Genomic DNA, 57671 nt, shown 5'->3' with positions numbered 1-57671 from the left:
CCGAATAATTTATTAAAATCTACTATCCATAGATTTCCTGTATATTCATAATCTTTCCATATATATCATTTTACAAAGAATTACATATTTGGTCAAAGGGATTTATGTAGTCCTTAAAAGAAAATTTTAATCACAAAGAAAAGAAGCTAACAATAAATTGTTAACTTCTCAATCGAAAGTAAAATACTATCTTTCCTTATCTTCTAATATCTAGGTTGTGATTGGATATTTGTAAGATGAACATCATACATATCAATGATTTCAAGAAATCTATCAGCTTCACGGAAAACATGGTCTGCTAATAACGGATGAATGATACTCTTTATTTTACATTGCTCAATTAAATCACGTGCTGTTTTCTTAAAATCCCGAAGAGATGCAACCGACACACGATTTTGATCTAAAAATTGATCTAAAAGAGGGGCTGTTTGGGATTGTGGTTTCATAGATTCTAAGTCAATTGCTTGATACATCAATTCATCAAAATCATTGCTAAAATTCCGCGCTGTATCTACAAGCTTTCTTTCCGATGGATCAAGAAGATGGCCAATAAATTTAGCATGGTCTGCCATAATCCGTAAAAAGAAAACATTTTCTTTAATAATAGCATCAGGAAGCGCATCTAATTTACCTTCATTTAATTGTATTAAACGTTTTCTAAAATAATCAGCTTCCCTACTTGTATGGTCAACTAAAAGTGGAAAGTTATTTTGTCCTGGCAATTTACATGTGAGAATTAATCCTAAAATTTTTCGTTTAAATCCCCAAATATTAGTTGCGGCTTGTTGTACTTCTGCATTAAATCTTTTTATTTGCTCAGGATCTGTTTCATTTGTATAGGAATGCGCTATTTGTTCAATATGTTCAAACAATCGATAAAATTGATTCGCCTCTTCGATTAGTTGAGTATCCTCGCACCTAAATCCTAAACGAAGAAAAAAAGAATGCTCCTTCATGATTCTAGACCAAAAACGAATTTCATTTAATGAACGCTCAACAAACATTACAGATGTAACACCTGTATCCGGATGTAATGAAGTTTCATCCCTATGCATTGTTAATCCCCCCCCAGTAAAATCCCCACTAGTTCCATTCTTATGAGTAAAAAAATATATAAATACCATCAATAAAAGTTTATGATGACTCTCTTATACATGTAAAATTAAACTAATATAACCTTAGCTTGATGAACATATACTGCTCCCGCAGAAGAAAAAAAGCTACCACCGAGATGTAAAATCCTACTAGGTGGTAACCTTTCAAAATTTCTATTAAAGCCATACCGAATCTTTATCACTTTCCTGATTACGTTTCTCACGCTCTTCTTCTAAACGCTTCATATATACTTCGCCTTCTTTTTCAATAAACTCATTATCCATATCTTGCTCTTTTTTCGAAGTATATAAAACCATGTAGCCACTTAGTACAATCCCGACAATCACAAGATACACCCACCATGGTAAAGTTTCCAAATCACTTCATTCCTTTCCTTAGACAAGCCTTATTAGTTTCACTTTATGAGGAAAGAAGTGGATTTATGCTTAAAATTTTTATTGTGGATGCTTCGCGAAAAATGCTTGTACATATTCCATAAACTCAATTGGTTCTTGACGAAACGGTGCGTGGTATCCTTTTTCAATAATATGAAACGTACTATTTGCAAATAGCCCATGATACAGTTCACCATTTTTCCAAGAAACCCTCTTATCGTGTCGTCCCCATATAATTAAAGTCGGCACCTTAATCTTATCGGCTTCCATCGCGATGCGGCGCTCTCTCATTTTCGTAAGCTGATCATAATGCTCTTTATCATCACGACTATTTTTTACTTCATTTTTATTATACTTCGTAATCTCGGTTACAGTTTGTAAGTCCGTCGATAGCGGTGGTACTTCATAACTTTCTTTTTGCTGGAAAGACTCTATCCCTGTAGCATCCGCCAAGATGAGATGCGTCACTGCATCCGGATATAAATACGCTAAATTGAGAGTCATCTCTCCGCCCATCGAATGACCAAGTACTGCGAATTGATCATACCCGAGCTTCTTCATTAACTTATAATATAAATTCACTTGCGCAGGAAACGAATACTGAAAATCAACCGGCTTAGAAGAACGCCCAAATCCTAAAATATCAACCGCAATAATCGTATGATCTCGCACTAGTTCCGGATAAATATCACTAAACCCATCAGAAGAACCACCAAACCCATGCAACATGAGTAACGGAGGTTTCCCCTCACCAATTTGCTTAAAATAAATCGTCTGCCCATCAATTTGCGCCATACTCTCTTTCGTATTCAGCTTCATCATAACAGTATCTTTCACTTCTTCAACCTTCGCAATCGGCTTATCAACGAAGTTACATACGATAAGCAAAACAAGCACAATACCGCTAATCAAATAAAACTTAAACCGTTTCAAAGTTCCCGTCTCCTTTCTCAATTTGCTATTTAAAGTTTTTACATTTTTTGGTTGTTTTATGTTTTCTTTTTAATTGTAACTAAAACAGTTACAATTATACTAAAAAAATATAACTCATTTCTATTACTAATGGTTATTCTGTAACTATTATAGTTACAGATTTAAAGTAAGTCAATTCTTTTCTCTACATGACCTGAAAATAGAAAAAGGGACTTCATGTTGAAGTCCCTTTCTTTGTTATTATAGTTGGCTTACTCCGCCGCCGTCGCCTTTATTATCTGCTGGTGCTCCTCCTGTGTCGCCAATGTTAACGTAGTCTGGTCTTGCTGGTGCTCCGCCACCATCACCTCTATTTAAAGCATGTTGTTCAGACTCTGTAAAAGCAGTAAGCCCTAATGAAAGTAGTATTACTAAACCTGCTATCAATACATTAATTTTTTTCATTTATTTTAGCGCTCCTTCTTTTAAAAGTTTTTTTCGAGCTTGGCTACTAATATAAAAGTATTTACTAGCCTTTTCATGTTTTTCTTCTTGATAAAATTTATAAGCTAATATTTCTGCGTATTCCTTAACACAATCTAAAAGGGAGTGTTCTTCAAAATACGAAATACTTTCCACAGTTACTTTCTCTAACTCATTAGCACTCGAATTAATATTTAATTCCTTCAATATCATAAAGCGATGTTGAAATTCTTTATTTTGCAACTCATTACAAATTTTCAGCCCTAGTTCTATTAAGTTATTAGCAATTTCTATTTTGCCCAGTTTATAATTTTCCTCTGCTTCAGTAAAAATCGCTTTAAAATGCTTAGGCATTTTCTTAGTCACTTCACTTAAATGTCTAATTGCCAAATCTGATAAATTCTGACTACTATATAACCACCCTAAGTTACTTCTAACCATTAAAATATGTTTTTCTTCTTTATCATGTTGTTGAAGTAAATGGATTGCGGTATTAAAACTTTCCTCCGCTAACTCAAACTGTTTAAAATCAATACAACATAATCCTATGAAGTTATGGCACAACGCCACGTTTCCTTCGTAACCTTTATGTTCACAAAATATTTCTTTCGCCTTTTTGATATAATCTAAAGCTAACATTTGCTGATATACTTGATAGTAAAAATATCCCATCCGATAATTAAACTCCGCATGTTCTATCGGATCTGCAATATATTTCAATAACTTCTCAGCTTGCTCATACTGTTCTTTCGCTTCGTTATAATTTGAAATTAATGTGCAATGAAACCCTTTAAAAAAGTGATAATAATAAGCTAAAAAGCCCTCTGTTGGAATTTCGAAAGATTCCACTTTATCAAAACTATCTTCTCTAACTGAAATCCAATCAACTAATGCATCATATCTAAAATTCAACAACGCATGATAAAGTAATACATCCTGATCCACATCCAACCCACTAATCTTACTTTCAATCTCCTCTTTCATTTCTGTGGCCTTCTCTATATTTTGCTGCAACATTACACGATACCAATCATCTAAAGAATGTTTCATTTGCTCCCGCGTTACTACATCTGCTCCCATACACTCGCATCCCCTTTTCTCCAAAATTACAAAATTAGGATTTTTATACAATTATTAAAATTGTATATTACCACTCCTTTTCTATGTATTGAAAAATAATTATTAGAAAATTCAATATTTTAATTAATTATACCAAACTTTTCCTTTTTAATAACTTGAGAAATAATTGTCAGAAAACTTACTAGGATAAATAAAAAAGCAAGTAGTTCCAGCACTCCGCTAAAACTACTTGCTCTCCTACTTACTATCTCTATTTTTACTCTTTAATAAATTCCTTCGTACTTCTCACTGTATCAATTGGACGAACTAATTTTTCAATTTCTTCACGTTTTGGCTCTAGGAATAGAGGTAAAGATAATTTTTCGCCAAGTGTTTCGTATGGCTCATCTCCCATAAATCCTGGGCCGTCTGTTGCAAATTCAAATAAGATTTGTGGTGCAACTCTTGCGTATAATGATTCAAAGAAATGACGGTCTACATAACCAGATGAAGGAAGTCCAACGCTACTGATTCTCTCAATCCATTCTTCTAATACAGCGCGATCTTCTACGCGGAATGCAGCATGGTGAACCGTACCAAAACCTTGTCGTGCTTCTGGAAGAACCGTATTATGTTCTACAATGACAGAAGCACCGTTTCCACCTTTATTCACTTCAAATAAATAGAATTCTCCTTCTTGCGCAACCTCTTTAAATAATAGAACTTTCTCTAACACTTCTTTGAAGAAACTAAAGTTTGCAATACGGATGAATACAGGCCCTAAACCAGTAATTGCATATTCTAATGGAACTGGTCCGTTTTGCCATGGTGTACCTGATTCTATACCGTTATCAAGCTCATCTGAAATTAATTGATATTGTTGGTCATCAAAGTCAACGAAAGAAAGAGTTTTCTTACCAAATTGCTCTTTAATTCCTGTATGTTCTACTTCAAGACGGTCAAAGCGTTTCACCCAATATGCTAATGCTGCATCAGTCGGAACACGGAATGAAGTTTTTGAAATTTCATTTGTACCGTGTACACCTTTCGGAACACCTGGGAAGTCAAAGAATGTCATATCTGTTCCTGCACTACCTTTATCATCTGCAAAGAATAAATGATACGTTTGAATGTCATCTTGGTTTACTGTTTTCTTAACTAAACGCATTCCTAAAACGTGAGTGAAAAACTCATAGTTTTTTTCTGCACTACTTGTAATCGCTGTAACGTGGTGAATTCCTTTTAATTGGTTCATTTTATATTCCTCCAATGGGTTTCATTTATATGTTAAAGTTGTATATTTTCTTCTATTACTTCTCTTCAATAGGTGCTAAATTCGCTTCAATCTCTGCACGCTGATTTTCTAAGAACGGTGGTAAATCAAGTTTTTCTCCTAAATGTTCTACATCTCCATCAACTGTAAACCCTGGTCCATCTGTCGCAATTTCAAATAGGATTCCGTTTGATTCACGGAAATATAAGCTTTTAAAGTAGAAACGGTCAATGATTCCTGAAGAATGGAAGCCTCTTTGTTTCACTTGTTCTTCCCAATAGGCAAGCTCTGCATCGTTTTTCACGCGAATTGCTAAATGGTGGATGCTACCGCGGCCTGGTTTTTCAGTAGGACCATCTAAATATTTCACAACGATTTCTCCAAAAGCCTCTCCTTTAATGGACTGAAAAATTGCTTCCTCTTCGCTTCGGCTAACCTCTGTATAACCAAACATCTCTGTAAGTGTACTCGCCATTTTATCAAGTCTACGAACTGTCATTTCCACAGAACCCATTCCTTGAATTTGATGCTTTGCAGGAACTTCTGATTTCTCCCAAGTTTCCCAGTGCTCTACTTTTTCTCCGTTTGAAACGAGTAGTACTAAGCGAAGACCTTCAGCATCCTCAAATTGTAAAGCAGGACGATTTGCATATGTTGTCATCTCACTATGTTTCACATCAAATTTCTCAAATCGTTCTTTCCAGTAATGTAAGCTTTCCTCTGAAGGAACGAGTAATCCAATTCGAGTAATCGCATTTGTACCGCGATATGTTCTTCCTACTAAAGGAATTTCAAAAAATGATAACTCTGTACCCGGACTTCCTGTTTTATCTCCGTAAAATAAATGATACATTGACGGATCATCTTGGTTTACTGTCATTTTCACACGACGTAATCCAAGTACATTTTTATAAAAGTGATTATTTTCATTTGTATTTTTCGTAACCATTGAAATGTGATGATGCCCTTTAATTTTATACATTTGTAATTCCTCCACTTCATTTTACTAGTCAAGTGATGATAAAAAAATAATATGTTTTTTTAGCTGTTCAATTTATTCTCATTATGTTTTTGTAAATTCATCTTAGTTTTTACTGCATAAGTTACTTTCGTTTTTAACTCGAAAACAACTGAGTGTATGTTTTTCATATGACTCAATCGCTTTCGTTACTATCACTTTACAACTCAAGTGATTAAAAAGCAAGTAATTTATCTCAAATTCGAGATATTTTTTTATTGGATAACATTTTGAACTGGAGAATGATAAAGTGAAGGCTAATAATCAGTGGGGGTTTTACTGTCCATTATCGCGGGATAAAGTATTCATACGAAGAGTAGACAACTTCTCCCCTTTAAAAAGGTTTATTACATGGTGAAAAGGAATATTATCCATAAAAGAAAGGGGTTAATTTATGAATAAAAATATATCATTACTGACCTTATCATTATTCCTATATCTATCCGCTTGTTCGACTGAGACAAACACTGGTAGTACATCTACTACTGAACAACCAAAAGGAAAAACTGCCTCAATACAACAAGAGGAAAATCATAAACCTATTTTCTTTCAAGGAAAGGAAATAAAGAAAATTGAGCTTATATCCGCTAAGGTAAAAAATAAAAAAGCAGTTATAAATCTAGAGTTTGATCAAATTATTAAATCCATGGAACATACAGGAATAGATAAGGATCGAGAAAGAGTTATTCCTCTTTTGCTAGATGATGAGGCCAAAGCAAATATTGATTATCAAATGAATGTAAATTACCAAGATGGTTCCAATGAAACATATTTAATTTGGCTAGAGGATAAAAAAGTTGTAATTGCTCGTCAAGATCATGAAGAACAAAAAAATCTAGAACATTACATAATAAGGGATACAGATGCTCAACAAATATTACGTTTATTTAAGAACAATGTAGAATAACAATAAGCTGCCCATATGGACAGCTTATTGTATTTTTTGCTTAACATATTTTTTCTGAAATGCTGGCGGTACTCAATTTAAAAGTTGATATGCCCCCATTCTAGTGGCAAGATATGTTTTATTAGTTCTTCGTTACACCCATGCGAACTTCTTAACTATTTTATTTCATTTTTAATAAAGTGAAACTTTAATCAGTGGGGGTTTTCTTCCCCCCCACTGATTATCAGCCCTCACCAATCGGACTTTTATGGGCAGCCCGACCCCCACCTAAATTCTTTGCTTTCGCTGAATTTTGAGTTAGGGGTCTTACTGCCCATTAAAGCGGGATAAATTGAAATTTAATGACTTAACATTATGCTTATCTTAGGAGCGAGGTATTTTATCGGTGAGTGTATACAAACCATGTAATGCTTGCTGTTAATAATGCTGACGAAATCAAAGCTGTAAGAACACTATATGTTTGCCACATAAGTATTGTTGACCAATCGAAAGCGCAGCACAGTATACCCAGAGCAATCGTAGCGATCAGGAAAATAACTGTTACGGTTATTCTCTTTTTTGTCATTGGCTGTCGCTCATTCGTTCTCCTTCTGCGTAATCCTAAGAGAAATAGCAAAACGGCCAATAGGCAAAAAATAATTGTGATAGACGACAAAATGATATCCAAAAGCTGTGTGCCGCTTATTTCATATGACTGAGTTAGATTGCCTTCTAATATATCTTTAACTTTTAGTACCATGTTTGTATTGGTATTTGTGCCGTTGCTCAGCAAGGAGACGGCTGTTCGTTCATTTGGCAGTATGACTACTTCGGTTCTGAAATTTGGATTGCCCCCAGTGTGTTCTATAATCGTTTGATCGGCATTTACGGACCAACCTGCCGCATAATACATACCGTTGACAGCCGAAACAGACATATCACCCCTATGTGATTTTTCGATAACCGTGTGAAATATTTCGGGTATGTCCTGCACGATACCCATCTGTATGCCCATCCAACGAGCCATATCTTTTGTATTAGAAATGATGTAGCCTGCGGGTTTATTCCCAGCATAATCCGGAGCTTTAAATGGAGTTGTCATAAAAAAGGAAGAACGGTAGCCCTGTGCCAACTGTCCAGTAGCTTGAGCAGCTTCTTTATAAACATACGTCTGGTGAAGACCTAACGGTTGAAATACCTGTTCCTTCATAAAGTCTTCATAGCTTTGTCGCGACACAATCTCAATAACCAAACCCAATACGTCATAATTAACGGTTCCATAGTTATACTGTTCACCGGGAGGGAACGCCAATTCAGCATCCACGAGCATTTCCACAGTCTTTTGCAACATATCCGGTGTATTGCCTTGTGGAATATTTTGAAGATGCCTAATATTTGTTAGACCACTGGTATGGTGAAGAAAGTTATTTAGTGTAAGACTTTGCATATCAACAGGTTTCCCTTGATACTTTAATGTAAACCAAGGTAAATATTTTTGGACAGGGTCAGTCATTGAAAGCAGCCCTTGCTCTTCCAATAGCATAATACCCATACCGGTAAAAGCTTTACTGACCGAGGCTAACTCATAGAGTGTATTTTCACTTGCAGACAACCCCTTTTCACGGTCTGCATACCCTGAAGAAAAGTAGAACACTTCATCATCAGCAAGTATTGAGATTGACATTCCCGGCACACCTGATATACGACAGGCATCATCTAGCAACGCTTGTATTGCCGCAGATTGCGAATCTGACAACGCATAACTTTGTGTTGCAAATCCTGAGAATAATATAAATATCGTTAATACAAAAACAATAATCTTTTTCATAAACTCTCCTTTTTGGAAAAATTATAAGAGAATAATATAAATAACCTCCTTTTACAACTACGAAACTAAATTTTAATGTATCTTTCTATTCACCTGTATAATATCAAATAATTGCGAATAGTTACACTTGAACGAACAGATGGATGTAATTTGAAACAACTTTAAAGAGCCTTGCTACGTAGAATGTAGTAAGGCTCTTAGCTTTTTAATAATCAAAATTCAATAACTTTATTATCATTATACAACAGCCTCACTAAGCGTATTAACACTTAATGAGGCCACTTTATTCACACTATTAATTATGGAACGTCGGCTTATAGAATGAACGATTATCAAGAGCAAAGACACGCTCTGTGTACTCGCCTGGTTTTGTGCGTCCTAATGCACGGTCCATCATGTTCATTTTTGCATCTAAGTTATCGATGTAATGCAGAATTTCTGCTTCTTTTACTAATGGTGGTTTTGGGCTACCCCATTCTGCTTTTCCGTGGTGAGAAAGAACGATGTGTTGAAGAATCAATACTTCTTCTGCATCGATTTGCAATTCGTCTGCTGCTTTACCAATTTCGTTCACCATAATAGAAATGTGGCCTAGTAAATTTCCTTCTAACGTATACGTTGTAGAAATTGGGCCAGATAGTTCGATTACTTTACCAAGGTCATGTAAAATAACGCCTGCATATAGTAAGTCTTTATCTAACGATGGATATAGATTTGAGATAGCTTTCGCTAAATCAAGCATTGATACGACGTGATAAGCTAGTCCAGATACGAACTCGTGATGGTTCTTTGTCGCTGCTGGATAGTCTAAAAATTCGTTTTGATGCTTATTTAATAAATGTCTTGTTAGACGCTGAATGTTCGGGTTTCTCATTTCAAATATGTATTGCGTAATTTTCTCAACCATATCTTCTTTTTTCACTGGTGCTTTTTCTACGAAGTCTGAGATATCTGTTACTTCATTTTCATTCGCAACACGAATTTGTTTCACACGTAATTGAATACGTCCTTTGTAGTTTAAAATATCACCAGCTACTTTCACGATTGTTTCCGCTACATATTGTTTCTCAACTTCTGGTGATACGTCCCATAGCTTCGCTTCAATGTCTCCACTTGGATCTTGTAAGATTACTGTTAAAAATGGCTTTCCATTGCTTGCGATACCTTTTGTCGCTGTTTTAATTAACAAGAAAATATCGACTTGTTCACCAACTTCATATTCTGCAATTTTCTTTTTCATTCGAATTCCTCCACCAAATCAGTTACTTTTAGTATAGCACACTACAACTCATTTTCTTTACGCATATGTGTTAATTTTATAATCTGTTTTTCTGTAAAATACGCGAGTAAATGCGCATGACATGTAAAGAATATGACTTGTCTATCCTTTGCAATTTCCTTTATAAGTTCAATCGTTCGATTCGTCCTTACCGCATCAAAATGCACGAAACTATCATCAATAATAAATGGATAATCATGTTCGAATGTTTTCGCGAGTGCAAATCTCAGCGATAAATATAACTGCTCCGCTGTCGCTTGGCTTAGTTCATGACTGTAAAAACGCATACCGTCGTTACGTTCAACGATAAACGGTTCTGCCTCTGACGGTGAAAAGATTTTACTATAGCGTCCGCCTGTTAAATAGACGAAATACTCTTCTGATTTTTGTAAAATACGAGGAAGATGAACTTCATGATAATAGTGCTTCGTTTTCGTTAACACTGTCTTTGCGGCCGCATAAGCAGCCCACTTCTTCACTTGTTCACGCACTTGCGCTTTTTTCATTTCCCATTCATGCATTAAATCGCCGTACGTACTACCTTCTTCTAAATTCGCAATTTCCATACGATGTTTCGCAATACGCTCTGTCAATTCTTTCTCTTGCGCCAGACAATTTTGCACGACTGTCATTTCTCTCTTTAATTTCTCTTCATAACCGTCAGCTTCATAATGTTCAGCTAATGATAAACTCGTTAAACGCTGTTCTAACAGATCAATTTGCGGTAATAAACGCCCGACTTGCTGCGCAGCATCTTCACGTTTTTCTGCCAGTTTACCTGCTTTTAAAAACATCTCTTCATCTGTAGAATGTGCGATATGCCATAAACTATCTCGTTCTACTAACAGTTGTTTTAATTGCTCTTGCATGAACTCATATTCTTCTTGCCATTCCACAAGCTTCTCTTTTAACTGCTTACAAGTTTGGCGCTTTTCTTTCTCATTTTGCATACGGATTTGCGCCTCGTGCAGCTTACTATACTCCGCACTACCGATAACAGTTTCTAGTTTATGTTCAAATTGCGAAATCATTTCATATAATGAAGATTTCCGCTCACTTTGTTTCTCTAACTCGCGATATAATTGCTGCATTTTTCCCATACGCTCAAACGCCGGCAATATGTGTGCATACGTATAAAATTCAGGGAACATATAGCGCACTTTATACACATCGACTTGTTCTCCCGCCTGGAACTTTTCTCTCTCCCATTCCTCATACGATGAAACGACTTTATCATACGCTCGTTCCAACTGCTGTAACTTATACGACTCGCGCTCAAATAACTTCCGAACCTCTTCATCTTTTTCTAACTGATAACGAACAGACATCGCTTCTTCACTTTGTCTCCCGCCAGCACTTTGCTGAAGTGTAAGGAACTCTTCTTGTAATCCACTTGATGGATCTTTATATAAAACAAGGGCGAGAACAATCCCTACAAAAACAATGACACTAATAAATAAGAGCGCTCGGTTATCTATAAATAAGCTTGTGAATAAAACAAGCGTGTTAATAAGAAGTAACAGAAGACAAACTCTTTGCCACTGCTTTTTCTTTTGCTTAGCTGCTCCTGCTTTTTCCTCATACTTACGCTTCATTCTCTCTGCGCCCATACCGATAAACGCCGCATCTTGGAATGATTTCTCTTTCTCAACTAACACATTTCTCTCTTCATCCACTAACATTTGTTTCTTAATCTGTCTTATATTTTCTTCTTGTTCTTCTAATTGCTCTTGCGCTACTTTAAAACGATCATCAAGCTGTGCTTTTTGCGTTTCTAATTCACGCGCCTTTTGCACTGTTTGCGTAATTAACTCTTTCGTTGCCAAACTCATATCAAACGACAGAACTGTTTCCTTTTCAAAAGTAGCACCAATTTGTTGTTCTAGTTCTGCGATTTCTTCTTTTATATTCGTAATACTTCCTGTCATATCACGCATTTCTTGGCGTGCATTTTCGTAAGACATATGCTGCATACGAAGTTCTTCTACATAACTTTCTTTTTGTAAAAAATCCTCATCTATTTGAATTGATTCTATTTCCGATTGCACATTCTCAATTTTTTTATAGAGCGAATCAACTTGTAATTGGAGCGGCTCCATCTTCGCTTTAATTCCTTCATAACGCGCCATTCCGTTTACAGGAAACTGCCCGCTCTCGTTCTCTAACACTTTCTCATGCGCACGTTTTTCAATAACGAGTGGCTCAAGCGCTGCTAATATTTCATAATCTTGCTTTCGTTTTTCTGCACTCTCTTTTTCCCCGCGAACAGAAGCAAGCTTCTCTTCACTTTCTTTTAACTGCTCCACTTGTTTTTCATACGTGCCGATTTTCCCTTGCCACTCTTTCATCTTCTCTTCAAGTTTCTTCATCTCTTGCAATGACACGTTAATTTCTGGTTTACGACCACTCGGCTTGAAGCGCTGGTCCATTTCTTTTTCTAGCTTTTTATCTAACTGCAATAGCGCATCACTTCCGACTGCACTTGCCGAAAATAAATAATTGCCAATATCCGCTTCGCCGAGCTGATGAATGTTTTGAAGCCCATGCATATCAAATGAAAAGACAGATTCAAATAAACTTTCATTCATCCCGCTTAATATATCGTTTAAAATTTCTTCTCCGCCCGTTTTCCCGTCTTCAAAATAAACGATCACCTCGCCAGCTGCCGTCTTTGGCAATCGCTCAATTTTCAAACGACCGTACTGCTCCGTTTGCACAATGATCGCACCGCCATATTTTCCGCCTTCTTTCGGCTCATAACGGCGCTGTCCTCTCGTCGGAAAACCGAATAAAATACTTTTCATAAATGAGCGAATTGTCGATTTCCCCGCTTCATTTTCACCGTATAACACTGTCAGCAAGGAAAGATCCATTTCCACATTTTCTAATTTTCCGTACCCATAAATATGGAGTTTTTCAATTCTCATTTTTTATCCCTCTCTTGCTGGAATAATTGTTCTAAAATAATATTTTCTGCTTCCTTCTGAATCTCTTTCTTCTCTTCTTCTGTAAAAGATTCAATACTATTACGCGCTACAGGAGATGTCCAAATAGTTCGCAATACTCCGTCCATATTAGTGAAAGCTTCTAACTCCTTTAGCACACTACCGACGAAATGATTTTCCGCTTTCAAACGTTCGATTTCCGCAAAAGAAACCGTCTCATTTTTCCACTTCATCGCATATACGAAGTCTTTTCGCTCTTCTCCAGATGCTAAAATGTGAAAAATCTCTTCCACACGCTTTTCGTCGCGCAAATAAGGGGAAAGTGGGCCTTGTCCTGTAAATACGACAGTTAATAACGTACCTTCCTCTTCTCTTCGGCATTCATTCATCGCAGTAGATATGCTTGTCATAAGTTCATCAACAGTTTCAAGTCCATCAATACAAACTTCGATTTCATCCCATACAACATCTGCCGTATGGAAAAATGAACACTGCGTTCCTTGTTTCGTAAGTTCAATAAGGTACGCACCCTTCTCGCCTGTTTCCTTACGATGACGACCTTGTATGTTCCCTGGATAAATAATGTATGGTTCTTCTGATAAAATTTCACGTTTATGTATATGGCCAAGAGCCCAATAATCAAACTGTTTTTCTTTCAACTCACGAATTTGAAACGGTGCATAGCGGTTATGCTCTGCATCTCCTTCCACACTTCCGTGAAGCATACCAATATGAAAAGTCGCATCACTCATTTTCGTATACTGCGCTGTCATATTATCCGTTACCGCTTGCTGCAAATAACTAAAACCATAAATAGAAGCTAATAGCTCACCATTTTTATAAAATGATTTCTCTTCTACATAAGGCTCAGTAAATACATGAACATTTTCCGGAAACTCAATTGCTGCCCAGCTTCCCCCTAAATGATCATGGTTACCGTGAATAATAAAAACAGGGATATTGTATTGCGAAAGTCTCTTCATTTGCTCACGCACAAACACTTGCGCCCTCAAACTTCTCGTCTCCGCATCATACAAATCCCCAGCTAGTAATACGAAATCAACGCGCTCTTGAATCGCTTTATCAACAATACGCTCAAATGATTCAAACGTACTTTGCTTCATTCTCTCCCAAACAGACTGCGCAACATTCATCTCCATCCCTTTAAACGGACTATCCAAATGCAAATCAGCCGCATGTATAAACTTTACTTGTTTCACAAATAACGATCCTTTCTATCTTTCAAAAGTTTCATTTTATCAAAATTAAAATCGCTGAAAACTAATAATTATCGAGAATAAAAATATTCTCGATGATTAAAGTTTCATTCTATTTTACCACGCAATGTCATATATTTCTTTGCATATTGTAGCATTTTATGCCAAAATAATTATAAGATTCTGATTTTAATTATTGGAGGGAATTTTCATGGGAGTATACGTTCTAACAGTCTTTGAAAAAGATGGTTCAAAAGCATTAGACGAATCATTCGAGGCGGCAACTGAAAAAGAAGCAAAAGCAAAAGGTGAATCTATTTTACAAGAAAAAGGATTGTATGAAAAAACACATCGCTGTACATCTACTGCAGGTAAGCTCGTTTTATTCCAGCGCTAAAAAAAGAAGCGTCATCCGCTTCTTTTTCACTCTACTATATCTTCGTCACACCACGTAAACACCACATCTAGAATGCGATTACCGATACGTACGCGTTTATTCCATTTACCTGTTTGGATCTGATGTTGCAATTCTGCTTTCATCTTTTCCGTCCAGTCGTGAATCGTTTCACTACCGTCGTACGGATATACGCCTGGAAACTCTTCCTGCAGTAGATGCAAGCTCTCTGCATCAAAATGAAAATGGAAGAAGTAGTTTGCTGTAAGCGATGGTTCTTGCAATTGTAAAAAATGATCATCAATTTGCTTTCTATTTCGATAGAAAGTAAAGATATTCACTTTACTGCTAGTAATTTGGTCAATTTGAATTTCGTGCTTCTCTATAATCACGTCTTGTCCACCTCGTTGTATACTATCTTTAGTATATATGTCTTTTGCAACAAAGTTAACCATTTTCGTGCGAAATTCATTTCCTTCATTATAATTCCTGTACCTCCATATGTAATCAGGATAAATAAAAACAAAGTTGAAGGGGAGCGATCACATGTATTTCGGAAGCAAAGGTTGGTATGTAAAAGAACTTAAAAAATTAGGTATCCGTACTTATGAAGGTAAAAAACTAGAATCTTATCGTACGCATGTGTTGTCTAGTTTACTTGAGAGAATGAAGAAGGCTTCGGCTTAATAGAATAGCAAGAAGTAAACCTGAATATTGGTAAATGATAAAAAACACCTCCTAAATTCGCATACTAAGTATGCAAATTAAATGGAGGTGTTTTTATTAGTTTCACTTTTTCAGGGGCTCTTCAGTTTTCATAAAATATTTTTTGTTTCCGCTGAAACGGATAAGTTTTAATCTCAGCTGTATCTAAATTTTCATGGAATAAATGAATAGCTATAATTTGTCTACAATCGTAGGTATGGTAATAATATGTTCCAGATTCCATACACATTGCACTCGTATAGATGGTATTATCTAATGTTCCGTCTTCTGTTATTACTGCCCCTTTAGGGACCTCACAATTTGATAAGATATGAAAAATAGCCGATATCCCCTCTTCTTCGTTCTCTATACCTTGAATGTTTTGTTTGCCATATGCTGCCCGCACAAATCTTGATGGCGGGGTAAAATCTCCAGGAAGTCCCATCGTTCCTGAACCTTGGCCAAAAGCACTTAATGGTACATCTCCCCACTCCGTTGGCGCAAATGGCTGCGATTTAAGTCCAATATATTGTCTTAAATTTTGTAAATGCCAATTAAACTCCGGACTATTAGTCATCACTCCTAATGGATTGTCATACATTTTTAGTCCATCAGTTGTCGGCTCAAGTACAATACAATCTCCCCATTTATCTGCTAAAATCCAATGTAGCGGTGGGGTAATTCCTAAAACTGGTAATGGTATATCTATAAGGGAAATGTTATCAACAGATTTTTTTAACTCTTCAACAGAATTAAATTGCGTGAGGCTCCAAGCCACAAAATCAAATGGCGCTAAATTCGTTTTATGGTTATCTATACTGTTACTATAAGTAGCGAATCCCGGGAAATAGAGAGTGGCACACGTCATACCAGCTTCATTTACTCCGTCCGCCATAATGACCCTTCCTTCATGATTAATTCCCATTCCGACAACAGCCTTTTTCGCTCGGATAGTTTCACCAGTTATATTGTTCCACTGATAACGCCGAGGAATGATTATTACTTCCTGATTCATATCTAATGTGAAATCCATTGTTCTCGCAAAAAGATGTTGGAAATTTTTAGTTTGTAACGTCAAACTAGTGCACATGAAGAAATCCCCCCATTTTATAGTTATATACACATTTTATAAAATTCTGATAAATACGTAAATTAAAAACCCTATTTATCACTAACAAAGTAACCACCCAAACTAAAAATGCTATAATAAATCCAATCAAACTAAGGGGGCAAATTACTTTGCTTGGAACATGCATTCAATTTCATAAGTTTGGCAATCCAAAAGACGTATTACAAGTTGAATATAAAAATATAGAACCACTGAAAGATAATGAAGTTTTCGTCCGTATGCTAGTTAGACCGATTAATCCATCTGACTTAATTCCCATCACAGGAGCGTACGCTCATAGAATTCCTTTACCTAACATACCTGGCTATGAAGGTGTTGGTATTGTAGAAAATGTTGGCGCTTTTGTTTCTCGAGAGCTTATCGGTAAACGAGTGTTACCTTTACGCGGGGAAGGTACTTGGCAAGAATATGTGAAGACATCAGCTGATTTTGTAGTCCCTATTCCTGATTCCATTGATGATTTCACAGCGGCACAAATGTATATTAATCCCCTTACGGCGTGGGTTACTTGTACAGAAACGTTAAACTTACAGCGTAATGACGTTTTATTAGTGAATGCTTGTGGGTCCGCTATTGGACATCTATTTGCGCAGTTATCCCAAATTTTAAATTTCCGATTAATTGCCGTTACAAGAAATAATAAGCATACAGAAGAATTACTGCGCCTTGGTGCTGCATATGTAATTGATACTTCCACTGCCCCGCTTTATGAAACTGTTATGGAATTAACAAACGGGATTGGTGCGGATGCTGCGATTGATTCTATCGGAGGACCGGATGGAAATGAATTAGCTTTTTCCTTACGTCCAAACGGGCATTTTTTAACGATCGGTCTTCTATCAGGAATACAAGTGAACTGGGCCGAGATTGTCACAAAAGCAAAAGTACACGCAAACATATTTCATTTACGACATTGGAATAAAAATGTGTCAGCATATAAATGGCAGGAGACGTTTCGTCACTTAATTCGTCTAGTAGAAAATGAGCAATTACGTTTTATGAAAGTCCATTCTACATATGACTTAGCGGATGTGAAAACGGCGGTTGATGTTGTGCAATCTGCGGAGAAAACGAAAGGGAAAGTTTTTTTGACGGGTTACTGACTACAATTGAAGGAGTCTTTTTGATTGGCCATTTAAATAGACTAGATAGTACGTTTAGGAACACCTAATTGTAAGTATCTGGTATAATCCTATTAAAAGGTGAAAGGAGATTTTCACATGTGGCTAATCACGGCAATCGCGCCTGTTGTAATAGTTGGTGGAATTGTAGTATTTGTAATTAAAAGATTGGAACATAAATATAAGAACGGAAAATTAGGTAAGAAAAAATCTCAAAAAGCTCAACTGTTATTAGATAGTTTCATACCTATGGGAATGCTTGTCGGCTGTATGATTGGTTTGATTTCCGGTATGTTTTCCCCAGATTTCTCACTGTTTTCCATTAGTTTAGGGTCTGGAATAGGCTATTTATTTGGTTATTTCGCCTATGAAATTTATAGCAAGACAGGCAACAATTTTTCATAATCCAAAAAGAATAAGCGGAACAGTACATAATCGTCATATAAAATATGTACTGTCCTTTATTGTTGCATCAACATTATCACCTTACCTTCCACATCCTATACACCTTTTTTATTGACTTTCCTCTCCTCCCTCTTTTGTATATCCACTTTTTTATTTTCATTGGATCTATACCCATAGTAAAGTAGAGCACATGTAATAACTGAACCTACAATATATCCTAAAAAACACCCTAACCAAAACATAATGTAACCGCCTCTATTCATTATAAATTTTATGTAATACAACCCTTTACATGCTCAATCGTTTATTTCTATAAACTATACACTCTCGTTATTCATACCATTATTTCTCCCCTTACCTCAAATAACAATTTTTTTATTTATCATAAAGTTAACACTCTCGTTAAACAAATATAAAGATTGCTGTATTTCTTACTTTTCTCCTTGAAAACGATATATACTATATTCGAAATAAGCGGGTGCGTCTGCTTAGTATCTAAATTCCCGTGCAATACCCCCAATCCTAGCATCTTTTACAATAACGTTTTGCTTATTTTTTGTACTTATAATACGCCATCAACTCTTCTTCATTTTAACTTTAATCATGAAACAAAAAAATCCCCTCAAAGCATAAACTTCAAGGGGTGAGCCTGTTTTTTATTTACTTATATACGTACAGCTGTACCACTTACAGCAACCATTAACATTCCATCACGAACAACTTCGTAATCTACGTCAACACCAACGACAGCGTTCGCACCTTTTTGTTTTGCAAGTTCTTTCATTTCGTCCATCGCAATATCACGAGCTTCTTTTAGCTTACTTTCATAAGAACCAGCACGACCACCGACAACATCACGAACAGAAGCGAATAAATCGCGGACAATATTTGCACCCATAATAGCTTCACCATTTACAATATCGATATACTCAATAATTTCTTTACCTTGAATTCCAGACGTCGTTGTTACAATCATGACTGACACTCTCCTATAAATTATAATTTTTGATTAGCTTTCTTATGTCTTTATTATGACATGGAAAAAGTAACTAATCTATTGAATTACCTTACAGGAGTGTGACAATTTTGTAAGAATGAAACGGCTATTATTTAATAAAGCGCTTTTACGTTAGGATACATAAACGATTTTCTATTTTCTTTCCAATCCTTTTCCACTTCTTTAAAGGTTGGTCGCCCTAATTCTTCATTGTTTTCCTGTTTACTAAACCATTTCTTTACATACTTCTCTCCATTTTTATTTTGAACCGTACAAAGGAAACTATTACTACTATCCTTTAATATTTTTACAATCACGAATAGACACCTCTTCCCTTCTCAATATCATAATAGGACTTGATCTTTTACTATAAGCCCTTCCTCTCTCATAGTCATACGACTCCTCGGCCGTGCCAAAGTTGTAAGATCAAAAACGATATTCATTATGTTTAAATATGTGACGTATATATTATTTAAAGAAATCAGAGTTATAAGCATTATGCTTATCAAATATTTTATAGATTTCTAACTTATCATCTAATTTTGCATCTACTAAAATTAATATATTTCCATCGTAAATGTATTCTTCATACTTCTTAGCATGTTCTTCAGGGATTCCTAATCCGATAAATGCTCCTATTAAACTTCCAGCTCCTCCGCCAATACCGGCTCCCCCCAATAGCTGCCGCGATAGGTCCTGCTGCTACAATTGGGCCCAGTCCAGATACGGCAAGTACACCAAGACCTGTTAATAAACCACCGAGTCCGCCTGCTACTCCTCCTGCTACAAGCCCTGTTGCTGAAAAGATATCTGCTTTATGTGCAGTTTCATTCTTAACTTTTTCACCGGATTTTTCTTCAAGGTGTTCAATTTCCTTTTGATCCTTTGCAATAGCTGAAATGTTATCTGCTGAGTATCCTTTTTCATTTAATTCATTAATAACGAGTGCCGCATCATCAATTGTTCTAAAGACACCTACTATTTTTCTATCTACATTCATAACTATTAACCTCCTAAAGTTTTATATAATGTATCTTTATTTTTCTTCATTTCTGTATACACTAATCTTCTTATTAACATAACCATTTACGAAAAAAGCGAATAGTAAAAGCACTACAAGTGAACTACTTAACAAGTAAATTAAATCAAATGTAATATCAATCATCATTTCATTCATGTATACCAGGCTCCTTTTTATTTAAAGTAAAAGTATATTTTGATAGACTAATCTACTAAACATAGACATCTTACAATTCATCTTCAGTTAATCTCTTTGTAGTATATGTATACCCTTCCTAACCTTTTCTAAACGTAAAAAACTATAATTATATTTTTTCTTATTTATATGTTTAACACTTTTTAAAACGGGTATGTTTATATTGTTATGCTTACTATATGGAAAGGAATATTACGATGAACGCCATTCACTCTACTACTATTTCTTATAATGAAACACCTACAATAACTCAGATTCATCATTTTTATGCTTTAATGACAACATTTCAAACGAATGTATTTATAAGTAAACACGGAACACTTACTTCTATTAAAAACTTAAGCACATTAGTATCCTTTTTCCTTACCGTAAAAAAGAGAGAGCTTGTATTATTTATCTTTGAAGGAATAGATGCAAAAAAAGCTTTAAGAACACTCTTTCCTTCTTAAAAGTTTTGTTATCCCCTATTCCCTCGATTGTTACTTTTCATATATAGTTTTATATTTCAAAATGATTTCCTCTATGAAAAACGAGCCCCCTAATACAATAGGGGGATTTCTAGTTTGGTCTTACGAAAACTGATATAATATATATTACGTTTTCATTCTTTACGATTGAAAACTTTTAATAATCTTGAAGGTAGGAATTTCTAATGAAATCGAAAGCAAAATTTAGTATTCGTTACAAAATTATGGCTGGTTATTTAGTTATCATTTTGTTCTTACTTATTTCTTTCATTATGTTAAACAATGGGATTTCCAGTTTACAAAAATCTCGTAATTTTATTATTGATCACGATTTTAAAGTTCTTAATTTAACGAATCAAGTGGAGAAAGATTTACTAACAATTGAAAATAAAGCGAAAGGATTTATCACTTCTAATGATGCAAATTACGTTCAATCCCTTAACGCTGCGGAAAAGGATTACGAAAAACATTATCAAAATCTTTTAGCTCTATTAGAGGATAACCCTTCTCAGCAAGAAAAATTAAAACAGATTAATGAAAACATTAATAATTGGGTTAATAAAGAGATTCACCCATTCATTACGAATCACAATAGTAATAACGTACAAGCAATCGACACGACTCAAATTCAATCATTACAATCGCAACTAACTAACTTCCGTAGTGTAGAGGAGCAACTAACGAAAAAAAGAGCTGCACAATTAGATACTGAAAATAATAAATTAGAGATTTGGTTATACAGCTTATTGTTCTTACTTTCTTGTATTTCCATTATCATTTCACTCTATATTTCGAATTCCATTACAAAAACGATTAAAAATGTAATTCAAGTTATTAAATCCATTTCTTCTAAAGAAAAAATTACGGAAAGAATTCATGTGAACAGCCATGATGAAATAAAAGATTTGGCTCATACAACGAACCATTTACTAGACGAAATATCGAAAAGAGAGTGGTTGCAAACTGAGCTTGCAGAATTAATTTTAATGTATCAAGGTGTATCTTCTATTGAGATGTTAGGTAACAAAATTCTTAGTGGAATGATACAAAAAACGCAAACTTCTTGCGGTGCATTTTATGTACGTGAAGAAATTGAAGAAACTGTCTACTATGTGAAAAAAGCTTCTTTCGCCGGTCAAGGTCCTGATGTTGGAAAACAGTCCATTAAAATGGGTGAAGGCTTAATTGGGCAATGTGCTTTAGAAAAACAAAGCTTTATTCTTCGAGAAATACCAGAAGAATTTCGTTATGTTACTAGCGGATTATTAGAAATACGCCCTAAAAACCTACTAGTCATCCCTATCTTATTTGAAGATGAAGTGATCGCAGTGATGGAGTTAGTAAGTGTAACTGAGATTTCAGACTTACATCAAGAATTAATTCAACAAACCGTTGATAATCTAGGTTTAACAATCCATAGCATTATGGGACGTATGCGAATTCAAACCCTTTTACATGAATCACAAGCAATGACAGAAGAGCTGCAAGTTCAATCAGAAGAATTACAAACGCAAGCTGAAGAACTACAAATGCAAGCCGAAGAATTACGAACAACGAATGAACAACTAGAGTCTAGAACGGAAGAGGCGGAGCAAAAGACAGCTGACTTACAAATTACTAAATCAGAATTAGAAGAAAAAGCAAGTGAGTTATTACGTAGCTCAAAATACAAATCAGAATTTCTAGCAAATATGTCACATGAATTACGAACACCGTTAAATAGTATTTTACTATTATCTGAAATGTTAAAAGAAAATCATGATAATCATTTATCCGACGATGAAATTGAATTAGCAACTGTCATTCATTCATCAGGAAAAGATTTACTTACTTTAATTAATGACATACTTGATTTATCGAAAGTAGAAGCTGGGAAACTAGATGTGATTTTCGAAGCAACGAATATAAGTGATATGGCAGCAAGTATGCATCAAAACTTCTTACATATCGCTGCACAAAAAAATGTCGAATTTACGATTAAAGACAGTGACACCATTCCGGATTTGTTTTATACAGATGCAAAACGGATTGAGCAAATTATTAAAAACTTATTATCCAATGCATTTAAATTCACCGAAAAAGGATCCGTTTCTTTACATTTCGATTCAATAGAAATAAGTAATTTGAGTCATGATATGCAGTCTATAAGTAATGATTGGATGAAAATTTCGGTAAAAGATACTGGTATTGGTATCTCTAAAGAACAGCATCAACTTATTTTCGAAGCCTTTCAACAGGCAGATGGTGCAACGATTCGAAAATATGGTGGTACAGGCTTAGGATTATCTATTTGTAAAGAGTTTGCTAGACTGTTAGGTGGTTGGATTACGTTAGAGAGTCATGTAGGAGAAGGCAGTACTTTCACTGTATATATTCCTAACCTTCCAAATGGATTAACTGATATACAAGTATCCAATTTAGAAGTTGCAGCAACGATAGAAGATGTTATTCCTGCTGAAGTTGTGGAGGAAACTATCGTTACTACCGAAACAAATAACGTCTTCCAAGAGAAAACTATTTTAATTGTCGATGATGATCACCGAAATATATTTGCATTACAAAATGCATTAAAAAAACAGCATGCCAACATTATTACTGCCCAAAACGGCATAGAGTGTTTAGACATACTAAAAAACAATACAAATATTGACCTTATTTTAATGGATATTATGATGCCGAATATGGACGGTTATGAAACGATGGAACATATCCGAATGAACTTAGGGTTAAGTGAAATACCTATTATCGCATTAACTGCGAAAGCAATGCCAAATGATAAAGAGAAATGTTTATCTGCTGGCGCTTCAGATTATATAAGTAAACCATTAAATTTACATCAACTCTATTCGGTAATGAGTGTATGGTTAATAAAATAAGTGAGGTTTAGTTGGAGTGGAAAATAAGTATTATAATTTTGATCCATCTGTAGATATGGATAAGCGCATGAACTTAGAAATTGAATTACTATTGGAAGCGGTATTTAAACTATCTGGCTTCGATTTTCGCCAATATGCTCGCACATCTATTTATAGAAGAATTTGTAATAGAATGCAGATCTCTAATATTCCAACCATTTCAAAGTTAATTGAAAAAGTAATTCATGAGGAAGGGTTTTTAGAACAGTTATTAAATGATTTCTCCATTAACGTAACTGAAATGTTTCGTAACCCTAATTTTTTTAAAGCGCTAAGAGAGCATGTCATTCCTGAATTAAAAAAGTATCCTGAAATTAGAATTTGGCACGCCGGATGCGCAACTGGTGAAGAAGTATTATCCATGTCCATCTTACTTCACGAAGAAGGATTAAGTGAAAAAGCTGTTATTTACGCAACAGATATGAATACAAATGTGTTAGAAAAAGCAAAACAAGGTATCCTTCCGTTAAATAAAATGCAAACTTATACGAAAAACTATTTACAAGCTGGCGGTACACAAGCATTTTCTAACTATTATTCAACAGATAATCGTTTTGCTTATTTTAATCCATCACTGTTACAAAACATTATTTTTGCACAGCATAATTTAGTAACTGATCAATCTTTTAACGAATTTCATATTATACTTTGCCGTAACGTTTTAATTTACTTTACGAGTAAACTTCAAAACCAAGTACAGCAACTATTTTATGAAAGTTTAGGTCACAACGGATTCCTATGTTTAGGAAATAAAGAAACTCTTCGTTTTTCCGATATAATGCCGCATTATATCCAATTTAATCCGAACGAACAAATCTATCAAAAAATACAATAAAAGCGTATGAAATCCTTATTTGGATTTCATACGCTTTTTATTTCGCATTCGTTTGTATCATAATGAGGCACATATCATCTGATTGTTCTTTCTTCTGTTCTTCCTTATAAAACCCTTCTATCTCTTCTTCTAAATCTCCCCATTTCCTTTTTGTAAAAGCACGTAATTTCTCTTCAGACTCAAATTCATCATTTGCAATCGCTTCAAGAACACCATCTGTAAACAATATGATTTGAGCGTTCTTCTCAAAAGGTATAACTGTCTTTTTAACTTTTATTTCATCAAAAAATCCTACCGCGCAACTCCCGCGATTCAGTTCAACCATATTTGTTTCATCAACTAAAACGTATCCAGCAGGATGTCCTGCATTTACATATTCAATTGTTCTCTTTTCTGTATCCACTACTAAGTATATCGTTGTAAAATAATATGGAATATTGTCATTCTCATTATGTAAAAGAGTCATATATTTATTTAAGTCTTTAATGACGAGTTCTGGATCGATTAAAGATTTAATCGTTTCACGTAATACAGACGAAATAAACATACAAACTAATGAAGCAGATATACCATGCCCCATCACGTCTAATAATATAATACCGTAGCGGTTTTCATCGATTTTATACCAATAATACATATCTCCAGCTAGTTTGAATGAAGGTAAATAGCTTGCTTCAATTTTTATATGATTTTCTCTTAATGGGCTACTTAATAAATTTCTTTGTACTTGCGTAGCTAAATCTAGTTCATTCCGAAGATTTTCTTCTTGTTCTTTATGCCAATTTAATTCCGATTTCAAGCGTAACGCTACACGCATACGTGCTAATAGTTCAACTTTATTTATAGGTTTCGTAATATAATCCATTGCCCCCATATCAAGAGCTTCGGCCAATTTATTGGCATCCTCTAAAGCTGTAACAAAAATAATAGGGATATCTTTAAACTTCTCCTCTTTTTGTAATCGCCTACAAACTTCAAGTCCATCAATTTCAGGCATCATAATATCTAATAGTATTAAATCAATTTCATTATGCCTGGAAGAATCTTTTCCAAAATGTATGTATTCGAAGAGCTCTTGTGCAGAATTGAGTGATACAAGATCATGATATCCGGCTTGTTTTAAAATCTTCTCAATTACAAATATGTTAACCGGATTATCATCAACAATTAAAATGGACACAAGTTATTTCCCCTTTTCTTATTTAAAATGTAAATCTATTATCATTTTCTATTTTTCTAGTATTACATAATCAGTTACAAAATGAAAATTTCTTACTCAAACATATTTATACAACAAAAGAACAAACCCCTAGAAATAGGAATTTGTTCTTTCACTCTATAAATTTCTACTTTTAATTTAACACCATTGCTTTATCATTTAAAAGACGATCTAATTCTTCCATATGATTAGTTTCATCTGCAATCCTATCTTCTAGTTTTACAACTAACTCTGTCATATTTAATTTCGCTGCCTGTTCTTTTCTCATTTCATAACGCTTAATTGTTTCATATTCTGATTGTCTAGCGGATTCTAACATTTCTCGAACATCTTCTACTTGTTTCACTGGTAAAGGGATTGTAGTAGGTGTACCACCTAACGTCTTAATTTTCTCCGCTAAATATAGGGCATGTCCTTGTTCATCACTAATTTCAGATTCAAAGAAAGGTTTTAACACTTGTCTATATATACCAGAAACTGTAGCTGCATTATGGTTATACATAATAATTGCTGAGTATTCTCCTGCTAAATCTTCATTCAATCCTTCGATTAGTTCTTTCACATCGTGTGACATTTTTATATCTCCTCCTATACTTAATAACTACCCCTTTTCTCATGTTTTAAACATAGCTCTTTAAAATTTTTATGTATCTAAAAACGCTGCTTGCTTCAATTTACTTATCGCTTGTCTTTTAATACGAGAAACGTGCATTTGTGAAATACCTAACCGTTCCCCTGTATCTTTTTGATTTAAATTTTCTCCAAATATATAATGAATAACACTCTTTTCTGTCTCATTTAATACGTTAAAAATATCCTTTAAAACGAGACGCCTTTCTGTCTCTTCATATCCTTGCTCTACTTCACCTACAGATTCAATCCTCGCTACCGAACTGCCATCAGATGAATTTTCAACTACATCATCTAAGGAAGATACGCGATAATTATTTTTCGCATCCATAATTTCTAGCACTTCCTCTTCGGATAGTCCTAAATGATCTGCAATCTCTATAATCTTCGGTGAACGCTGCAAACGATCTGTTAGCTCCTCTATCGCAAGTCTAATCTTCCCGCCTAAATCTTTAATTCGCCTTGGAACGTGAATACCCCAAGTTTTATCACGTAAATATTTCTTTATTTCGCCTACTATTGTAGGTATTGCAAACGGCTCAAAAGCATTCCCTATCGAATAATCATACCTTCTTATTGCACCTAAGAGCCCTATCATTCCTACTTGTATAATATCTTCATGCATCGGCCCACCTTTTGAATAGCGATATGCAATGGAGTATACAAGATTTTTATAGTGATTAACCAATCTTTCCTGTGCTTCATCACATTGGTTTTGTTGGAAGTCTGCAATTAGTTTAATAACGTCTTCTTTAGTAAGATTTGTAGGTTGAGATTGGATTTCCATCATTCTCCACCTGCTCTCTTTGTATATATTTTGTCATTAAAACTGTCATGCCCTCATCATGCATAATTTGTATATCATCCATTAACGTATTGATTAAATATAAACCTAAACCATTTTCTGGCAAATGCTCTACTGATTTATTAATATCATACGGACCAACTTTACTTTTTAAGCTATTAAAATCAAAGCTAACTCCATTATCCGCAGCCATAATTTCTAATCGATCTTCATATAAGCCAAAGACAATTGTAATTTCTCCAACGTCTTCTTTATATGCATGTTGTACAATGTTTGTACATGCTTCACTAATAGCAATTTTCATATCTTCTATATCGTCATAAGCAAAGCCCATTCGATTCGCAACACCAGCCATTGTTAAACGAATAATAGCCACATATTCTGCTTTTGCAGGAATTTTCATTTCTATCTTTTCAAATCTCTCCATCATCCCTAGTCACCTTCTTTCTACTTTTTCAAAATCGGAATTCAAATTTAATATTTCTGTTAGTCCTGTGATATCGAATAATCTTTTTAGTCTTTTAGATACACCAATAAACTCTAGCTTTCCATCATTTTTCTTAATTGCTTTTAATAGAGCTATAAACACGCCTAAACCTGTACTATCCATATACTCTACCTCAGTAAAATCTACTACAATATGAACCTCTTTTTCGCTTGCAATAGGCATAATCTTATTTTTCAAATCTGATGCCGTATATGCATCAATTTCACCATTAAGTTGTACTGTATAACCTACATCATTTTGCAAAATATTTATTGCCAAATTCATCATTTCCGCCCCCTTATCTCAAACTCTTACTATTTAATTACCCATAAAAATTAATTTTAAACATATTTTTTTATTTTCATTATAAATAAATTTTCTACACCTTTCTCGGCTTAACACTTAAATCGTACTAATAAATGTTTAAAACTTATAATTTTGTGTATGTATAATGTATAAACATTATTTTTAGGGGGATCTATCTATGGAAGAGCACAACTTTAAAAAGGGAGATTTTGTTCAATTTTCTTATCGACACGATCATGCTACAAAATTAATTGGTTCCATTATTAACATACTAACGAATACAATTGTAGTAGATATCGGTAATAGCGAAGACTTATCTCATATAGAACCGAGGCAGGTCGTAAGGATAAATAATTGTGAAAAAGTAACGATGGTTTAATACATAATGAACACTCCCCCACTTAGCAAAGCTTGAAGTGGGGGTTTCTAACGTTTCGACCTAACGGACGATTAACGTCAGGGGAGTTAACACATTAGCGAGCTGTTTCACGCCTAACCCCTCTATCCCATTTGTCCATGCATTTGGGATTACTTTTCGTAAAATGTTAGCCGCAGCATTTACATCTGCATTAATTAAAGTTTTATTTGCTGAACGATATATGCCGCGCTTTATTCGTTTTCCTGAAAAAGTTGTATTTTGGTCATTTTCTCCATACGTTGGAATGAAGTCGTTATCCAGAAAACTTGCTTTCGATGTATATGATTCTTCAGTTACAACAACTTGAATGCCTACAGCATTTGCTTTGTATGTAATCATTTGAATCAGTAAACTATGTGGGATATGACAAAACGATTGGTTATTTCTTTTTCCCATATTCATTTTTTGTTTCCAGCTTTTGTTTTGACCAATAACGATTTTACAAACTTCTTCTTCTTGAGCTAGTTTTACAATACGGTGACTAACTTTATGGAAGACGTCTTTTATTTTCAAGTAACGTTTTTGATGAAGTTTTTCTATCCTTTTAGAAGTAAAAGGTCCTTCATTCGTTTGTTTTCCATTTCTAAGAATGCTTGTAAAATGACTCTTCATTTTATTGTAATATTGATTTATGCTTTTGATATGTTTGCCCTTAACAAGGACAGGTTTTATACCTGTGTTTGTTACGATGGTTGCAAGGTTATCAATACCTAAATCAATACTCATATAACGAGCATTCTCTTCAATCATTTGTTGTTCAGAAGGAACATCAATTACCAATTCCACTACATATTCATTGTATTTTGGAATCACACGAACTTGTTTCAGTTTACCTTCAGTGAAACCTAATTTCCCAATATTTAATTGCAATTTCGTCTTTGAAAACTTTAAAAATCTATCGTTTTTAATGATGCAATCTTGGTTTGTATACAGAATCTCTTTTTCAGAAGAACGAATATACTTTGGAATCCTAGGCATTCCAGCATATTTGTTTGGATTCTTTTTATAGTCTTTTAAACTAGCAAAAAAAGATTTCCAATTTTGGAACAAACCTTTCATGATTGACTGGCTACATTGCGTAGGCAAAGCTCGATAATCATTTTGAATCATAGCCTTAAATAGTGCATCTAGAAAGTTGTAATCTACATAAGGTTTTCAAAATTAGGTTCTGAAAACAAATTACATGTAATCTCTTTCTGTTCTTCTTTAGGCTTTAATTTCTCTTTTTCCAATTTCTTCTGATAGGCAAGACGTTGTGTGTCATTCATCTTACCAATATTTTTATGAATATTATCCAGAACTTCTTTTTGCAAAGGCTGCAACTCTTTTTCTTGTGTTAATCCAGTGTACACCTGGCGTATATAAAAGTTTGTGGTGTTGTACATGTTCTTAGCGTTATGACAACATTCTTGAAAATAAGAATACATACGATGCCCTTTTTTAATCCAAATTTGAAGAGTTTTATAGTTTGACGGATTTTCCTTTGTCATTTTATTCACCTCCTTGTTAAGGATATTATAGCAAAAACAGAACGTATGTTTCTTTTGTTTTCTTGAAAATAAAATATTTCTTTCGATTCACCTCACCACCTTCACTTACGTTTAGAAGTGGGAGTCCTCTCGAAAGGCATATGATAGAAAGTGTAATTTTAATAAGCGGGGGCCTTCATCCCCCGCTCATTTCTATGCAGATTACATAAAAAAACATCCAATTATTTTAATCGGATGCTTTTTTATGTATATTTATCAGTTCATTAACTTTATAGCTATATATAATAAACTTAAGATTACTATTCATTATCATACTTACGCTTTCCGCAGCATTCTAGAGAAGAATGTAACGATTAAAATAAAGACGATTGCACCTAATAAAGCTGGAAGAATAAAGATGCCTCCCCATTCAGGACCCCAATGACCAAATAACGCACTACCTACCCAAGATCCGATTAATCCGGCAATCACGTTACCAACTATACCTAACGGAAAGTCTTTTCCTGTAATCATTCCAGCTAACGCACCAATAAGTCCACCTACAATACACGTAATAATAAGTCCCACAATTAAACCTCCTATATTCGTTTTATATTGGATTCATCAAGCTTTAGTATGTAACCAAAGCTTGATGAACATATATTATTCTTTATTATCCAATTCATCACTTATCTTTTGTTTCACTTTTCCGACTTTTTCTTTTATCGTTCCCTTCGTTTTTTCCCACTTCCCTTCATTTTTCAACTCTCTATCTTCTGTAACTTCACCAATTCCTTCTTTTACTTGTCCTTTTTTCTTTTCAACTTTACCTTTAACTTGTTCTTTTAGTCCGTTCTCACTCATATTTACAATCTCCTTTTCGTAATAGATTTATAGATTTACAGGATACAAATTTAAATAGAATACATGCATCTTCTTTCTTGTAACCATTCACCGACTCTTTCTAAATCCTTAACGAATAACAAGATTTTTCCTTCATCCAGCTTTTCTTCGTAGAAGTTCGCCTCTTCCTCATTAAGCCCTAACTCTTGCATCTTATTTCTTAACTGATCTCCTGTGTTTTGAAAGACGTTAATAATGCTTGTCCCAAGTCCCTCCTCTTTTATCCCAATTGTATTCACGTCTGCATTGTCTGCGATTCTATCTGTCCTCTCTTTCTCATGTGTTAATACGTAAATATCTTTTTGGTCTATCCCTTTCTTCACTAGATCATTCGCCGCATTCATGACCTCTTTCTCCGTAATAAATTCATATACAAAAGGTTTACTATACTTCGTTTCCATCTTTAACTTCCTCCTTTAAAATGAATTATTTGTTATATTATATGTAGTACACCCATTTTCGAAATGTTAAACATAAAATATGAAAAAAGTTATGTGAATTTTGATTTTAATAGAGAATGAACATCATCATTTACCTCTTTAAAACATCTTCTCCTTACAATAACTACCTAAATCAACAGAAAATTTTTATAATTAAACTTGAGGAGGGATACTATGAAAAAAATCATATCTATATGCGCTCTAACCGCTTTATCTTTCACCTTAATAGGTTGTACAAGTACCTCGGCTACAGATAAAGCTTCACAAGTTAAGCAAGAACATACACAAAATACCTTTCAATTAAATTCCGCTAATATTACAGACATTGAAATACTGAAAACAACAAATCATACTACTTCCAAATCTCAAACAGATAATGAAAAAATGATACAATCTATCGTTTCAGCAGTTCAAAATGGAACACCTAAAACAATCACTTTAGATCAAAAAAAGAGAGAATCTGCACATTCTACTATTACTGTTACATATAAAGATGACTCAAAAGAAGAATTTCTTGTGTGGGCTGATAATAAGGAGCAAATTACGATTGCTAAAGATGAGAAGAAAGATAAGGTAGAAGGTGTGATAGTGAATATTAAAGATGCTAAAATAATGAAGGATTTCTTTTAAAATTCTAGTTAACGTTAAAAAAAGTAGGATTACATCCTACTCTTTTTTTAATCATGCTCAATAAATAGACCTTTATAAAATCTATTTAAGGTCTAATTTTGCTAAATCATGTTGTAAAACATTGTTTCCTTCTTGTGGGTTAAATATGATTGCACTAAGACCAAAAACATTCGTAACAACATCTCTATCTTTCGGACGAATGATTCTTACTTCATAAGCAAAAAGTGCTGGAGGAAGAGCTGCTGAACGAAAAGTAACATATCGATTAGGTGGCAATGTTTGTGTTGAAGGGTCTATTAATGGTAACAATACCGGAGAACCTGATGACCAATCAAACATTTCAACTGTTACTCTACGAGTATCATCTGGATCAACATTCATAGCTTCAACAGTAAGAAATAACGTAGCGGAATGTCTACGTAATACACCCGTTGACAAAGTTTCATTGTGATGTTTATGACATCTTCCAGGAGGATGACCATAGCCATAGCTCATATCAATTCCCCCCTTTCATTTACAATTAAGGACAAGTATTCCTTATAATATATAATGCTAGTATTATTTTAATGAAAGGTATAAAAGCGGATTTCTATCTATATTATTAGATATTTTATTTTTCATTTATTCGCTCTTAAAGAATAAAACGAAACTTTAATCAGCCCTCACCAATCCGGGTCTTACTACCCGACAAATAGCGGTATAAATCTATTTTAAAAAGGACCTGCTCCATTCATTCATAAAAGCATAAAGTAAATGGAATCCGTTAAAACACATGAGTGACCCCTTGGTTTTCCCCTCTTATTAAAAGGAGGAACTGTTATGGGCTTTGGTGGTAGTTGTGGCGGCTGTGGCTTCGCTGGAGGATTTGCTTTATTAGTTGTATTATTTATTTTATTAATCATCGTTGGAGCTGCTTGCTTCTGCTAAAAACTATCGAAAGGACACTCACGTGAGTGTCCTTTCTTCATGAAAAAAGCTCTACGCAATGTGCAGAGGTTCAAGTGTAACGAATACTTTAAAAATGTAGTATTACATTCCCCCCTCCAAAATGAACTTCGATGCTATAAATTTCGTTTAAGTGCAATCTTAATATTTTAGTTTAATAGCAATATGGTGAAACTTTATTCCAAACAATATTGCTATTGCACCAAAGTAAAACAAACTGGACAACCTAGATTTCAAAAGGAAGACACCTTAAAGGTTGTCTTTTCTTCATAAGTAAAAAAAGCCCGCCTATTTCCGTAGGCGGGCTTTATCTTTATTACACAATATGAAAGTATACTCTCTTTTTCTTTGAAATTTTATGTAATTATACATATTCATGAAAATAGAAGAAGTGAAATTGTACGTTTAGATACAGTTTGGCAACAAACTAACTGTTTTCTTGTGCATTAATAGACAACTACTGCAAGAGTTATAGTTTTTATGTTTTCATTTCCTTTTTGCATTTCTCTTTTAATTAGACGAATGCTTTTTGTAGTACATAATAAAAAATATCCAGAAAAACTGTCACAAAATCTGTTTTTCTGGTTTCTCTATAATACAGGTATCAAATTGAAAGTGAGGTTTAAACAAACATGTTAACCATAGAAAATGAAGAAAGTCATACTTCTGATATGACCTTTGAAGATTTATTTAAGCAGTACTATGCTTACGCTGTGAAACAAATCATCTGGATTGTTAAAGATCAATCTATCGCTGAAGAGTTAGCACAAGAAGTATTTTTACAATTATATCGTAGTGATTGGAAAGGAATTGAAAACATACCTGGATGGTTGATTAAATCTTCTACTTATGTAGCCTATAACCATTTTCGATCTAAAAAAAGGCAGCAAGCGAAGATTGATAAAGAAATACAATACCATGAAGTACAAAATGTTTCATCATTAGACGATGATTGGATAAGAAAAGAAGAAATTACAAAGGTCCAAACGATACTAAATAAAATGAATGATCGAGAACGAACCCTTTTACTAATGAAATTCTCTGGTTTTCAATATAAAGAAATTGCAGAAGTACTTCAAATTGAAATATCTTCTATTGGAACATTATTGGTCCGAGCCAAAATGAAATTTCGCAAGATTTATAAACAAATGGAGGAGGCATAACAAATGAAATGTAATGATATCGGATTTATTCAAACATATATTGATGGAGAACTTTCTCATGATATAAGAAAGGAATTTACAAAGCACCTAGATACATGTGAAGCATGCCAAGATTTATTAGTAGAAATCACTAGATTAAATCAATGGGAAAACGTAATGCTAGATGAAGAGTCTGCAAATTCACCACAAGAAATCAAAATTGATATAGAACAAGCATGGAAAACATTTGAAAGTCGTTCCAAGTCAGACAATGTTTCTAATATAAATTACAAAAAACAACAGAAGAAGGGACTCTTTACAAACATGAGTAAAAAATCAAAACGTTTCATTTATACAGCAGTAGCTGCAACAGCACTTTTTACAGCAGCAATGATTCCACAAGTACAAGTGGCGGCTACAAATGTTGCCTCATATTTTTCTGATGCAATTACAAATGATAAAGTTGTAAATGAAGGAATAAAAGATGAAAATGGTATCACACAAGATATGATGAAGAATGGTAAATATATTCCTATTGATGAAAAAATTACAGATCAAGGTATTACTGTACATCTCAAAGAAGTATTTATCGCAGATTCACGTATATCAGTTCATTATAGAATGGAAAAAGCGGACGGAAGACTATCATTTATCCATGATTCAGATGATTATCTTCCTTTTGAACTTATGGCAGCAGGTAAAAAGTTAGATAAAATAGGCATTCGTGATAATGATAGACCTGAAGGTGTTGCTACATTTGTTATAACTACTGAAGAAAAAGACGTTTTTAAACAGCCTCTTACTTTAGATGTAAATATAACTAGAATTGGAAAAGTAATTGGTTCTTGGAAAGCTCAAATTCCAATTGATACTTCACATTTGAAAAATAATACGAATTAACATGAAAAAAAGAATAGAACAATATGTATCTAATTCTCAGTTTATATGTTTCCTTGTTTTCGTTACATTTATTTCTTATATAGTTTTTATTTTATCTTTTATTTATGATTTAAGTTTATAACCTTAAATCAATCATTTAAAACCATTACAAGAAAAAGATCTCTAAAAAAGTAGGGAAATAAATAACCGGTTTCTTAACGTATAAGGAATCGGTTATTTTGTATTTAAAATGCGTCTAGACGTACAATTTTCTTTTTATAAAAAAGAATAGACACCCTAAGGTGCCTTCCTCCGATTTGAACCATCTTAATTTTAATAATATGTATTGGATTTCCGTGCAGCGGTTAACAAGAAAATAATAGCATTGATGACACCTAAAAGTCCCTGCTTAATCCACATAGATAATGCAGCATTTGTGCCAATGGCTAGAAAAATAAGCCTTACTGTGTATCTATTGAATCTCAGTATAGACAACCTCCGGATGGGACTATATTTAAGGGAATTTCATTATTTTTTTGTTCCGTAAAACATTGTACTTCCTAGTGAAGAGAAATTCAGTTTTACTTCTATAACTCGCCCTGTTTCCACTCTTTATTATGGATATCTAATCCTTCTTGACCAAAGAAATGGAGAATAAATTCTTTTTCATCACTATCAATTTTTTTAGCTAGTTTAGATCCCTCCATACTTTGCTTTTTTCCTGAACGTAAATAATGAATTTCTTCAAAGTCTTTAACTACAGATTCGAACTCTCCATCATACCATTTGTTCAGAATAGATTCATATTTTGGTTTTTCATCATTATTAATAACATTTAAGTTGTTTTTTAAGTATTGAATGTTTTCTTTCGTCATTTGAAATCGCCCTACATCACGGGTACCGGAAACATGAAGATTATTCCTATTGAATGTGAGTTTTTGTAAAGACATATGTATCATCATATCATTTATAGTTTGCTCGTTTTGGATTTCACCAATCGACTGTGCTGCTTTAGAGAGTTCATCTTCACTTACTACATAACTATCTTTTTGCTGCTTTTGAATGGTTTGAACTTTCGGTTTTTCCTGAACCTTTTCTTCTTGTTTAGGTTTTGGTTCAGTTGTAGTCTTCTCATTTGAGCTACAAGCAGCCATTCCCATAAGCAATGTACCGCATGTTAATACCGTTAGTAACTTTCGGTTCATTTTTTTCCGCCTATCTGTATTAGTTATTTTAAACAGTTTTTTTAATGTAAGATTTCTCATCTCATAGTAGCAAAGAATTTATCTGTATATTGTCATGTTTTGTCGAAGAATAATAAAAAACAACCTAGATCCTATAGGATCTAGGTTGTTTTTAATACGTAAACGTAATCGTCACTAAAGAATACCCTTCTTTCGCATTGTACGGCTCCGCTTTATAAGAAACTCGGTTTGCCCCTTGCGGATAATCGATTTCGCCAATTACCTTTTTCACATCTTGTAGTGCACCATTCATTGATTGCTTGTATAACACTTCAATTTTCTCTGGTTTTGCACTATAGCGTTGCTGCATTTTATTTTTTAATTCAGTATAATTATTTGCAATATATTCATTTCCTAGATAGTTTAACTTTGTATCTTTTAATATTTGCTGATATGCAGGCGTTTTCTTACTACCTGCCGCAATTTTATTTGTCAGTGTACTATAATAATTTGTTGTCGCTTGCGGATAGTCTCCGCGGTTCCACTCATGATTTTTTGCGATTTGTTCATCTGATAAATTGAAATACGAATACGTTACGCGGCCCTGCTCATCTGGAACCGGATCATCGAATGTTGTATCAAGGTGATACCATTTGTTTTCGATTTTCACTAAATTCCAAGCATGAGGTTGTCCGTCCCCAGTTCCTGTCACGAAATGATTTTCAATTCCTGCTTCTTTTAATAATTGATAAGTTAATAGTGCGTAACCTTGGCAAACCGCAGAACGATTTACAAGTGCTTCATATGCTGTATAAGCTTTATAAGACGTATCATAAGAAACATGCTTTACTACGTAATCATGAATCGCCTTCACTTTTTCGTGATCATCCATTCCAACTTGAGTAATAGAAGAAACGATTGCTTTCGCTTGTTTCATGACATATTCCGTCTGTTCTTTCGTTTCACGATATGTAATCTTAAGCGTAAACGTATAATTTCCAGGTGATCCAGAAAGCCCATATGAAACATTCGATCTATTATTATTTGTATACTCATTTTTACTTGCCACTTCTTTATATGCGTTAAAAAGTGTATTCATCACTTCGTTTGTATTATTATTTTTCGTTTTATATGGCAGTGTAATATTTGTCTCGTATGTATTAATACGCTTTTGTACTTCCTCTTTAAACGCTTTTAATAATGCCGCATCCCCTGTATCTTTCACATCAGCATTTTTATACTTCAAAGTTTTATATAAAAACTGCGCATACTGTTCACGTGTTACTGTGCCATACGGTTCAAAATTCCCGTTCCCTGTGCCATCTGCGATTCCATTTGACTGCACTGCACTAATTGCATTTTCTGCCCAAAATGGATTTGGAACATCCTTAAAGGTATGTTTTTGTTTTGCCGCAAGATGGAAAGCATTCGTAAGAATTTGTGCCATTTCCGCACGATTCACAGAAGCTTTCGGTCTAAATTGGCCATTTTCATCACCTTTAAAAACTCCTAAATTCGTTAAAGTTAATACCTCTTCTGGAAACATTGTAGAACTTTGATTAATATCACCGTAAGGATTTTTAAACGTAGACCCATCCTTTAATACGTAACGAGTTCCATCATTACTAAACGAACCGCCTTGTTTATTCGGTACTAACACTCGATAAATTAAAGCCGCAACTTGCTCCCTTGTCGCAACATCTCCAAAACCAAATATCCCATTTCCATAACCGGAAATAATATTCTTACTCGCTAAATCTTTAATCGCAGGATATGACCAATGTGATGTCGGCACATCAGAAAAAACACCCACTTCAGCAGCTTTTACATCGCTGCCATTTGTATATAACAACGCACCACCAATCAGTGATAATGATGTAATTGATTTTAATAGTTTTGTATACATAATGTCTTCTCCCAATACGTTCTCTATTTTTGTTGGTTTATGTCGAAAAATCTAAAAATATGACAAAATATATTATACAATTAAAAGTTTTTGAGGGATATATTGAATTTTAAAATATGCAAAAATTCATATTGTTATAAGGATTCATAGTAATATTATGTTATTTTACTTGCGAATATATAAATAAAAAAAACGCTCATTTGAGCGTTTCATCTATATACCTAATAATTACTTTTTTCTACACTTCGAACTCTTCTTCTGTAATAATCCTTTGATCTAACAACTCTTTATACTCCAATATTTCTTTAGCCCCACGGCTCTCCATGCGTATATTGTATAACACTTTTTGTATTGACCTTTGCTTGGTCCGTTGAAAGGTTTACTCCATTTAGAAATAGTTCTATTGAATTTTTCACCACTAGCCACAAAAATATCTTATAATCTTTATATAATAAATTACAGTATTAGGGGTAGATAAAATGCCAGTTACACTCGAACTTATTCTTTTCATTCTTATAGCAATTAGTGCTGTTGGCTATTTAATAAAAGAATTTCAAAAAACTAGGAAACGAACACTTGGAATTTCACTAGAATTTTTAGTTCTTTTCTGGTCAATATGGAGAATATCAACTCTCATAATCTAATTTATAAAACATGAATTCCTTCGAATGAAGTGAAACTTTAATCAGTGAGAGTTTTATTCATCCCCCACTGATTATTAGTTAAACCAATCGGGATTTTACGGGATAAATTTACCAGTATTTTTACCACAACATTCATGTTAAAATCCCTTGTGAGTACGACATAACTCGACCTTATGAAGCTCCGCAGCTTTTATCGCGGAGCTTTTTTTATTTAAATTAACGCTTTTGTTCACTTTTTTGATACATTAACGAAATATTCATATGTTACGTTATATAAGTCCTTTTTTAAATCATATTCATTCTAGCAAAAAGTCCTAGTCCCCCTAGGACTTTTTGCATTCAAATAATGAATTGTCTTTTTTCTCAATAACCGAAGCTATTTAACGTGTTAAAATAATAATTGGACTGGCATCCAATACCATATTACAATGGAGCAAATCGCAAGAAGGCACCTTAGAGTGTCTTTTTTGTACATAAAAAAATCTTACCATCTTATAGAAACGATAAGCCCTTTAAAACAATAATTGCAACTATATTAACTTTACATTACATTAAGGTTAGAGAATGTTCTTATATTAATAAAGTGCTAAATAGTAGGTGAAAAAATGGAATTTAACGATTTGGGTATTACCATTAAAGAACTTAGAATTAAAAAAAATATATCACAATCCGACTTATGTCACGGAATATGTTCACAAAGTCAAATTAGTAAGATCGAAAAAGGTGTGATTTATCCATCTAGCATATTGTTATATCAATTATCAGAAAGACTCGGTGTTGATCCAAATAGTATATTTGCACTAACTCAAAACAAGAAATTAAAATATACAGAAAATGTAAAATACGTAATGAGGGATTGCATAAGGCAACATCAATATAAAGAGCTTTATGAAATAGTAACAAGAGAAAAATACACAAATAATTTTCAAACAAAAGAAGATAAACAATTTCTAATATGGCATGAAGCAATTGCTATATATTGTGTGAATAACTCAACAAAAGTGGCTTTAACTCTTTTAAATAATGCACTAAAACTAACTGTAACCAATATTGATTTTTTATCAGAGAGAGAAATAGATATTCTACATACAATGGCTATACTTCATGCAGAAAACAAAGAATACAAAAAAAGTATTACTATCCTTAAAAGATGTTTAAATAATTTTAACAAATTAGATTTTCCTAGAGATAAAGAAATTAAATTGAAAATCATTTATAATTTAGCAAAAAATTTAAGTTACACATATCAATACGAAGAAGCAATAAAATACATTGATAAGGGTATCCAATTAGCTATTAATCTAAATACTTTTTACTTATTGGGTGAACTATACTATGGAAAAGGTTCAAATTTATTAAAGCTTAAACAATATAATGAAGAAGATGTTGCTAATAACATGAGAAAATCATTATTTATATTTGAATTAACAAAAAACGAAAAAAAATTACAAATAATTAAAGAAGAATATTTCGAAAACAAAAATAACCACTCATAATTTCATAAAAACTACTTACAAATCCTACAGAAAAAATCCTTATAGCTTTTAAACTTAGATCGATAATATTAAAATAATTTAAGCCGGCGGAAGGCACCTTTAGGTGTCTTTTCTTTATTTTTACAAGGACCTGCTCAATTAATTTTTAAAAACATAATAAGGAATATTGTTTTATTTATCTCATTTTCATTCATGCTATATATAAAATTCGTTAATAAACCCACCTCAAATACTAGTTCCTTTTATAAGCCGTTTTTTTGATGTAGATGATATTATTCTCAATACAATAGAATGAATTATTGGAACATACTTAGCAATATATATCAAAAAATAATATTAAGAAAACCCCTCCACCTTAAGGTAGAAGGGATCTTCTAATTTCTATTTCAAGCTACCCAAAATTTCTGTAAAGGTACCCTAAGCGCATGTGTATCTGGATATCCTAAACTTCTTTCACCAACTACCACTCCTCTGCCGAACGATCTTTCACCGATAGATTGTATGCCGTGAAGTGCTACTTGTAACATTTCAATTTAGATATACGACAGTAAAGAATACATTATCACAGTGTCAGCAAGCAAAAGTGTATTCTGCATTTCTGAAAACAGTAGATGGCAGATTGTGACCTACTGAATCTGCTAAGAAAGAATATACAAGAACATCCTTAACATCCTCTTTATTTCCACTAATGATGACATCAAGGAAATCTTCTATTTGAAATTCTGGAGTAAACAACACAATCTTAGTTGTTCTGTTTGGTTCTAAAGAAACAAAAGTACGAGAGATTTCAACTAATTCATTTTGAGTTGGGAAAAAGGTGTTTCGACTTCTCTTAACAGTTACCGTTACATTACTAGTATGGCAGCGTGAATCATTGTTTAACATAATGTTGAGAGCAGTTGGAATAATCCCATTTTCAGAAACTGGAACTCGAAACACTCCAGTAGATTTATGAGCCATATAATCAGATCCTTCCAAAATAAAATATATTTACAATATATTAAATGCAAAAAACGTTCATTTTGATATGGACAAATTATGTAATTAATATATTTATAATAACCCTTGGTATTACTAAGCCAATGTTTTAAAAGATTAACAAATATCGCGAGAACCAATCGAATGTATATTAAAAGTAAAAAGAATAAGATGTCTAAAAGATCCCCTATTTTGAGCCAATAATGAGACATTATGTTAATCTTATATGTATAGCTGCACAAAATTGAGAAACTTAAGGAGACAGATAAATTTTATGAGAAAATTATCTATATTACTTACTTTCATTCTAGTATTAGTCAGTATTACGGCTGCTTGCACACAAGATAAAACAGATAGTGCCGTTGAAAATGGTCCAATAGAAGAACCAACCGCAAAAAATGAAAATGAAGAATTAATAAATTTTGAAGAAAAAGAAGAGATAAGCCGCTTGGAACAAGGTATTTTATTAGTTGGTGAGAGTGTTAAGGGAGGCTATTACTTGACCGCTGTTCAAAGTGCATATTTAAATGCTAGCAACGATTCCGTCATTGTTAATGTCTCTGTAAAAAATGTACGAGGTCAAACGATTGGATTATCAGAATTAAAATATAACTTAAAAGATGAAAAAGACGGAAAGATCTATAAAGGAAAGGTGCTTGATCAAAACCCTTCTGATATACAAGTTAAACCAAATGAAACGGTAGAATTGAAAATAGCTTTTGAAGTACCACGTACCGCAGATGAATATATGTTTTATATTGAAAGCTCTTTAGACCCTCTACAAACATACTGGAAAATTGATAAGCTGCAATCACAAACAAACTAAATCTGAAATAAGCAAAAAGCAATGAAAAATTTGATATAGATACAAATGAATACTATATAAACGTAAGACCATCGATTTAATGAATCGTTGGTCTTTTTCAAAAAATGCCCCATTAAAAACTAAGAGATAAAAAAGAACTAATCTCTAGAAGAGATTAGCTCAATATATCCAAAGCTATTATGGTACATAGTTTTATGAGCAAACGTTATATAGTGTTGTATGGGATACATAACCTGTCATCCCTTTATATGTAACTTTTAACCACTGTTTAGAATTACTGTAATGACCTTGAACATATTCACCAGTTACCCATGTTCCAGTAATTTTCGTACCATCATTAAATGTATGTAAGACAGGTGAATCGACAGTATAACCACTGCGCATCTTTGCACCATATACACCTACCGTACCTCCCTTTGCACAAGCTGCTACTACTGTTTCATTTTCAGTAGTATTCGTAGCCGCGAAAGCAGAGCCGTTAAATGTAAATAAAGTAAATATAAAAGCTGTTAGTACTGTACAAATAGATAAACGACGTAACAAAATAAATTCCCCCTTTTTTTATAATTTACTTCTTCACAAATGATTATCTTAAATATTCTAACTATTTTCAATATATTAATGTTGAGAAATATTAGTTGTATTTTTGAAATAAGATTTTATCAAAAATAGTAACAAACTCATATTTTACAGGGAGAGCACCGAAAGAAGTCTTCTACATATCAACTATATAAAAATCCCTCCACCTTAAGGCAGAGGGACTTTCCAATTCCTATTTCAAACTACCCGCAATCTCCGTAAAGATAACTCCAAGTGCATGTGCACACGCATCTGGATAGCCTAAGCTTCTTTCACCAACTGTACCGGCGCGGCCCATGCGAGCTACGATTTCTTTCGTATACTCTGCTCCTTTGACCGCTGCTTCTGCTCCTTTTTCGAAGGCAGTTTTCATGTCTTCCTCGTTTGAAGCGCTAGCTAACCAAGAGTCTACACATGGAGCAAGTGCGTCAACAAGTGTTTTGTCACCAACTACCGCTCCTCTACCAAATGATCTTTCACCGATAGATTGTATACCTTGGAGTGCTGCTTGCAACATTTCAGCGAATTCTTTCACTGTTAACTCACGCTTCTCGCCTGCTGCTTTACTAGCTGTGCGGAATGCTCCGCCCCAAATTGGACCTGATGCGCCGCCGCAATGTTCCATAATAATCATCGAACAACCGTCAAGGAATGATCCGATCGTTACGTTTTCTTGATCTACAATAGAATGCCACTCACGTTTTAATTGCTTAAATCCTTTTGCTACACTCATTCCGAAGTCGCCGTCGCCAGCATGCGTATCTAGCTCACAGAACGGTACTTCATTTTTAATAATAATGTCGCTCATTTTATCAACGAGATACACCATGTTGTTTAATGTGATAACATTATCTTTTATAACAGCGTGCTCTTCTGCCGTTTCTAGTTCAAAAGAAATTTCCTTCTCTTCTGCCTCTTCCAGTACATTTACATACTCTACACTTTCAACTGGTCCATCTACTTTAAACGCTGGTGTATTACATTCTTTTGATAGTAATGTTTTTAGCTCTTCATCTAACTTCATTACCGTTAAAGACATACCAGCCATATCAATACTTGTCATATAGTTACCGACGAATACTCTATTAATTTTAATGTTTCTTGCAGCTAGTTCTCTCGTAACGGCGTTGTTAAATAAGTAAAGTTCTTGCAGTGGTGTTCCGCCAAAACCGTTAACTAGAAGTGCGATTTCCTCGCCATCTTTTACTCCTAAATCTTTTACAAGATCATTTGTCATACGGTTCGCTAGTTCATCTGCTGACAACATTTTTTCACGCTTAATTCCTGGCTCGCCATGAATACCTACGCCGTATTCCATTTCATCTTCCGCAAGTGTGAAAGTAGGTGATCCGCTCGCTGGAACTGTACAAGACGTTAGCGCTAAACCAATTGTGCGCACGTTAGCCGCGGCGTCCTACTGTATACAGACTATCTTCTACCGCAATATCATCGTCCACTTTTACGTAGTCGACTTCAATTCCATCTTCCGTCGCTAAATGCGCACCATTTTTGAAATTCATAATATCGCCGCTATAATTTTTAATAATTAATAACGTACCTTTTTTACTAGCTGTTTCTTTAATTGCTTGATATACCTGAATTTGTGAAGGTGACGCAAACACATCTCCGCACACCGCCGCATCTAACATTCCTTTTCCGACTAATCCTGCATGTGCCGGCTCATGGCCACTACCGCCGCCACTAATTAACGTTACTTTGTTTTCGTTCATTTCTTTCTTCTTAATAACTTTATATTTTTTCAAAAGTTCAAGCTCTGGGTGAGCCATAACCATTCCGTTACACATTTCCATTACTAATGTTTCTGGTTTGTTTATAATCTTTTTCATTGTGATTATCCCTCAATTCCTTTAATATATTGTGATATATTTGAAATCTTCTTCTTACTATCCATGTTAAAATGAAAGCGTTTTATAGTAAACGGACAAAATGGACAATCTGTCTAAAGACACCGCTCTCATTTATGGATAGGATTTTTATATTACTAACATTCTAGGGATGATTCAGATGACCTCTTCTATAATTTCTAAAAAAATAATCGCGAACTCATTGAAATATTTAATGGAAACAGAGTCGTTTCATAAAATATCAGTGAGCGATATTATGTTACACTGTCAAATGCGTAGGCAAACTTTTTATTATCATTTTAAAGATAAATTTGAACTATTAAGCTGGATTTATAGAGAAGAAACGAAGGAAAACATTATCGACTTTCTCGATTATGAAACATGGGAAAACATTTTCGATTTATTATTTGATTACTTTTATGAAAATCAAAAATTTTACCGAAATGCTTTTAAAGTCATTGAGCAAAACTCGTTTAATTACTATTTATTTGAGCATACGAAAAACTTATATATGAAGATTATTGATGAACTATCTGTAAGCTGTGGATTCAGCCTTTCTAATGAGACAAAAAATACGATCGCCTCCTTTTATAGTCACGGCTTCGTTGGAACGATAAAAGATTGGATTGAAAGTAAATGCGAAGTAAACCCGTCCATTATGTCTTCTCTTATGAAAAATATGATAAACAATCAATTACTACTATTACTTGAGCAATCAGCAAAGTAATTAAAGGGTGGCAAAAGCAATGAAAAAGATTATGAATGATGTACAAAATATCGTTCAAGATATGCTGCATGGCTTTTATTTTGAACATAACGACAAAGTAAATTACGACGAAACAAATAACATCATTTATGTAAAAGATATCGAAAAACTGAAGCAAAACGTCGCGATTATAAGCGGCGGTGGTAGCGGACATGAACCCGCTGATATTGGCTATGTAGGAATAGGTATGCTTACAGCGGCAGTAAACGGCAGCATTTTCACTCCGCCTACAGTGGAACAAATTGTAGCGGCTACTCGCCTCATGCCAAAAGATAAAAGTATTTTATTCATCATTAAAAACTTTAAAGATGACGTTGAGAACTTTCTAGCGGCTGAGCAGATCGCTAAAGAAGAAGGAAGAAAAATTGACCACATCATCGTAAATGACGACGTTTCAATTGAAGATGATGCTTCTTTTAATAAAAGAAGACGCGGCGTCGCTGGTACTGTTTTCGTTCAAAAAATACTTGGTGCAGCCGCTCTTGAAGGCCATTCTCTAGAAGAACTAACAACACTTGGCCGTTCTATCACTGAAAACTTACACACATTAGGAGTTGCCCTTTCCCCTGCCAACGATCCAGTAAAAGGAAAAGCTTCATTCACATTAAATGACGATGAAGTGTTTTATGGCGTCGGCATCCATGGCGAAAAAGGTTACCGTAAAGAAGCACTATCCTCTTCTGAAATATTAGCGATCGAACTAATGAACAAACTAAAAAGCATTTATCGCTGGAGAAAAGAAGACAACTTCGCTATCCTCATTAATGGACTCGGCGCAACTCCATTAATGGAACAATACATTTTCGCAAACGACATTCGCCGTTTGTGTGAACTTGAAGGTTTACAAGCGACATTCGTAAAGGTTGGTACGCTGTTAACTTCTTTAGATATGAAGGGTGTTTCGCTTAGTTTGCTTAAGGTAGAAGATTTGGATTGGGTGAAGTGGTTGAAGGTGGATGTTAGAGTGGGTAATTGGTAAGTAAAAATTATGATGATAAAAGCCTTTAACTATAACAAGTTAAAGGCTTTTTACAAATTGAAATATCGCACGAGCGTTCAAAAGAAATTCGTAATCACCTCACTGAAGGATGACAGGTCTTCCAAATAAAGCTGGATAATAAATTAACATCGCCCCTACAAATGAACATACTAGACAAAAAACAGCCTCGTATTTTATGACTACAGAAGAGTTCGTATCAAGCTTTTTTCCCTCTCTTTTCAATATCATTTTAAATAAAGCTCTATATAATACATACCCAACAATCGCTCCGAGGGTATTCGTAAATAAATCATCAATATCTGTAATTCTATTATTTAATAATTGATTTAACTCAATTGCCAATGAAAAAAGGAATCCCGCGCATACGGTGTTTTTCATTTTTCTAAACTGCGGCCAAATAGTCGGTAATAAAAAGCCGAACGGCATAAACAGTACAATATTTAAAAGATACGTCGTACTACCTGCCGTATCAAATAGAGTCAAGTTGATTTGACTTACACGAATCCACGTTTCATATCTACTTATATCCCATACAGTCGCGATTTGCGTCACCTTATACACTAACGAAAGATAGAACAGAAAAATATATACCCATAGAAAATGCCGAATAGATATGTTTCTTTTCGCTTTAAAATAAAATCCAATTTGAAACAAAATACAAAAAATTATAGTGAAAAAATACGTATACAAATAACTAATCAAAACTCCTGTATGCATGTGGAATCCCCTAACTTTACATTTTCATCTATTATTTTAGAATATAGTTTAAGAACCAGTACTTTGTTCATATATTTAATCTTCTACTTTGTCTTCGAATATAGGGGATATACTAAAAATAAAAAATCCCCACTCCTTCATTTTCAGTCTCCTCCTTGATGTAACTTGTTTATAGGATAGGAAAAACTTTTAAAATAAAAAGTGGGGTAAATATAAAATTTTTCTTAAATTTTATGTTAGTTTTTATTATTACTCTTATTAGGAATCCGCTATTCGTTGTTAGGTAACGCCATGCTTACACCTATAAAAGTATTGAATTACTGAAGAATTCTGTCCTCAATATAACAGCAGATTCACATCAAAAATGTAAATCCTCATTTCCTTCGTATTTTCCTTTATTAAGTCTTTTTCTTATAAATAATTCTGCCACAATTAAATTAGGTACCCATGCTAACCAAGCAATAATAGCGTAACTAAGTTCAAACCGCTCTATTCCAAATAGAACTATAAACAAGGGTAGCCAAATTCTTAATGTAACTGCTCCAAAGGTTAAAGAATAATTTCTAATCATCCAGTTCCGATGCTCTTTAATTTTTTTATTCTTAACTCTATGTAACGCTTGATATGCTGATGTTAGCCAAAATACAGATAACAAACCAAAGCCTAGCTTCGCTACCAATCCTCCCGTAGCATAAAAGGATAGGTATAGTCCAGAAACGCCTCCTAATAATATACCAACCATGTAGATTCTCCCAACTATTCGATGACGGTTGATATTCCTCTCTCTAAATTTAGTGGATAATGTGAAAGGACCAATTACTAATGCTACTATACTAGTCGTAATATGTATAAATAACATACTATACCAGAAATCACTTAATTTAGATCCAAACATAAGCTTCGCTTTTACAAGCCCTGTTTGAAATCCATCCATAATAGAATATTGGACAACAATATAACCAGATACTAAAAGAGCAAAAAAAGTGAATACAAACCAAATTTTTCTGTTCAAATTTTACTGCCTCCCCATTACATTCACGAAAATTAGATTATATATTACTGTTCATTCTCGGGAAAAATAGAAAAACCTTCTAGCGAAATGAAGTGACCTCCGAAAAAGGGACATTTAATAGATTAAGATTTCCAAAAATAATGAATATATATGTTATATTGTTAGACGTACTGAAAAAGCTAAACAGTACAGCAATGGGGATTTTTCTAATGGATATGTTACAACAAGTAATAGATAAATTTAAAATGAGTAAACTCTTAAGTATATCATTCTATACTTGAGAGTTTACTCATCTATCCCTTCTCATCCCTCATACTGTAATACCCCAAATTAATAATAATCAAGAAATACCCACCCATAATTCCAGCTACAAATGTCCACATGAATTCATGATGTTCAATTTCATACATAATAATCGCGCCGAGTATTGCGGCTGCGAACCGATTTATCATTCCGAGCATCGGTGCTTTTTCTTTTTTTACAATGCTATCTCCGAACTTTTCAATACGCCTTCCTAAAATCCAGGCGCAGTACATACTCACCAAAAGGCCAATGCTTATCCCGACAAACTGGGCTCGAAAAGGTGTCACGAGCCATCCCAATAACATTACGCCTAGCAAACAATACATTTGTATGTTGAATGATCTTAATGCCATACGAATCATGTTATTCTCCTTTATCTTTCTCATTGTAATTCCGTATTATCAATCCAAGCTTTCAGCTATATCTTTTTTAAAATGAGGAAATTTGATTTTGCTCACCATTAAATAAGCGAGTACGCTTGTACCAAATGCCACGAACTGGATTATTTAGGCGACATAAAATGAGGAGACACATCGCCGCGAATGGAATGGGCATTCCGATGAATGTTGGGAGTTTGCTTTGCTGTGTGTTAAATCTCGCAAGCCGAAGCATTCCGCAAATACTGTAAGCGAGCGCGCATATCATCCCGATAGACTGCAAATCTTTTAACGAAGCATTATATGCAAGAATAGATGGTGCCACACCAAAAGTAACTAAATCCGCAAATGAGTCCAGCTCTCCACCAATTTCTGAAACAGAATCAAGTTTCCGAGCAATCATGCCATCAAACAAATCAAGGACCATACCTGTAATAATGAACATAACTGCACCGTACATATCCTCAACGAAAACAGCATGAATAGCCAAAAGCCCACACACAAAATTTGCTATCGTAATCATATTTGGTATGTAACTCATCACATGCTTCCCCTCCTTTCTACTAATTGCTTCATCTAAGTTCTTACTCATTACAATCAAGATCCTTCTGCTTTTCTTCCAATATCACTTTATTTATTTTCGTTAACGTCTCTGTCATTTGCTCTAGGGCATTTATATCGATTTTAGAAAAGTATTTCTCAATTAATACATCATCTAACTCAGACAACCGCTCTATATACTTACTACCGTTTGGACCAAGTGTAAGAAAATACTCCCTTTTATTATTAGGGTTTACTTGTTTTGAAATCATCTGTTGCTTTTCCAATTTCGATAAAACTTGGCTCACCGCACTTTTCGTTATATTAAACGTATTCGCAATGTTATTTGCTGTCGTGTTTTCATTTAAATGAATATGAAATAACATGCTCTCTTGCTGCCCAGTAAGACCGAACTCATCCTTTAAATCTTGAAATAGTAAAATATAGAGTTCCGTATAGGCTCGATTCATTTCATTAATTACTTCTTTATACGTTCTAGTCATAGCATCCTCCATGCTTTTATTTCGTTTCGTTTAATAGTTAAGTTTACTTAACTTAACTATATTATACCGTTATGTTTGTGTAAAGGGAAATATAACTCTACACTCTACTCACAATGATACAAAAAAGACACTCTTCTAAAACAAGTTTAGTCGCTTCTGTCTCACTGCTTTCCTCATCCAAATACTCGGTAAGTCATTCTGAATAATCAAAAAGAAAATCAATAAAATTCCATATAGACCCATTACTGGTTAAAATATTATAATGGAATTACCCTACATAGTTACTCATAGCCAGACTGAGGAACTAGCGTCTTATTAAGTAATGCGCATAACTAAAATAAAAAAGACACTTTACGGTGTCTTTTTTATTTATATTCCTAGGAATTATCTCTTTTATAAACAGACTCTATCAAACAGTAAAGGAGACTAACAGATGGAACATCCTGTTGCAAGAGAATTACGTTTTATACGGGTATGTCTTATCATTTTGATTATTGTCATTGCATTCTGGGACCGGGAGAAAACTGTAGAAATTACTGATCACGGTAGCGATCCTATCTTAAACACCAGCAATATGACCCAAGTTGGTGAGAATACATTTGCATACAAAGGCGAATCTAATCAAATTAAAATATTTAAGTTTAATCCAGATACAAATGAAATATCACTTATTAAAGAGTTTCTTGCTGAGGAATATTACTCAGATACAGCTAGATAAAGTAATATTGACCACAAAAGTATAATGACCACAGCCTTTAGCCATAATTACGACTAAAGGCTTTTTGTATGTAAGTAAATGAAAAAAGGAGCTAATTTTATGGAACATAATAAAAATGGAATGCTTGCTTTAATTGTTTTATTTTTAGGATTAGTGTTTTTTGTTAGTGGAATGGTTTATCATTTATGGGGCTCATTTTAATTTCAACTTTTAGACAGATAAATAATTCGAATCAGAGAAACGCACAACATTTTCCCTTTTATTTCCAAAAATAATATAATAAGATATAAAATGTAATACATATAAAGACAAATATATATAGCACTCATTAAAAGTGCTTCTATTTTGGAAGGAAGAAACGATGAACAAAAAGTTATTAGCATCATTATTATGTAGCACATTCTTGTTTGGAGTATCAGCTTGCAGTTCACATGATGCGCCTGCGAAAAATGAGCAGGCGACTTCCAAAAAAACAGAGAATGACAAACTTAGCAGCAAGGATTCGCAAAAAGAACTTCCTACCAATGTAGATTCCTCTGATGTATACATGTCAATGGGATCTGCCGAGTCATTAGATGTTCTAGGGACTGGAGAAGTTAAAGCACAAGGTGTCTTTAAAGTATTAGACATCGCAGTTTATAATCGTAAAGAAGAACCCATTACACTAGATATTAACAACTTTAAATTAATTGATGGATTTGGAAGAGAATATCACATTTCCAATGAACATCAATCTGTACTTAAAGCTGCAAATACCTCTACATTTAAATTTGGTATTGTTAGCCCTGATGAACATTCGGACGGAAACATTGTATTTGATGTACCGAAAAACACGCAAGGATTAACTTTAAAATTTAATAATGATACGTTAGATAAAGAGCTCCAATTAAAAGTGGAATTGGAATAGGCAAAATAAATACGTCTCCCTTAACATTCTCTACTAACATAAAAAAGTACAGTCTTTTCTACAGCAGACTGTACTTTTTTACTTATCATTTCACATAACATTCCCTAATTTTTTTGACTAGATGCTCTCCAATCACGAAAAGATGTTGGGCGTCCAGAAAAAGCTCTTTGCTTTGAAACAGATGGTTTTTCTTCAGGAGTCATTGTTTTTTCTTTAAGAGTCGCTGGTTTTTCTTTAAGCGTCACTGATTTTTCTTCAAGAATAGTCACAGCTGTTTGCATTTTCTCTAACTGTTCTTTCAGCAATTGTTGTTCAATCTTTAAATCCGTAAGTAAACGTAAAATCATCTCAGAATTAGCCATAAGATCCTCCTTCCCCCAATACACAGAATAAAATACAATATGTAGAAGACGAAATGTCGGTGACAAAAATAAGGTCGTCAACTCTTTTTAACTTCCAAAGTCCTTTTATTTTTTTAAGGACCTGCTCCATTCATCCTTAAAAACATAAAGTAAATTAAATCCATTAATAAATGGCCTTTATGGAAGGAGGAGTTAATATGGGCTATGGCGGTAGTTGTGGTGGAGGCTGTGGTTTCGGCGGCGGATTTGCCTTACTTGTTGTGCTCTTCATCTTATTAATCATCGTTGGCGCTAGCTGTTGGGGCGGCGGATTCGGCTGCTAAGGAGAGGCACTCTTGAGAGTGTCTTTTTTTAATATGTGGCTCGTATACATCTTGCTCAAAATTTCCGCTCTAGAAGTATTATAATATTAGCTTAACATGTCAGTTCCCCCTAATTAATAGGTGGTTCTAGCCTATAGAATTCTTTTAAATATAAAATGAAACTATATTTCTCAATGAATAAAACAATTTAACATGGTAAAATAATATTTGGATGGGAGTCCAATATATTATTAAAATTAAGATGGTTCAAGTCGAAGGAAGGCACCTTAGGGTGTCTTTTCTTTTTTATAAATAATTATAAATTAAAATTGCAAAGGATGCTTACTACTTACAAGGAACATTTTCTTCCGTACAACTATTTATTTGAAACTAATTACTATTATAAATATAAAGAAGTTATAGATAAAGTAGTGAGGTAAATAAAACAAAATATAGATTTAATTCATGTTTCTCAACGAGGTACCACCAGCATTTTCAAAAAAATACGCTAAGCAAAAAAAATAATCAGCTGTCCATATGGACAGCTGATTTACATCATTACATTTCTATTATTTATCTTACCACTTGTACAGATACTGGTTTCCACCCCTGATTTTCTACCCAATCAATATTAACCTTATATTTTTTATTATTTTGCTTATCTCGTACATTACCGTAGGCTTTATTATTACCATTATTCCCAATAAAATCGAAAATCAATTGGCTCTCTGGAACATCAACAGCATAAGAAATTGCTTTTTTCATCTCACTCCAATCTACTTTTCCTTCTTTAAATTTCATTTCAGGTTTTGCTCCTTGCTCGGTACCAATTGGCTTCCAAGAAGGATTAGTTTGAGAACCCTTTTCTTGAGATGCCGTTTTTTCTTCCTCATTATTTTCAGTTCCGTTCGTTTTCACCGATTTTTCTGTTTTTGATTTCTCTTCTAGCTGTGCTGCCTCTTTATCTTCATTTTTCTTTTCTTCTATCTTTGCTGCCTCTTTATCTTCATTTTTCTTCTCTTCTATCTCTGCTGTTTCTTTATCTTCAGTTTTCTTCTCTTCTATCTTTGCTGTTTCTTTATCTTCGGTTTTCTTTTCTTCTATATTTGCTGTTTCTTTATCTTCAGTTTTCTTCTCTTCTATCTTTGTTACTTTCTTTTCTTGAGCAATTGCTTTCGTTGATGTATTAGAAGGGGTAAACAATTGGTATGTCACTATACCAACTGTCACTAATACCAAAGTAAATGCAATATTAAAAATTGCCTTTTGACGACGATTCTGTTGTTTTTCTTGAAATCTGCTTACTTGTCCCATTCTTCAAACCTCCGTGTTTACTTTCTCCTCTACTCTTTATGTATTATCCCTAAAATTCTTAATATTTTTATTAAACAATAGAAATAAACTACACTTTCCATACAGGATTTCATATCATAATAAAATTTGTGTTTTTTCAAGTATCTGACATATGTTATTCAAAATAGTTTAATACATTAAAAATTGATAAGCTTCTGCACTTAAGAAACCTTCAATTTTATTCAAAGGTGATTCCAATTATGTCCATATTAGATCTCCTGTAGAAAGCTTTTTAACAATTAAACCTCTTCTTCCCTTATTTATAATTTTTAAATTAAATTTCCCTCTATAGTATAATAAAGATGTTTCGTTTTCTAATGGGGTATGTCGTAAAATCAAAAGGGATTTTATCTCTTTTACCTTCTTTTCAGAGTAAATTTCACCACTAGGAAATTCTATTATTCCTAATGTAATCTTTAATTCGCTCTCATCGAAAGGCCACTCCTTGTTAAGTTCCCTTATCTTTTGTATAAAGCTTCTTTTGGTTTGTCCTATATATAGCAATGTTACACTCTTAGCACATACTCTAGAGATTGCAAATATCCCCTTCTTAGAAGCTTCTTTCCTATTATAAAAATCATTTATACTATACATTCCATACCATTTAATATGTACTGTTTCTATGAATCTCACCTCATTTTTAGACAATATTATAATTTCTGAATGTTCAAATTATAATGGCGCATAGTCCTGATTACTTGAATTATAAATTGTGCTTTTCAATAATACATTTTATTATTACTAATTTCAATAATACAAAAAAAAATACAATATTATAGTTTAATTACAAAACTTTATAAAAAAACAAAGTCATGTCGTACCAAATATTATATTTTTTCAATATCAGACTACCATGAACAAAAGTTAGAGAGTTATGGAATAAAATATAATTTGTATGTACATTTCTTTCAAAAGAAGTTTTGTAGTTTGCAACTGAATTAAAAAAACATAGATTTTTATGACTCTTTCGGAGATATACCAAAGTGGGATCTTTTATATGCACGTTACTATTACCGAACTAAATTTCGGTATAGTATTTTTTTGCAGCTCCTTGATTTTTCAACAAATACGTATAAAAAATCAATAGTAGGAAAATAAACTGCTGGCTAAAAGTTTACTTTCGATAAAATAAAAAAGAATCTGCAAATCTGCAGATCCTCCTGATAATGATTATATAAGTATAGTATCATCCATTTATTTGACTATTATTCGGAAAGTATAAAACTGTTCACTAGATAGCAGAGTATTTTTACATTTTAGGGGGGATTTTGTTGAATTAGCTTGATAGCGATTGGTGGTACCCCTTATAGGATAATAGAAGTTTGCATTTTCAATTTTTTCACACTCTATTAACAAGGCAGTTATAGCATCCTGGTTTAGCGTTAAGAATGTGAATATATTCTACTTCTTTATTATCAAAAATTTCATCTATATTTTCTCTTAAATTGACACCTTCTGTAACCCTTGCTTCTACAATCATTGAGTCAGCATTGTAGCCGCGTACAGATAGATACCTATGATGTAACATATGCGGAATTTCATTTACATCTAGCTTAGCAGTAGTTGCTCCCTTTCGTATAAATATAGGACCACTTGCTTTATAAGGCGAATTAACACTATGATATTGGTAATTCAGTAAAATTACCTCTTCTCCTACCTCTGCATCCTTCAAACTTATCCTGCAAGGATATCCAGGATTTTTATTTGCTATTATTTTGACTGCCCCGATACTTTTTAATACTTCTTCGTTCATTAGAAATAGGTTATTAAACTCCTTCTCTTGTAACGCAACGATTTGAAAGTTATTTCTCATATTCTATCCCTCCTTAATTAGTTGTTATAAAGCATTTCACTAATGATGCTACCACTAAAGTTCATAAAACTTGTTCAATAATCCTGCCCGTTTGTTGAGGATTGAATTAAAAAGCTTACAATTCTATAACAGAGAAAAAATGGCTTATTATTGTTCAATACAAAGTTGCTTACTTTTAATCAATCAGTAATGATTTATCAAAAAATACGATGAGTACAAAGCACTCTTGTTAATTCATGTTATCTTTTGTTAAAGAACGTGAATTCAGTCAAGTTCTTGGTTTACGGTATTTCCACTATGGAAAGCACGGAATTGACTCGGTGAAAATCCTGTATTTCTTTTAAATGCATTATAAAAGCTAGATACACTTTGATAGCCTGTTTGATAACCAATCTCTGTACTATTAAAGACCGTTGTCAAGAGAAGTTCCTTTGCTTTCTTAACTCTGATCCTTTCTAAATATATTCGAGGAGTATACCCTGTTCTTTCTTTGAAAATCCGATTTAAATGAAAACGACTAACTCCTACCCTTGATGCAATTTCATTTAAAGACATGTTTTGAACATAATTATTTTTTATCAATCGCATAGTATCTTCCAAAACGCATTCGAACGGGTCGTATATTTTTATATTTAGATCTGATCGGCATCTTTTGCATGGACGATAGCCTGCCCTTTGAGCTTCGTGCGCATTTGAAAAAAAGGATACATTTTCATAATTAGGAACCTTAGACTTGCAAGAAGGCCGGCAGAAAATTCCAGTTGTCTTGACTGCGTAAAAGAATATCCCGTCATACGCTGAATCACATGATACTGTTGCTTTCCACATGGTATCTCTGGAAAGGTTATTTTGATCCTTCATTAGAATTTAACCCTCCCTTGTAGGCGAAAATCTTATTACTCAAAATCATATAAATCGCATATATAGCCACGACAATTAACGGAACAAATATATACAATTGAAAAAATGGAATCACCAGCAAACATAAAATGAAAGAGATTAACGATGCCCACCATGCCCGTGTGTTCTTCCTAAATAATTTAACGCCTGCTGCCATTGAAAGAACATAAACTAGAATCCCAAGAGAAGTCGGTATAAACAAAATATCATCAAACGTTAGTGACAAAGCTTTTGTCACTAACACACCTGCTACCGAAAAACAGATAACAAACAATACCATCTGTCTTGGAATTTGAGTAGTTGCATGCAGCCTTGAGAAAAATTTTGGGAAAGCACCATCTCTGCTTAATGAATATCCTAATTGCGTTAGGCTGGCTACAAAAGCATTCGCTGTCCCTGTACAAATAATTAAAGCTAAAACAGCTGTAACGACTTTGGCACCTCCGCCTACTGTATCTCCCATTATAACACCAATAGGAGACAGGTTGCTTTCTTGACTGCCATACGTGGCCGTTCCAATAGTGACAAGGCTTAGCGCTAAAAATAATAATCCAATGACAACTGCACTAATAACTGCTCCTTTGACAATATCTTTTTCTGGCCTTTTAAAGTGCTCAGCCAGATTACAAATCGCCTCCCAACCGAAAAATGACCAAAAGATAACCATTATAGCGTTCCCGACAGAAAACCATCCATTTGGAACAAAGGGAGTAAAATTTCCCCATTGTATTCTTGGAAATGCCACAAATACAGCTGACGCTAAAAGAATCAGTAATAAGGAACTTAAAATCAATGCAACTTTACCACTAACATTTACGCCGTAATAATTGGAAACACCTGCAATTACCAAAATAAAGACGGCAATTAAAATTGTTTCAAAATGCGAAAATCCAAATGCCTGACTGACGTAAAAAGCACCAGTTAAAGATACAATCGTTTGACCAACTGCTGCTGTTATAAAGTAAAACCACCCAACGATATTGCCAAGATGATATCCAAAAGAATTTCTAACAAAGGTTGCTGCTCCACCGGAATCAGGATATATCCGTGCCAAACTAGCAAAGGAATAAGCAAGCGGAAAACTAATTATAATAACGATAAACCAGGATACAATAGATGCAGGGCCCGCTATTGAGGGCGTTACCCCCGATAAAAAAAGGACACCTGATCCTAGAATAGCTGAAATATATAACGCAATTCCTTGAAATAATCCAACGGCTTTATTGTTCATGATCTCCCCCCTTTATAGGATTTAGTGTACTAGTAAAAGGGGGGGAATTCTTCTTGTTTTTTGCGGTTTAATTCGTTTAATAAAACAATCAAAAGCATTTTTATTATATTTCTTCTTCAACAATCTGGCCCGATTGTTGAAGAAAGTAGCCTGTTCCAATAAAGAACTTTATTGTTCAGTAAACAACTTGTCATGAAACCATAAAACGAACCGAAATTTTTCTTATGAGTAGAAAATTCGGCTCGCTTTATGTTGGAATTTGCTTAGCGTATATTTTCGTTAAAATGTGGGCGGGATCCCATGCCCATCAACTTAAAATTTTAAGGTATCCCCAAAACGAAAAAATGAGCTTTTTTATTACAAATTAGCACAAAATCTTGTTCTGGGGGTAGTTGTATTTTCTTAGCTTGATAGCGATGTGGCGGTACCCCATCGCTATCAAGCTAAGAAAATACAACGTCAAGTATAGTAGAGGTTGTTTCTTTTTTCTAAAAGCTAGGTGTAGAGAATTTAAAGATTTGCATGCGAAATAAACCCTATCG

59 protein-coding genes and 5 pseudogenes are annotated in these 57671 nt (G+C 33.8%); 20 read left to right on the top strand and 44 right to left on the bottom strand.

Annotated elements, in window-relative coordinates; translation table 11 throughout:
• Positions 1-203 precede the first annotated feature (203 nt).
• The 7 genes from MR169_RS15380 to MR169_RS15350 form a co-directional block, all read right to left on the bottom strand.
• The gene (locus MR169_RS15380; RefSeq protein ID WP_000554479.1) at positions 204-1055 is read right to left on the bottom strand and encodes a DUF2935 domain-containing protein; all 852 of its coding nucleotides are present in this window, start codon (positions 1053-1055) and stop codon (positions 204-206) included.
• A gap of 216 nt (positions 1056-1271) precedes the next feature.
• Entirely contained in the window at positions 1272-1472 is a 201-nt protein-coding gene (locus MR169_RS15375) for a sporulation YhaL family protein (protein WP_242319628.1), read from the bottom strand.
• 78 nt (positions 1473-1550) lie between these two features.
• Positions 1551-2423, bottom strand: a complete 873-nt coding sequence (locus MR169_RS15370) for an alpha/beta fold hydrolase (protein WP_242319627.1) — start codon at positions 2421-2423, stop codon at positions 1551-1553.
• A gap of 240 nt (positions 2424-2663) precedes the next feature.
• Positions 2664-2867 carry a hypothetical protein gene (locus MR169_RS15365; RefSeq protein ID WP_000723609.1) on the bottom strand — a complete coding sequence of 68 codons (204 nt, stop codon included), beginning with the start codon at positions 2865-2867 and terminating at the stop codon, positions 2664-2666.
• A complete protein-coding gene (locus tag MR169_RS15360; RefSeq protein WP_000500590.1) occupies positions 2868-3965 on the bottom strand; it encodes a response regulator aspartate phosphatase in 1098 nt (365 codons plus the stop codon). It lies immediately after the preceding gene.
• A gap of 256 nt (positions 3966-4221) precedes the next feature.
• The gene (locus tag MR169_RS15355; RefSeq protein ID WP_242319626.1) at positions 4222-5199 is read right to left on the bottom strand and encodes a ring-cleaving dioxygenase; all 978 of its coding nucleotides are present in this window, start codon (positions 5197-5199) and stop codon (positions 4222-4224) included.
• Positions 5200-5254: 55 nt separating this feature from the next.
• Positions 5255-6199, bottom strand: coding sequence for a ring-cleaving dioxygenase (locus MR169_RS15350; protein WP_000276688.1), 945 nt, complete (start codon positions 6197-6199; stop codon positions 5255-5257).
• Between the two features lie 430 nt (positions 6200-6629).
• On the opposite strand from MR169_RS15350, the gene MR169_RS15345 reads away from it, so the two are divergent.
• Entirely contained in the window at positions 6630-7142 is a 513-nt protein-coding gene (locus MR169_RS15345) for a hypothetical protein (RefSeq protein WP_001038846.1), read from the top strand.
• Positions 7143-7521: 379 nt separating this feature from the next.
• Here the strand turns inward: MR169_RS15345 and MR169_RS15340 are convergent, their stop codons facing one another.
• The 4 genes from MR169_RS15340 to MR169_RS15325 all read right to left on the bottom strand — a co-directional run bounded on the left by MR169_RS15340 (position 7522) and on the right by MR169_RS15325 (position 14393).
• The gene (locus tag MR169_RS15340) at positions 7522-8949 is read right to left on the bottom strand and encodes a serine hydrolase domain-containing protein (protein ID WP_000720973.1); all 1428 of its coding nucleotides are present in this window, start codon (positions 8947-8949) and stop codon (positions 7522-7524) included.
• Positions 8950-9244: 295 nt separating this feature from the next.
• On the bottom strand, positions 9245-10189 hold the full coding sequence (yhaM, locus tag MR169_RS15335; protein ID WP_000726639.1) for a 3'-5' exoribonuclease YhaM: 945 nt from the start codon (positions 10187-10189) through the stop codon (positions 9245-9247).
• Positions 10190-10230: 41 nt separating this feature from the next.
• The gene (locus MR169_RS15330) at positions 10231-13155 is read right to left on the bottom strand and encodes an ATP-binding protein (RefSeq protein ID WP_001217595.1); all 2925 of its coding nucleotides are present in this window, start codon (positions 13153-13155) and stop codon (positions 10231-10233) included.
• Positions 13152-14393, bottom strand: coding sequence for a metallophosphoesterase family protein (locus MR169_RS15325; protein ID WP_000815710.1), 1242 nt, complete (start codon positions 14391-14393; stop codon positions 13152-13154). The genes MR169_RS15330 and MR169_RS15325 overlap by 4 nt, the downstream gene beginning before the upstream one ends.
• A 208-nt stretch (positions 14394-14601) precedes the next feature.
• On the opposite strand from MR169_RS15325, the gene MR169_RS15320 reads away from it, so the two are divergent.
• Positions 14602-14787, top strand: coding sequence for a YhzD family protein (locus MR169_RS15320; RefSeq protein WP_000539552.1), 186 nt, complete (start codon positions 14602-14604; stop codon positions 14785-14787).
• Between the two features lie 26 nt (positions 14788-14813).
• Here the strand turns inward: MR169_RS15320 and MR169_RS15315 are convergent, their stop codons facing one another.
• On the bottom strand, positions 14814-15176 hold the full coding sequence (locus tag MR169_RS15315; RefSeq protein ID WP_242319625.1) for a hypothetical protein: 363 nt from the start codon (positions 15174-15176) through the stop codon (positions 14814-14816).
• A 154-nt stretch (positions 15177-15330) separates the two neighbouring features.
• On the opposite strand from MR169_RS15315, the gene MR169_RS15310 reads away from it, so the two are divergent.
• Positions 15331-15471 (top strand): YflJ family protein, encoded by a 141-nt coding sequence (locus MR169_RS15310; protein WP_000273536.1) that lies wholly within the window; start codon positions 15331-15333, stop codon positions 15469-15471.
• A gap of 121 nt (positions 15472-15592) precedes the next feature.
• Here MR169_RS15310 and MR169_RS15305 read toward each other — a convergent pair whose 3' ends face one another.
• Positions 15593-16579 (bottom strand): choloylglycine hydrolase family protein, encoded by a 987-nt coding sequence (locus MR169_RS15305; RefSeq protein ID WP_000337592.1) that lies wholly within the window; start codon positions 16577-16579, stop codon positions 15593-15595.
• 149 nt (positions 16580-16728) lie between these two features.
• Here MR169_RS15305 and MR169_RS15300 point away from each other — a divergent pair, with 149 nt between their 5' ends.
• Both MR169_RS15300 and MR169_RS15295 read left to right on the top strand, forming a co-directional pair.
• A complete protein-coding gene (locus MR169_RS15300; RefSeq protein ID WP_000901746.1) occupies positions 16729-17721 on the top strand; it encodes a zinc-dependent alcohol dehydrogenase family protein in 993 nt (330 codons plus the stop codon).
• A 117-nt stretch (positions 17722-17838) separates the two neighbouring features.
• Positions 17839-18144: a hypothetical protein gene (locus MR169_RS15295; RefSeq protein ID WP_000266269.1), complete on the top strand. Its 306-nt coding sequence runs from the start codon at positions 17839-17841 to the stop codon at positions 18142-18144.
• Between the two features lie 664 nt (positions 18145-18808).
• Here MR169_RS15295 and MR169_RS15290 read toward each other — a convergent pair.
• The 4 genes and pseudogenes from MR169_RS15290 to MR169_RS15275 form a co-directional block, all read right to left on the bottom strand.
• Positions 18809-19120: a YbjQ family protein gene (locus tag MR169_RS15290; protein WP_000637512.1), complete on the bottom strand. Its 312-nt coding sequence runs from the start codon at positions 19118-19120 to the stop codon at positions 18809-18811.
• Between the two features lie 134 nt (positions 19121-19254).
• Positions 19255-19458: a DUF4028 family protein gene (locus tag MR169_RS15285; RefSeq protein WP_000635857.1), complete on the bottom strand. Its 204-nt coding sequence runs from the start codon at positions 19456-19458 to the stop codon at positions 19255-19257.
• Between the two features lie 151 nt (positions 19459-19609).
• A pseudogene (locus tag MR169_RS15280) lies at positions 19610-20141 on the bottom strand (general stress protein).
• A 36-nt stretch (positions 20142-20177) separates the two neighbouring features.
• A complete protein-coding gene (locus MR169_RS15275; protein ID WP_001004567.1) occupies positions 20178-20318 on the bottom strand; it encodes a hypothetical protein in 141 nt (46 codons plus the stop codon).
• Between the two features lie 236 nt (positions 20319-20554).
• On the opposite strand from MR169_RS15275, the gene MR169_RS15270 reads away from it, so the two are divergent.
• From MR169_RS15270 to MR169_RS15260, 3 genes are all read left to right on the top strand, one after another.
• On the top strand, positions 20555-20806 hold the full coding sequence (locus MR169_RS15270; RefSeq protein WP_000991358.1) for a hypothetical protein: 252 nt from the start codon (positions 20555-20557) through the stop codon (positions 20804-20806).
• A gap of 203 nt (positions 20807-21009) precedes the next feature.
• Positions 21010-23700: an ATP-binding protein gene (locus tag MR169_RS15265; protein ID WP_000836709.1), complete on the top strand. Its 2691-nt coding sequence runs from the start codon at positions 21010-21012 to the stop codon at positions 23698-23700.
• A 16-nt stretch (positions 23701-23716) separates the two neighbouring features.
• The gene (locus MR169_RS15260; protein ID WP_000429024.1) at positions 23717-24574 is read left to right on the top strand and encodes a CheR family methyltransferase; all 858 of its coding nucleotides are present in this window, start codon (positions 23717-23719) and stop codon (positions 24572-24574) included.
• 37 nt (positions 24575-24611) lie between these two features.
• Here MR169_RS15260 and MR169_RS15255 read toward each other — a convergent pair whose 3' ends face one another.
• The 5 genes from MR169_RS15255 to rsbV form a co-directional block, all read right to left on the bottom strand.
• Positions 24612-25754 (bottom strand): fused response regulator/phosphatase, encoded by a 1143-nt coding sequence (locus MR169_RS15255; protein ID WP_000025506.1) that lies wholly within the window; start codon positions 25752-25754, stop codon positions 24612-24614.
• A gap of 172 nt (positions 25755-25926) precedes the next feature.
• Positions 25927-26367, bottom strand: a complete 441-nt coding sequence (locus MR169_RS15250) for a ferritin-like domain-containing protein (protein WP_242319624.1) — start codon at positions 26365-26367, stop codon at positions 25927-25929.
• 69 nt (positions 26368-26436) lie between these two features.
• Positions 26437-27213, bottom strand: coding sequence for an RNA polymerase sigma factor SigB (sigB, locus tag MR169_RS15245; RefSeq protein ID WP_033682779.1), 777 nt, complete (start codon positions 27211-27213; stop codon positions 26437-26439).
• Positions 27176-27658, bottom strand: a complete 483-nt coding sequence (rsbW, locus tag MR169_RS15240) for an anti-sigma B factor RsbW (protein ID WP_001999230.1) — start codon at positions 27656-27658, stop codon at positions 27176-27178. Before rsbW ends, sigB begins: the two co-directional genes overlap by 38 nt.
• Before the next feature lie 6 nt (positions 27659-27664).
• Complete coding sequence (gene rsbV / locus MR169_RS15235; protein ID WP_001999229.1) at positions 27665-28003, bottom strand: anti sigma b factor antagonist RsbV; 339 nt, start codon at positions 28001-28003, stop codon at positions 27665-27667.
• 196 nt (positions 28004-28199) lie between these two features.
• Here rsbV and MR169_RS15230 point away from each other — a divergent pair, with 196 nt between their 5' ends.
• A complete protein-coding gene (locus tag MR169_RS15230; RefSeq protein ID WP_000390990.1) occupies positions 28200-28400 on the top strand; it encodes a methyltransferase in 201 nt (66 codons plus the stop codon).
• A gap of 60 nt (positions 28401-28460) precedes the next feature.
• Here the strand turns inward: MR169_RS15230 and MR169_RS15225 are convergent.
• From MR169_RS15225 to MR169_RS15210, 4 genes and pseudogenes are all read right to left on the bottom strand, one after another.
• A pseudogene (locus MR169_RS15225) lies at positions 28461-29929 on the bottom strand (RNA-guided endonuclease InsQ/TnpB family protein).
• 315 nt (positions 29930-30244) lie between these two features.
• The gene (locus MR169_RS15220; protein ID WP_000522902.1) at positions 30245-30496 is read right to left on the bottom strand and encodes a GlsB/YeaQ/YmgE family stress response membrane protein; all 252 of its coding nucleotides are present in this window, start codon (positions 30494-30496) and stop codon (positions 30245-30247) included.
• A gap of 75 nt (positions 30497-30571) precedes the next feature.
• Complete coding sequence (locus tag MR169_RS15215; RefSeq protein ID WP_001293468.1) at positions 30572-30772, bottom strand: CsbD family protein; 201 nt, start codon at positions 30770-30772, stop codon at positions 30572-30574.
• 50 nt (positions 30773-30822) lie between these two features.
• Positions 30823-31212 carry a YflT domain-containing protein gene (locus MR169_RS15210; RefSeq protein WP_000448812.1) on the bottom strand — a complete coding sequence of 130 codons (390 nt, stop codon included), beginning with the start codon at positions 31210-31212 and terminating at the stop codon, positions 30823-30825.
• Between the two features lie 213 nt (positions 31213-31425).
• Here MR169_RS15210 and MR169_RS15205 point away from each other — a divergent pair, with 213 nt between their 5' ends.
• Positions 31426-31881, top strand: coding sequence for a hypothetical protein (locus MR169_RS15205; protein ID WP_000720862.1), 456 nt, complete (start codon positions 31426-31428; stop codon positions 31879-31881).
• Between the two features lie 81 nt (positions 31882-31962).
• Here MR169_RS15205 and MR169_RS15200 read toward each other — a convergent pair whose 3' ends face one another.
• Positions 31963-32376 carry a hypothetical protein gene (locus MR169_RS15200; protein ID WP_000120203.1) on the bottom strand — a complete coding sequence of 138 codons (414 nt, stop codon included), beginning with the start codon at positions 32374-32376 and terminating at the stop codon, positions 31963-31965.
• 324 nt (positions 32377-32700) lie between these two features.
• Between MR169_RS15200 and MR169_RS15195 the strand changes: the two genes are divergently transcribed.
• From MR169_RS15195 to MR169_RS15185, 3 genes are all read left to right on the top strand, one after another.
• Positions 32701-32808, top strand: coding sequence for a YjcZ family sporulation protein (locus MR169_RS15195; protein ID WP_000505670.1), 108 nt, complete (start codon positions 32701-32703; stop codon positions 32806-32808).
• Between the two features lie 650 nt (positions 32809-33458).
• A complete protein-coding gene (locus MR169_RS15190; protein ID WP_000955515.1) occupies positions 33459-33989 on the top strand; it encodes an RNA polymerase sigma factor SigX in 531 nt (176 codons plus the stop codon).
• A gap of 3 nt (positions 33990-33992) precedes the next feature.
• Complete coding sequence (locus tag MR169_RS15185) at positions 33993-34868, top strand: DUF4179 domain-containing protein (protein WP_242319623.1); 876 nt, start codon at positions 33993-33995, stop codon at positions 34866-34868.
• 566 nt (positions 34869-35434) lie between these two features.
• Here the strand turns inward: MR169_RS15185 and MR169_RS15180 are convergent.
• Positions 35435-36052, bottom strand: a complete 618-nt coding sequence (locus MR169_RS15180; protein WP_242319622.1) for a DUF6241 domain-containing protein — start codon at positions 36050-36052, stop codon at positions 35435-35437.
• A 151-nt stretch (positions 36053-36203) separates the two neighbouring features.
• Entirely contained in the window at positions 36204-37937 is a 1734-nt protein-coding gene (locus MR169_RS15175) for an S-layer homology domain-containing protein (RefSeq protein ID WP_242319621.1), read from the bottom strand.
• Positions 37938-39186: 1249 nt separating this feature from the next.
• On the opposite strand from MR169_RS15175, the gene MR169_RS15170 reads away from it, so the two are divergent.
• Positions 39187-40077: a helix-turn-helix domain-containing protein gene (locus tag MR169_RS15170; protein ID WP_000395461.1), complete on the top strand. Its 891-nt coding sequence runs from the start codon at positions 39187-39189 to the stop codon at positions 40075-40077.
• A 443-nt stretch (positions 40078-40520) separates the two neighbouring features.
• Here MR169_RS15170 and MR169_RS28485 read toward each other — a convergent pair.
• Together MR169_RS28485 and MR169_RS15165 are read right to left on the bottom strand one after the other, a co-directional pair.
• Positions 40521-40607 (bottom strand): annotated as a pseudogene (locus MR169_RS28485) (dihydroxyacetone kinase, ATP-dependent); the annotation flags it as partial.
• 40 nt (positions 40608-40647) lie between these two features.
• Positions 40648-41037 carry a hypothetical protein gene (locus MR169_RS15165; RefSeq protein WP_000940659.1) on the bottom strand — a complete coding sequence of 130 codons (390 nt, stop codon included), beginning with the start codon at positions 41035-41037 and terminating at the stop codon, positions 40648-40650.
• Between the two features lie 292 nt (positions 41038-41329).
• Between MR169_RS15165 and MR169_RS15160 the strand changes: the two genes are divergently transcribed.
• Complete coding sequence (locus MR169_RS15160; protein WP_001228898.1) at positions 41330-41881, top strand: DUF4352 domain-containing protein; 552 nt, start codon at positions 41330-41332, stop codon at positions 41879-41881.
• Positions 41882-42073: 192 nt separating this feature from the next.
• Here MR169_RS15160 and MR169_RS15155 read toward each other — a convergent pair whose 3' ends face one another.
• Positions 42074-42424, bottom strand: coding sequence for an SH3 domain-containing protein (locus tag MR169_RS15155; protein WP_000946195.1), 351 nt, complete (start codon positions 42422-42424; stop codon positions 42074-42076).
• A gap of 229 nt (positions 42425-42653) precedes the next feature.
• A pseudogene (locus tag MR169_RS15150) lies at positions 42654-44307 on the bottom strand (dihydroxyacetone kinase family protein).
• Positions 44308-44485: 178 nt separating this feature from the next.
• Here MR169_RS15150 and dhaS point away from each other — a divergent pair.
• Together dhaS and dhaQ are read left to right on the top strand one after the other, a co-directional pair.
• Positions 44486-45052, top strand: a complete 567-nt coding sequence (gene dhaS, locus MR169_RS15145) for a dihydroxyacetone kinase transcriptional activator DhaS (RefSeq protein ID WP_016117341.1) — start codon at positions 44486-44488, stop codon at positions 45050-45052.
• 19 nt (positions 45053-45071) lie between these two features.
• Positions 45072-46070, top strand: coding sequence for a DhaKLM operon coactivator DhaQ (dhaQ, locus tag MR169_RS15140; protein WP_242319620.1), 999 nt, complete (start codon positions 45072-45074; stop codon positions 46068-46070).
• A 99-nt stretch (positions 46071-46169) separates the two neighbouring features.
• Here the strand turns inward: dhaQ and MR169_RS15135 are convergent, their stop codons facing one another.
• The 5 genes and pseudogenes from MR169_RS15135 to MR169_RS15115 all read right to left on the bottom strand — a co-directional run bounded on the left by MR169_RS15135 (position 46170) and on the right by MR169_RS15115 (position 49543).
• Entirely contained in the window at positions 46170-46808 is a 639-nt protein-coding gene (locus MR169_RS15135; RefSeq protein ID WP_000556843.1) for a VanZ family protein, read from the bottom strand.
• A 358-nt stretch (positions 46809-47166) separates the two neighbouring features.
• Entirely contained in the window at positions 47167-47820 is a 654-nt protein-coding gene (locus MR169_RS15130) for a DUF2306 domain-containing protein (protein WP_001080296.1), read from the bottom strand.
• Positions 47821-48113: 293 nt separating this feature from the next.
• Entirely contained in the window at positions 48114-48485 is a 372-nt protein-coding gene (locus tag MR169_RS15125) for an ATP synthase subunit I (protein ID WP_242319619.1), read from the bottom strand.
• Between the two features lie 39 nt (positions 48486-48524).
• Positions 48525-49092 (bottom strand): annotated as a pseudogene (gene pssA / locus MR169_RS15120) (CDP-diacylglycerol--serine O-phosphatidyltransferase).
• A complete protein-coding gene (locus MR169_RS15115; RefSeq protein ID WP_000198946.1) occupies positions 49085-49543 on the bottom strand; it encodes a MarR family winged helix-turn-helix transcriptional regulator in 459 nt (152 codons plus the stop codon). The pseudogene pssA and the gene MR169_RS15115 overlap by 8 nt, the downstream one beginning before the upstream one ends.
• Before the next feature lie 433 nt (positions 49544-49976).
• Between MR169_RS15115 and MR169_RS15110 the strand changes: the two genes are divergently transcribed.
• On the top strand, positions 49977-50261 hold the full coding sequence (locus MR169_RS15110) for a YmzC family protein (protein ID WP_149216070.1): 285 nt from the start codon (positions 49977-49979) through the stop codon (positions 50259-50261).
• 361 nt (positions 50262-50622) lie between these two features.
• Entirely contained in the window at positions 50623-51168 is a 546-nt protein-coding gene (locus MR169_RS15105; protein ID WP_001035581.1) for a DUF4352 domain-containing protein, read from the top strand.
• Between the two features lie 104 nt (positions 51169-51272).
• Here the strand turns inward: MR169_RS15105 and MR169_RS15100 are convergent, their stop codons facing one another.
• Positions 51273-51530, bottom strand: coding sequence for a hypothetical protein (locus MR169_RS15100; protein ID WP_000013690.1), 258 nt, complete (start codon positions 51528-51530; stop codon positions 51273-51275).
• A 197-nt stretch (positions 51531-51727) separates the two neighbouring features.
• Between MR169_RS15100 and MR169_RS15095 the strand changes: the two genes are divergently transcribed.
• Entirely contained in the window at positions 51728-51853 is a 126-nt protein-coding gene (locus MR169_RS15095; RefSeq protein ID WP_000540377.1) for a YjcZ family sporulation protein, read from the top strand.
• A gap of 552 nt (positions 51854-52405) precedes the next feature.
• Here MR169_RS15095 and MR169_RS15090 read toward each other — a convergent pair.
• From MR169_RS15090 to MR169_RS15070, 5 genes are all read right to left on the bottom strand, one after another.
• A complete protein-coding gene (locus tag MR169_RS15090) occupies positions 52406-53146 on the bottom strand; it encodes a DUF1510 family protein (RefSeq protein ID WP_242319618.1) in 741 nt (246 codons plus the stop codon).
• Positions 53147-53383: 237 nt separating this feature from the next.
• Positions 53384-53818 (bottom strand): sodium:proton symporter, encoded by a 435-nt coding sequence (locus MR169_RS15085; RefSeq protein ID WP_242319631.1) that lies wholly within the window; start codon positions 53816-53818, stop codon positions 53384-53386.
• Between the two features lie 706 nt (positions 53819-54524).
• On the bottom strand, positions 54525-54998 hold the full coding sequence (locus tag MR169_RS15080; protein WP_001245414.1) for a DUF1203 domain-containing protein: 474 nt from the start codon (positions 54996-54998) through the stop codon (positions 54525-54527).
• Positions 54999-55262: 264 nt separating this feature from the next.
• Complete coding sequence (locus MR169_RS15075; protein ID WP_000654819.1) at positions 55263-55859, bottom strand: bifunctional transcriptional activator/DNA repair enzyme AdaA; 597 nt, start codon at positions 55857-55859, stop codon at positions 55263-55265.
• On the bottom strand, positions 55843-57129 hold the full coding sequence (locus MR169_RS15070) for an APC family permease (protein ID WP_242319617.1): 1287 nt from the start codon (positions 57127-57129) through the stop codon (positions 55843-55845). The genes MR169_RS15075 and MR169_RS15070 overlap by 17 nt, the downstream gene beginning before the upstream one ends.
• Between the last annotated feature and the right edge of the window lie 542 nt (positions 57130-57671).

The sequence above is a fragment of the Bacillus cereus group sp. BfR-BA-01349 genome (assembly GCF_022663795.1).
GTDB lineage: Bacteria > Bacillota > Bacilli > Bacillales > Bacillaceae_G > Bacillus_A > Bacillus_A cereus.
This window is presented reverse-complemented; position numbering and strand designations above follow the sequence as displayed.

Bases quoted from the DNA above. Each gene is read 5' to 3' on its own strand.
- MR169_RS15380 (WP_000554479.1), bottom strand. From the start codon at position 1,055: ATGCATAGGGATGAAACTTCATTACATCCGGATACAGGTGTTACATCT.
- MR169_RS15365 (WP_000723609.1), bottom strand. From the start codon at position 2,867: ATGAAAAAAATTAATGTATTGATAGCAGGTTTAGTAATACTACTTTCA.
- MR169_RS15360 (WP_000500590.1), bottom strand. From the start codon at position 3,965: ATGGGAGCAGATGTAGTAACGCGGGAGCAAATGAAACATTCTTTAGAT.
- MR169_RS15355 (WP_242319626.1), bottom strand. From the start codon at position 5,199: ATGAACCAATTAAAAGGAATTCACCACGTTACAGCGATTACAAGTAGT.
- MR169_RS15350 (WP_000276688.1), bottom strand. From the start codon at position 6,199: ATGTATAAAATTAAAGGGCATCATCACATTTCAATGGTTACGAAAAAT.
- MR169_RS15345 (WP_001038846.1), top strand. From the start codon at position 6,630: ATGAATAAAAATATATCATTACTGACCTTATCATTATTCCTATATCTA.
- MR169_RS15340 (WP_000720973.1), bottom strand. From the start codon at position 8,949: ATGAAAAAGATTATTGTTTTTGTATTAACGATATTTATATTATTCTCA.
- yhaM (WP_000726639.1), bottom strand. From the start codon at position 10,189: ATGAAAAAGAAAATTGCAGAATATGAAGTTGGTGAACAAGTCGATATT.
- MR169_RS15330 (WP_001217595.1), bottom strand. From the start codon at position 13,155: ATGAGAATTGAAAAACTCCATATTTATGGGTACGGAAAATTAGAAAAT.
- MR169_RS15320 (WP_000539552.1), top strand. From the start codon at position 14,602: ATGGGAGTATACGTTCTAACAGTCTTTGAAAAAGATGGTTCAAAAGCA.
- MR169_RS15310 (WP_000273536.1), top strand. From the start codon at position 15,331: ATGTATTTCGGAAGCAAAGGTTGGTATGTAAAAGAACTTAAAAAATTA.
- MR169_RS15305 (WP_000337592.1), bottom strand. From the start codon at position 16,579: ATGTGCACTAGTTTGACGTTACAAACTAAAAATTTCCAACATCTTTTT.
- MR169_RS15295 (WP_000266269.1), top strand. From the start codon at position 17,839: ATGTGGCTAATCACGGCAATCGCGCCTGTTGTAATAGTTGGTGGAATT.
- MR169_RS15290 (WP_000637512.1), bottom strand. From the start codon at position 19,120: ATGATTGTAACAACGACGTCTGGAATTCAAGGTAAAGAAATTATTGAG.
- MR169_RS15275 (WP_001004567.1), bottom strand. From the start codon at position 20,318: ATGAATGAAATGATGATTGATATTACATTTGATTTAATTTACTTGTTA.
- MR169_RS15270 (WP_000991358.1), top strand. From the start codon at position 20,555: ATGAACGCCATTCACTCTACTACTATTTCTTATAATGAAACACCTACA.
- MR169_RS15265 (WP_000836709.1), top strand. From the start codon at position 21,010: ATGAAATCGAAAGCAAAATTTAGTATTCGTTACAAAATTATGGCTGGT.
- MR169_RS15250 (WP_242319624.1), bottom strand. From the start codon at position 26,367: ATGTCACACGATGTGAAAGAACTAATCGAAGGATTGAATGAAGATTTA.
- sigB (WP_033682779.1), bottom strand. From the start codon at position 27,213: ATGATGGAAATCCAATCTCAACCTACAAATCTTACTAAAGAAGACGTT.
- rsbW (WP_001999230.1), bottom strand. From the start codon at position 27,658: ATGATGGAGAGATTTGAAAAGATAGAAATGAAAATTCCTGCAAAAGCA.
- rsbV (WP_001999229.1), bottom strand. From the start codon at position 28,003: ATGATGAATTTGGCAATAAATATTTTGCAAAATGATGTAGGTTATACA.
- MR169_RS15230 (WP_000390990.1), top strand. From the start codon at position 28,200: ATGGAAGAGCACAACTTTAAAAAGGGAGATTTTGTTCAATTTTCTTAT.
- MR169_RS15215 (WP_001293468.1), bottom strand. From the start codon at position 30,772: ATGAGTGAGAACGGACTAAAAGAACAAGTTAAAGGTAAAGTTGAAAAG.
- MR169_RS15210 (WP_000448812.1), bottom strand. From the start codon at position 31,212: ATGGAAACGAAGTATAGTAAACCTTTTGTATATGAATTTATTACGGAG.
- MR169_RS15205 (WP_000720862.1), top strand. From the start codon at position 31,426: ATGAAAAAAATCATATCTATATGCGCTCTAACCGCTTTATCTTTCACC.
- MR169_RS15200 (WP_000120203.1), bottom strand. From the start codon at position 32,376: ATGAGCTATGGCTATGGTCATCCTCCTGGAAGATGTCATAAACATCAC.
- MR169_RS15195 (WP_000505670.1), top strand. From the start codon at position 32,701: ATGGGCTTTGGTGGTAGTTGTGGCGGCTGTGGCTTCGCTGGAGGATTT.
- MR169_RS15190 (WP_000955515.1), top strand. From the start codon at position 33,459: ATGTTAACCATAGAAAATGAAGAAAGTCATACTTCTGATATGACCTTT.
- MR169_RS15185 (WP_242319623.1), top strand. From the start codon at position 33,993: ATGAAATGTAATGATATCGGATTTATTCAAACATATATTGATGGAGAA.
- MR169_RS15180 (WP_242319622.1), bottom strand. From the start codon at position 36,052: ATGAACCGAAAGTTACTAACGGTATTAACATGCGGTACATTGCTTATG.
- MR169_RS15175 (WP_242319621.1), bottom strand. From the start codon at position 37,937: ATGTATACAAAACTATTAAAATCAATTACATCATTATCACTGATTGGT.
- MR169_RS15170 (WP_000395461.1), top strand. From the start codon at position 39,187: ATGGAATTTAACGATTTGGGTATTACCATTAAAGAACTTAGAATTAAA.
- MR169_RS15165 (WP_000940659.1), bottom strand. From the start codon at position 41,037: ATGGCTCATAAATCTACTGGAGTGTTTCGAGTTCCAGTTTCTGAAAAT.
- MR169_RS15160 (WP_001228898.1), top strand. From the start codon at position 41,330: ATGAGAAAATTATCTATATTACTTACTTTCATTCTAGTATTAGTCAGT.
- dhaS (WP_016117341.1), top strand. From the start codon at position 44,486: ATGACCTCTTCTATAATTTCTAAAAAAATAATCGCGAACTCATTGAAA.
- dhaQ (WP_242319620.1), top strand. From the start codon at position 45,072: ATGAAAAAGATTATGAATGATGTACAAAATATCGTTCAAGATATGCTG.
- MR169_RS15135 (WP_000556843.1), bottom strand. From the start codon at position 46,808: ATGCATACAGGAGTTTTGATTAGTTATTTGTATACGTATTTTTTCACT.
- MR169_RS15125 (WP_242319619.1), bottom strand. From the start codon at position 48,485: ATGATTCGTATGGCATTAAGATCATTCAACATACAAATGTATTGTTTG.
- MR169_RS15115 (WP_000198946.1), bottom strand. From the start codon at position 49,543: ATGACTAGAACGTATAAAGAAGTAATTAATGAAATGAATCGAGCCTAT.
- MR169_RS15110 (WP_149216070.1), top strand. From the start codon at position 49,977: ATGGAACATCCTGTTGCAAGAGAATTACGTTTTATACGGGTATGTCTT.
- MR169_RS15105 (WP_001035581.1), top strand. From the start codon at position 50,623: ATGAACAAAAAGTTATTAGCATCATTATTATGTAGCACATTCTTGTTT.
- MR169_RS15100 (WP_000013690.1), bottom strand. From the start codon at position 51,530: ATGGCTAATTCTGAGATGATTTTACGTTTACTTACGGATTTAAAGATT.
- MR169_RS15095 (WP_000540377.1), top strand. From the start codon at position 51,728: ATGGGCTATGGCGGTAGTTGTGGTGGAGGCTGTGGTTTCGGCGGCGGA.
- MR169_RS15090 (WP_242319618.1), bottom strand. From the start codon at position 53,146: ATGGGACAAGTAAGCAGATTTCAAGAAAAACAACAGAATCGTCGTCAA.
- MR169_RS15080 (WP_001245414.1), bottom strand. From the start codon at position 54,998: ATGAGAAATAACTTTCAAATCGTTGCGTTACAAGAGAAGGAGTTTAAT.
- MR169_RS15075 (WP_000654819.1), bottom strand. From the start codon at position 55,859: ATGAAGGATCAAAATAACCTTTCCAGAGATACCATGTGGAAAGCAACA.
- MR169_RS15070 (WP_242319617.1), bottom strand. From the start codon at position 57,129: ATGAACAATAAAGCCGTTGGATTATTTCAAGGAATTGCGTTATATATT.